Source organism: Pseudomonas syringae, assembly GCF_021605415.1.
In the GTDB taxonomy this organism is placed as follows: Bacteria; Pseudomonadota; Gammaproteobacteria; order Pseudomonadales; family Pseudomonadaceae; genus Aquipseudomonas; species Aquipseudomonas syringae_S.
In genome coordinates, this window is sequence record NZ_WKEQ01000035.1 from 1 (window position 1) to 53,252 (window position 53,252).

Here is a 53,252-nt window from a genome sequence, read left to right on the forward strand (position 1 = left end):
CTGTCACTCGCCGCGACTACGACCTGAAACGCCCGAACCTGTTGCTCGAAAGCCGCTTCACCGCCGAGTTCACCCCGGCGCTGGAGGACTATCGCTACCCGCTGTTGCTGGAAAACGAAAAGCGCGGGGAAAGTGATCAGCCAAATCTGCGTTGCGGCCATTTGTTTAACCTCACCGAACACCCCCGCGAAAAGCACAACGACTTGTGGTTGCTCATCAGCGTTTCCCACGATGGCCGACAGCCACAAGTGCTTGAGGAATCGGTCACCAGTGACGCCGAAGGCTTCACGCAGGGTTATCGCAACATCTTCAGCGTAATTCCCGCCGAAATAGTATTTCGCCCTCCGCTGGTCACGCAAACCGCACGCGTCACCGGCCCCGAAGGCGAAGAGCCCGGCCCTGCTGAAAGCCAACGCACAGGTCAAGGCTGCCATGGGCAGAGGCACGAACTTCGTCGACGCGTGCAAAGCGGCAGGATTGCATTGAGTAAACAGCCCGCAATTTTTCTCTCCATCGACAGAAATCACCCGGCCTCCCGTCAGTTTGGGAAAGCGGCATACGCCAATTCGGAAACCTCCCACACGCAAACCCCGTACTTCCCGACAAGGTCACGCTTCCCGGCCAAAGGCCTGCGCCCCAAGGAAGAAAAGCCATGACCCGCGAAGCAGTCGTCGGCACTATCCAATTACGACGAAGTCCACTGCATCACCTTTGACAAAATCAAAAGATCGCAGACTTCGGCAGCGCCTACATTAGAGGCTTTCGACCTTGCGGGTGAGCAAGTCGACGAACGCTTTGGCCATTGCCGACTTTTGGTTCTTGCGCTGCACCAGCCACACCGCCGAAATCGCCTCGGGATCGAGCAGCGGGCGATAGACCACGCCGTCGATGCGCATGCGCTGATAGGACGCCGGCAACACCGACACCCCCAAACCGGCCGCCACCAGGCCAATGATGGTCATCGCCTCACCCGCCTCCTGCGCGAAGTGCGGGCTGAAACCGGCGTCGCGGGCCAGGCTGAGCAATTGCGCATACAGCCCGCTGCCATAGCTGCGCGGGAAGAACACGAAGGGTTCCAGTGCCAGGGCCGAGAGAAAAACCCCCTCGTCCGTGCTTTGCGCCAGCGGATGTTTGGAGCTGAGCACCGCGACCAGTGGCTCGCGCATCAACTCGACCACGCTCAACGAGTCGGGCAATCCCAACGGGCGCATGATGCCGACCTCGATCGACTCATCCACTAATCCCTCGGCAACCATGGTGCTGCTCATCTCGCGCAAGTTCAAATGCACCGCCGGAAAGCGCTGGCGGAACGAGAAAATCGCCTGGGGAATCGTCGAGTTGAACGGTGCCGACGAGGTGAAGCCGATTTTCAATTCACCCAGCTCACCGAGTTGCGCCCGCCGAGCGACATCGGCCGCTTTGTCGACCTGCGCCAGCACCAGACGCGCTTCTTCAAGAAACAATCGGCCGGCCTCGCTCAGTTCGACCCGACGATTGGTACGCTCGAACAGTCTTGCGCCCACTTCCTGTTCCAGCGCTTGAATCTGCTGGCTCAGCGGCGGCTGCGAGATGCCAAGCGCCTGTGCGGCGCGGCCGAAGTGCAGTTCTTCGGCGACGGCGATGAAGTAGCGCAGGTGACGCAATTCCATGGAAATCCCATTAGGTCGTTAAAGCTATCAAACAGGTCGAACAATATATTGGATAGAAACATTAGCCAGCTATATGCTTTTTTCCATTGCCTGCCTGGCTACGCCGTTCCGAGGTCTGAATTGAAAGCTGCTGTCGCCCCCCTCGCCCACGAAGTGCCGCCCTCCGCGACGGATGACGTCGTCGCCGAGCTGCAAGAGATTTTCATCGAAAAAGGCACGCCGGCGTTCATGCGCACGGTGCTCGCGCTGTTCTGCGGCGGCTTTGCGACCTTCGCCCTGCTCTACTGCGTGCAGCCGATGATGCCGCTGCTGTCCCACGAATATTCGATCAATGCCGCGACGAGCAGCCTGATCCTTTCCGTGGCAACGGGCATGCTCGCCTTCGGTCTGTTAATCACCGGGCCGATTTCCGACCGCATCGGGCGCAAACCGGTGATGGTGGCGGCGCTGTTTGCCGCCGCGCTGTGCACCATTGCCAGTTCGATGATGCCGAGTTGGCACGGCGTGCTGGCGATGCGCGCACTGATCGGCCTGTCGCTGAGCGGTCTGGCGGCGGTGGCCATGACCTATCTCAGCGAAGAGATTCACCCGCAGCACATCGGCCTGGCGATGGGTCTGTACATCGCCGGCAACGCCATCGGCGGGATGAGCGGACGGTTGATTACCGGCGTCTTGATCGACTTCGTCAGCTGGCACACGGCGATGCTGGTGATCGGCAGCCTGGCCCTGATCGCGGCGGCGGTGTTCTGGAAAATTCTTCCCGAGTCGCGCAACTTCCGCGCCCGCTCGCTGCACCCGCGCAGCCTGCTCGACGGCTTCACCATGCACTTTCGCGATGCCGGTTTGCCGCTGCTGTTCCTTGAAGCGTTTGTGCTGATGGGCGCGTTCGTCACGCTGTTCAACTACATCGGTTATCGCTTGCTGGCCGAGCCGTATCACCTGGATCAGGCATTCGTTGGCCTGTTGTCGGTGGTGTACCTGTCGGGCATCTACAGTTCGGCGAAGATTGGCGCGCTGGCCGACAAACTCGGCCGACGCAAAATGCTCTGGTCGACCATCGTGCTGATGATCGCCGGGCTTGCGCTGACGATGGTCACGCCGCTGCCGGTGGTGATCCTCGGCATGCTGATGTTCACCTTCGGTTTCTTTGGTGCGCATTCGGTGGCCAGCAGCTGGATCGGCCGTCGGGCATTAAAGGCCAAGGGCCAGGCGTCGTCGCTGTATCTGTTCAGCTATTACGCCGGGTCGAGCATCGCCGGGACGGCGGGCGGGGTGTTCTGGCATTTGGGTGGCTGGAACGGGATCGGGTTGTTCATTGGCACTTTGCTGGTGGTCGCGCTGCTGATCGCATTGAAACTGGCGAAGTTGCCGCCGCTCACTCCTTGAGCACCAGCCGTGCCTCCAGCCGTTTGTCTGCGGGTTGCAGCGTCAGCGATTGCAAGCTCACACCGTCGCGCTCGAGTCCGTCGAGCCATTGCAACAATGGCCCGACACTGCCGCTGACGGTCAGGCGGATCTGCTCGCTGTCGCTGTCCATCTGCTCAACATCGAGACCCGCCACCGCGAGGCTGTCACTGATTCGCAGCGACAGCGGCCGGGCGGTATCGACCTTTCGGCCGCTCTGCGGTTGCGCCTGCCTCATCTGCGCGGCCAGCGCTCGTTGCTGCTGATACTTACGCTCGGCTGTCTCGTGCCGTTGCCACGCTGGCTGCCAAAGCAGTGCGAAAATCAGCAGCGGCACGACCCCCGCAACGAGGATCAGGATCAGTTGGCGCTCGCGATGAGTCAGATGCTGCCAGCGGTTTTTCAGATGAATGAACCTCATGCGCCGGCCTCCAGTGTCAATGTCGCCATGACCCGGTCACGCGCCTTGCTCGCGCCTTCGATCTTGACCGCCACGCCTTGCTGGCGGCCGCGTTCGCGCAGTTGCTCAAGCTCGGCGAAACTGTTCGCCGTCAACTGGACTTTCCAGCCGCCACCCTCACGAAATTCGATACGCCGCACCTCGACCTGACTGGCACCGATGACTTGCTCGACCCACCTGACCAGACTCGCCATAGGCGTCTCCCGAGACTGTCCCTGCTGACGCTGCATCGCCTGCCATTGCGCCGACAGATCGACAATCCGGCTGTGCTGCGGATAAAGCGCTTTGAAGCGTTGTTCGTTCTCGCTGTAAAGACGCCGGGTTTCGCTGTCGAGAAAATGCAGGCGCGTTTCGCTCGCGCCCCAAGTCAGCAGCAGCAACATCAGCAACGTCCCGCCAGCGAGGTGCCAGATACGAAGGCTGCGTGACGGGGCAAATTCACCGTGACGCAGATCGATGGCTGCACCGAAACCGCCGCACAGCAAACGGTCGAGGGCCAACGGGTTTTCACGGTCGTCATACCGCTGGATAGCGTCCGGCAGTAACCCGTCAAGATGCGGCAGGTTTTCGTCCGTCAGCGCCAACCGCAAGGGCAGCGCACCGCCCAGCAACCAGCGACCGAACCACCGCACAGCGCACGCTTTCTCCGCCGGCATCAGATCGGCATCGACGACCACTGACCGCACCTTGATGCCGAGTCCGGCCAGCAACGACAGCACAGCGGCAAAGCGCTCGCGATCAATCACCCACAGCGGATACCGCCCGTGTGCATCACGCAATCCTGCGCTCAGATGCAGCGCCTCCAGCGACTCGCCAATCTGATCTTCGACCGCATAAGCAATCGCCTGTGTCACGGGGCGGCGCTTCGAGGGCCAGGGATCGCTGCGCACCCAACTGCACAACTCCATCGGCAGCAGCAGATCGACGGTTTGACCCGCCAACGCCTGCGCCGCTTGATGCAGGAGCATCGGTTGCCGCGTCCCGCTTGCCGACCAACGACAACAGGGCCAATTGAGCGACGGTTCAGCGATTCCTTCGGCGGTGAGGTAGAGCCAGGTGTTCATCGGACAATCTCGTGGTCACTGGAAGGAAGCAAACGCCGTTGCCGCACGTTCAATTGATGGGTTTTCGCGTCGCGCTCGACATCCGTGCTCAACACCAGCGCGGACGAACCGCGACTCGTCCGCACCGTGAGGCGAAACCAGCGACTGTCGATGCCCAGGCCATGACTGCTCAGGCCGAGCCCATCGAGCAACGGATCCCGAGTAAAGCCTTGTACGCTGGCCCACGGCGTGGTCGAGCGTTGCCTCACCAGCGCCTCGGCGGTAGCGCCGGGGATGTCGAGCGCTCGCAAAAGCAATGCCGGCGCAGCGTTGATGTTCAGCGCGGCCTCGGGGGGCAAAATCGCGGCCCAAGGCTCGAGTCGCGTCAACACGTCACGGTCGATACCCGGCAACAAGCGCAACTGACTCAGGTCTCGCAACTCGCCCACCTGGTTCAGTGGCAGCGGTGGCAGATCCAGCAACGTCAGCAGCCGTGCCCAGCGCTCCAGCGTGACTGGGTCGATCTGACCCTGGCGTAACAGCGCATTGAGATTGAACCGACCGGCGAGGTCCTCGATTTCGATGACGGTAGCGGCATCGTCATGATCGAAACCCGCAATGCTGCGGGGCCAGTCACGAATCAATTCGGCGCTGGTCTGCCGATTGCGCACAGCACACTGCAAACGCTGCAACGCCCAAGCTTCTGCCGCCACGGCTTGTTGACGCAATTGCAGGCCATGCAGCTGCTGCGCCGTGCTTTGCACGAGTAATCGGTGACTGCGCAAAAGCCCGGCGGTGATCAGCAACGCCAGGCTCATGACCAACAAAACACTGATCAATGCCATGCCGCGTTCGCGCCCGTTCATGGCAAGGCATCCGGCAACAACAGCACGCGGCGGATCGACTGGAATCGGCCCGTCGACAGTTCAACTTCCAGCGCTTGCGGCGGCTTTTCGCCTCGGCCGTCAGGCGATGTTATGCGCCAGCCCCGTGTTTCATCGAACAGGCGCCAGCGCAGGTGCCGAACGTCATCCAGCAATTTTTGCCGCTGCACGACTGGCGTCCCTTCGGCGCGGCTGTCACGCCACAGCACTCCGTTCTCCAGCCGATAGATCAACGACTGACGCTCACTGCGCGGCTGATCCAGCGGGTTGCGCCAGTTGCCCCGCTGCAGCCGCAGTTGCGAGTGTTGCAGCCGCGGCGGTTCAGTGACGTGCAACAGATCGCGCTCGATCACCGCGAGGGTTCGTTGCAGGCTTCGAAACGCCTGTTCATGACGGGCTGTTCCTTGCTGGGTGCGCACCACGCTGTCGAACAACCGCCAACTGGCAAGACCGAGCAGGCTGAAAATCGCCAGCGCGATCAGCAGTTCAAGCAGGGTGAATCCTCTCTGCCTATTCATCGTGTCGCGGCACCCATCCGACCATCGATTGCACGGCGTCGCCGGACAGGCTGACAGTCAGCTCGACCCTGAACAGTTGCGGATCACCGGCGACATTGATGCGCTGGTGCAGTAACCAGTCCCGACGATCCATGTGCAACGTGTGCTGCGACAGGCCCGGCACCACATTCTTTTGCAACCGCAGTTCACTCAATCGGTTGTCCGCCAGCCACGCCGCAAACAAGCGCTGTTCGACCTGCGCGGACTGGCGGATGACATAGCGCCCGGCCGACGACACTGCCGCTGCCAGCGTCGCGAAAATCGCCAGCGCGACCATGACTTCCAGCAGGGTGAAACCGTCCATGGCGGTTGCCCTCGGGCGATCAGCCATCGATCACTACCTCACCGAGACCGTCGCTGGAGAGCCGCAGCCAGGTTCGGTCAGTACTGGAAAAAGTCAGGCTGAACACACTGGTTTCGTCGCTGCTGAGCATCAGCCATTGCGGCGATCCTTCATCGCGGGCCAGTGCCACAAAATGGCCCTCCTGTTCGACATCCACCTGCAAATTCGCTGGCCATTGACGCACGCCGGACAACGGCCTCCAGCCTTGAGACTCCAGGCGCATCGGTCGATAGCCTTCAGCGCTCAGGCGCACGCCATAGACGCGCCCTTCCAGCACCGCCCGTTCACGCAGTTGCCCGACCATCGAGGCGATGTGCGTCGCTTCCAGCCGCGCATCGAGCCCGGGATTGCGACCCGTGGCGAAGTTCACCATGCCCAGCATCACGCCGGTCAGCACGATCACAATCATCAATTCCAGCAGAGTGAACCCGCGGCAACCGTGCTTCATCAATCGATCGCCCAGTTGCCAATATCGGCCGCATGGCCTTCACCGTCCGCCACGCCATCGGATCCCAGCGAGTACACGTCATAACCGCCATTGACCGCGCGCGCGCCGGGGTTGAGATATTGATAAGGCGTGTTCCAAGGATCCAACGGCAGGCTTTTCAGATAGCCGTTGGGGTTCCACTGATTGGCGGACGGCGTACCCGCAGGGCGCTTCACCAATGCTTCGAGACCCTGTTGGGTCGTGGGGTATCGGGCGTTGTCCAGTCGATACATTTCCAGTGCCGTGGCTATGGCCTGAATATCGATTTTGGCGGCAGTCACTTTAGCCTGATCCGGACGGCTCATGAACTGCGGCACGACGATGGCGCCAAGAATGCCGATGATGACGACCACCACCATGATTTCGATCAGGGTGAATCCGCGCTGACGGGCCGGGACGTTTTTTTGCAGGGTTTGCATGGATCAATTCACCAATTGGTTGAGGCTGAGAATGGGCAACAGAATGGCGAGGACAATCAGCAGCACGACGCCGCCCATCAGCACCAGCATCGCCGGCTCGAACAGGCTGACCACCAGCGCGATTCGCGCCGAGAGGCTGGCTTCCTGTTGTTCGGCGGCGCGGGCGAGCATGGCGTCGAGGTCGCCGGCGCGTTCGCCGCTGGCGATCATGTGCAGCATCATCGGCGGGATGTCGCCGTGGGATTCGAGGCTGCGAGTCAGGGAGGCGCCTTCGCGCACCGAGCGAGCAACGTCGAGCATGCGTGCGCGCAGGGTCAGGTTGCCAATGACGGCGGCGGCTATTTCCAGGGCTTCCACCAACGGCACAGCGCTCTTGCCAAGAATCGCCAGGGTGCTGACGAACCGTGCCGCTTCCATCGCCCGCAGCAGCGGGCCGATCAACACAAGACGCAGGGCCAGGTGATGCCAACGCAGCCGCCAGGCGGTTTGGCGCAGACTGCCGCGCCAGAGAAAAAACAGCGCTGCCAGCACGCCCAACAGCCCCCCGCCGTAACGCTGTACGCCATCACTGAGGACGATCAGCGCGCGGGTCAGCCAAGGCAGCGGCTGACCGCTGTCGATGAAAACATTCACCACATCAGGCACGACGTAGCCAAGCAAAAACCCGACGATCGCCACACTCGCCAGCATCAGGACCGACGGGTATACCAGCGCCATTTGAATTTTTTGCCGCGATGCCTGACGCGCCTGGGTGTACCCGGCCAATTGCTCCAGCACAGCGCCGAGATGACCGGAACGCTCACCGGCAGCGACCGACGCGCGAAACAGTTCGGGGAACGCCGCAGGAAACTGTCCCAGTGCCGTCGCCAGCGTATGCCCTTCCATGACCCGCTGACGCACCGCCGAAAGCAAACCGCTGACGCGACGTCCGGCGCTCTGCCGGGCCACTGCTTCCAGCGCCTCCTCCAACGGCAGGCCGGCCTGTACCAGCGTGGAAAGTTGCAGCGTCAGCAAAGCCAGTTGCGCAGCGCTCAGACGACCGCCGCCCACGGGGGAGCGCCCATTGGCGGCGCGGATTTCATTGACTTGCCGGGGCCAAAGACCGCGTTCACGCAGCAGTTGCCGGGCATGGCGCGCACCATCGGCGTCCAGTCGACCTTTGCAGGCACGACCCCGCGCGTCATCCGCGAGATATTCGAAGGTGGGCATCGATCAATCCTCCCGCGTCACGCGCAGCAATTCGTCGACGCTGCTCAGGCCTTCCAACACCCGTTGCCGGCCGTCCTGAAACAAACTTCGTGACTGCGTTCGCGTCGCCTCGGACAGGGCTTGCTCACCGGCACCGCGATGAATCAGCGCCGAGACTGCGCCGCTCACGCAGAGCAATTCGTAGATACCGATCCGCCCGCGATAACCGTGCTGGCAGTGTTCGCAACCCACCGCGCGAAACAACGGCGCAGCCGGGACTTCATCAAGGCCCAGACGCTGGCAGGTGCTGACATCGGCGCTGTATGGCGCCTTGCAATGAACACACAACGTGCGCAACAAACGCTGGGCGAGAACCCCCACCAGCGAGGAGGCCAGCAGGTACGCGTCAACGCCCATGTCCACCAGTCGGGTCACCGCGCCAACCGCGCTGTTGGTGTGCAAGGTCGACAGCACCAGATGCCCGGTCAGCGACGCTTGCACGGCGATCTGCGCCGTTTCGCGATCACGGATTTCGCCGACCATGACCACGTCCGGATCCTGCCGCAGGATGGCCCGCAACCCTCTGGCGAAGGTCATGTCGACTTTCGGATTGACCGGCATCTGGCCGATACCCGGCAGGTGATATTCGATCGGATCTTCAACAGTCAGGATGTTTCGGGTCTGGTCGTTCAGGCTGCTCAGGGCGGCGTACAGGCTGGTGGTTTTACCGGAGCCGGTCGGGCCAGTGACCAACAGGATGCCGTGGGGTTTGGCGAGCAACTGTTGCAGGGTCGCGAGGGTATCGTCCGGCATACCCAACCGTTGCAACTCAAGCCGTCCGGCCTGTTTGTCGAGCAGGCGCAGCACCACCCGTTCGCCGTGCGCCGAGGGCAGCGTCGACACCCGCACATCCACCTCATGCCCGGCCAGTCGCAGGGCAATGCGGCCATCCTGAGGCACCCGTCGTTCGGCGATGTCCAGCCGCGCCATGACCTTGATCCTTGACACCAGCAACGTCGCCAGTTCACGCCGGGGGCGCAGCATCTCTCGCAACTGTCCGTCGACCCGCATGCGCACCGACAGGTAGTGCTCGAAGGTTTCAAGGTGCACGTCCGACGCCTGCGCGCGCACGGCTTCGCTGAGCAGCGCGTTGATCAGGCGGATGACCGGCGCGTCGCCCTGCTGTTCGAGCAGGTCGGCGGTTTGCGGCACCTGATCGACAAGGCTGAGCAGATCCAGTTCATCATCCAGGCCTTGGGCGACTTGCTCCGCAGCGCTCTGCCCATCGCGATAAACCGTTGCCAGTTGCGCGGCAAATGCTTGAGGTTCGAGTACGCGGATGGGCAGCGTACGGCCACATAGCCGTTGCGCTTCCGCCAATGCCGTCAACGGTGTATCAGCGCGCATCGCGAGGTAAATGTCATCGCCCACGCCGTCGAGCAACACGCCGAAACGTCGGGCAAAACCAAACGGCAGCGTTGTCGGCGGATCCATCATGGGTTGACTCATGGCGCGGGCGCCGCCGGTTTGCGCCGGTCGAAAAGCGCTTCCGCCGAATCCTGTTCAAACAGTTGCCGTGCCTGCGCCGGAAGCAACAAGGAATTGCTTTCACCGGCCCGTGGCTGGCTCAGGTCACGCAGCACGTTGTAGCGTTGCGCGCTGATACCGGCGAGGTCTTCGCGGCTGCGCACGATGGTCGGCCGCAGGAACACCATCAGATTGCTTTTGGTCTGGGTGTCGCGATTCCAGCGAAACAACGCGCCCAGATAAGGGATGTCGCGCAGCAACGGCACGCCGCTTTTTTGCGTGCGCACGCTGTCGCGGATCAACCCGCCGATAACGATAATTTCACCGTCATCGGCGAGAATCGTGCTCTTGAGCGCGCGTTTGTTGGTGATCAGATCCGAGGAGTCGATGCCCGACACCGACGGCGCGATGTCCGATACTTCCTGCGCGACCTCCAGGCGCAACGTCGAGCCTTCGTTGATGTACGGTTTGATTTTCAGGCTGATGCCGACGTCCTTGCGCTCCACCGTGGTGAACGGATTGTCCGCACCGCTGCTATTGGTGGCGTAAGAGCCGGTCTTGAACGGCACGTTCTGGCCGACGATGATTTCCGCCTCCTGATTGTCCAGGGTCAGAAGGCTGGGGGTGGACAGCAGGTTGCTGCGGGTATTGCTGGCCAGTGCCGAAATCAGCGCACTGAAACGGTCGCTGCCCAATTGCAGGATCGCGCCTTCCGGTGCGGATTTTTTCTCGTCGAAATTCAAGCCGCCGACAATCGGAATGTCGGTGCCGGGAAAGTTGATGAAGCCTTTAGCGTCGCCCGTGCTCATGCCCCACTGCACGCCGACGGCTTCGGCGATATCGCCGGATATTTCAACGATGGCGGCGTGGATCAGCACTTGAGCGCGGGGCTGATCCAGTTCGCGGACAATATTTTCCACGGTTCTGACTTGCGCCGGCTCGGCGATCAGCACCAGCGCATTCTGGCTTTCGTCAGCCTTGAGCATGAAGCTGCCGGAGGTCGGCGTGTCTTTGCCGGCACCCGCGCCGGCGAGTGGTTTTCGACTCTGCCCCATGGTTTCCAGCACTTCGGCCAACTGTTTGGCATCACTGTGCCGCAGACGAATTACGCGCGCGGTATCCAGCGTGGCGGTCGCCGGCACATCGAGTCGGCGCGCCAAATCGGTCAATCGGCGCTGCACGGCGGGTGTGCCGATGATGATCAGCCGGTTACTCCGGCCGTCTGCCAGCACTTGAATCACCGACTCGGCGCTGCGCTTGCCCAGGGAGGCTTCGATCACTGTGGCGACGTCACTGGCTTGCGCATGCTGCAACCGCACCACCGCATGCTGGCCGTTTTGTCCGGCGCCGAGCTGCCGGATGATCTGCGCGATGCGCGCGACATTGGCGCCGGTGTCGGTGACCACCAAAGCGTTGGCCGACACCGATGGGCCGACGTACCCATTGACCGATACCAGCGGCCGCACCAGCGCGGCAACATCGGCGGCGCTACCGGTTTCCAGCGCGATTACCCGGGTGATGAATTGCGAGGCGGTGGCATGGGGCGCTGAATCCCGCCCGGCGCGTGTCTTGGCCTCCGCCACCGGAGTGATGAGGATCCGGTCGCCTTCATCGATCACGGTGAAGTTGTGCGCATCGAGCACCGAATAAAACAGGCGCCGCACGCCTTCGCGATCAAGGGATTGCCGGGACATCACCGTAATGCGTCCGGATACGCGTGGATCCAGCACGATGGTGGTGCCGAGAATGGTCGAAATCTCTTCGACGATGTCGCGCAGTTCGGCATTGTTCATCGCCAACTGCCATTGCTCTGTTTCGGCATGCGCAACGCCCGGGAAGACCATTGCCAGCAAAAGCAGCAAGGCACGCAGGAACTGCATGCCAGTGGAAGAATTCATCAATGTGATCACTCTGACTGCCCAGAGAGCGGGCGTAGAAAACGCGCGGAAGGTGCGGGCGAAGGGATAACGGGCGCCTGAATCCTGCGCAGAAAAGCCGTGGTGGATGGCGCGAGCGGCAGCGACTCTTCCCGCCCCTTGTTCCACAGCACCACATGCTGCAACTCGACACGACGCAGCACACTGCCGCCGGGCAGCGGATCACCGACTCGATAAAAACGCGCGCCTTGACTGTCGGCCAACAGCGCACCGGACAGACCCGCTGCCAGCACAAAACTCGCTTGCAGGGTCAATGCTTCAGCACTGCGTCGCAGAGCGATTTCGTCGGCGAGACCGAACACGATGGCGACCGCCGTCGTGTCCGGGAATTCGCGAATCGCTGGCAGTGAAACCGGATGATCGACAGGCATCGGCATCAACCGCCGCTCGCGAAAATCCAGCTCTTGCCAGATCAGGAACAGCCCGTAGACCAGCGGCACCAGCAGCAGGCCTAACGCCGGGAAAAACCTCACGAGCGCCACGACATTCGCCGCAGCACCCGGTTGCCCTGCAGCTCATGCACAATCACTGCGCCGACGTGTAGCGCCACCAATGCCGCCAACCCGACACACGCCCAGATATGAACGGTGAAAAAAGCGGCGATGAGACGGGTGTCGCGCAAGGGCTGGGCAAACTCGACCACTCCGAACACGTTGATCGGGCGGTTCATCATCAAGACGCCCGTCACCAGGACAATGCCCACTGACAGGTAAATCAACCGATGGGCAAACAAAGCCACGAGCCGGTTGGATGACAGCGCCGCCACGCGCATCTGCCGGGCATGGCAGGCAACGACAATCAGGCGCCAGATGAACACCGGAATGAACAGCGTGGTCAGCGAGACATTGATGCAAGCGACCCATTGTTGGGTTTGCACAGACACGTCAACGGTGGCCACGTAGAACCCGGACATCAACGTCCACAGAATGACCGCCGCCGACACCCAGTGCAGTAGCACGTGTTGTTTGGAATAACCCGAAACCGTCATGTTCAACTCAATCTTTCAACAGAAAACATCGTGCACCGGACGACCGTCGCGGTCGTCCGGTGCATTACGCGTGGGACTCAGAGCTTTTCCCAAGCCATGTGCCAGTGCTCGCCGATGCCCGGTTCGAAACCATTGGCTTCAGGCTTGTACTGCTTGCAATAGCCGGAATCGGGAAATGGCTTGCACTCGAAGACTTCGTTGGTCTTGGCTTGCAGCACCTTGGTGCCGGCGGTGTAGCCGCTGATGCCTTCCGGGAACACGAAGTCGTGCTCGACATCCGCGCCTTCGCCGGTCATCTGAGTGGTCTGGGTGTCCTGACGGGTGGTGCGACCATCGAGGGTCGTGCCGACCAGCGTAAGGGTGTGCTTGCCGGGGTTACTGCGAACGTCCATGGCCAGCCAGGTCGAGCCGTTGTCGGCTTGGGCCGAGGTAGTGCCGACCAGATTGTTGTGCTCGTCGAACAGGTTCGCTTCGACATTCATCTTGCGGTTGGCAACCATGCCGAAATCCACTTTGGCCTGGCCTTTTTCCAGCACGTATTCGGCTTGCTGGGCAGACACCGACATGCGGGCTTCGGTGTCTTCTTTCATGTCCAACTGAATTTCGTAGCGGGTGACGCCGCTGTCTTTCTGCGCGTATACAGCGTTGCCGCCCCGAACCGGCTCGATGTTGCCGTCTTCATCACGCACACCGGCACGGATGAGGGTATGCGCCTGGTTGATCGACTCGGCCAGTTTGAACGGCCAGTTAGGCGCCAGACCTTCTTCGGCGGTGTCGATGGCGATTTCGACGCTGTATTCCGGATATTCACCGGTCGCCGAGAAGGCACGGGCCTTGACCTTGTCGCCCACCAGCAACGCGGTAGACGGCGAGACGTTGCCCACCGACGACCAGCCGCCCGGCAGTTCCGGCTCGGCGAGGATGTTCACGTCGGTGACGTTATAGAACGCTGCGTCCGTATCGCCAACCGTCCAGATGCCCAGAATCACGTGCTGGCCGGCCTTGCCTTCAGGGATCGTGCAATTGTGCTTCGTACCCGAAACCGGCAACTGATTGCCCCCCTCGACAGCACAGAACGGCGTGCTTTCGAAGGTTGCTCGCTTGAGGGGCTCGTTCGGATTCCAGCCATTACGCGAAATGAAATATTCGTGTCTGGTTGCCGGGTGAACCTGGGTGTAGCGCCATTGGAAATCAATGGTGCGATCCTTGATTTCCGTCAGTTGCCAACGGTTGGCGGACTGCACGTCCACCGCCGAAAAACGCTCATGACCGCCACTGGCGATCTTGCCGTCGAACGGCCCCTGCATCGGCGCGCCACCGGCACCGGCAGGAAAGCCCTTGAAGGTTTCGCCCACACTTTGCGGTTCATATTGCGCACCACCGCATTGGGTGTTCACGCCCTGCTGGCACAGCAACGCGCGTGAAGGTGGAACTTCCAGATAACCATGGGCAGAAGCGTTTTGCGCGGTCATTACCGCCGACAACAGAATCACGGGCGAAGTGCAAATCGCAAGCACACTTCGCTTGTTGAATTTTTTGTTCATATTTATTCCAGACGACTCATCGAAGTTATGGCGCACGGTTCGCGCCGACATCTTTTTGCATGGCTGCGCATAACGTTGCGCAAGCGTCTAGAACCATACGTGGATAAATAAAAGTTCTATGTAGGAGTAATCGACGCGTCTGGCAGGAACAGTCTCTCCATCAACTAATCCGACAAATAAAGAAAAAATTCTTACAACAAGTAATCAAGACACTTAAACATTTTTAAACGGCATAAAAAAAGCCCGACCCGTATTAAACGGATCGGGCTTTTAAAAGCGAAGTTGGTCGTTACTCGTGATATTGCGCCGACAATTCATGCACCGCACGCAAGAACGCGCCAGCGTGTTCCGGATCAACTTCAGGCGTGATGCCGTGGCCGAGGTTGAATACGTGACCGCTACCTTTGCCATAACTGGCCAGGATGCGGCCGACCTCGGTGCGAATGGCTTCTGGTTTGGCGTAGAGCACGGTCGGATCCATGTTGCCTTGCAGCGCGACTTTGTCGCCGACACGGGCGCGGGCATTGCCGATGTCGCACGTCCAGTCCAGGCCCAGTGCGTCGGCACCGGCCTCGGCGATGCTTTCCAGCCAGAGGCCGCCGTTCTTGGTGAACAGGATCACCGGCACCTTGCGACCGTCGTGCTCGCGGATCAGGCCGCCGACGATTTTTTTCATGTAGGCCAGGGAAAATTCCTGATACGCCGCCGCCGACAGGTTGCCGCCCCAGGTATCGAAAATCTGCACCGCTTGCGCGCCGGCCATGATCTGGCCGTTGAGGTAGCTGGTGACCGACTGCGCAAGTTTATCCAGCAACAAGTGCATGGCTTGCGGGTTGTCGTAGAGCATGGCTTTGGTCTTGCGGAAGTCTTTCGACGAGCCGCCTTCAACCATGTAGGTCGCCAGAGTCCACGGGCTGCCGGAGAAGCCGATCAGCGGCACACGGCCGTTCAATTCGCGACGGATAGTGCTCACCGCGTCCATCACGTAACCGAGGTCTTTGTGCGGATCCGGGATCGGCAGGGCTTCGATATCGGCCAGGGTGCTGACGACTTTCTTGAAGCGCGGGCCTTCACCGGTTTCGAAGTACAAACCCTGGCCCATGGCGTCGGGGATAGTGAGGATGTCGGAAAACAGGATCGCCGCGTCCAGTTGTGGATAGCGGTCGAGCGGTTGCATGGTGACTTCGCAGGCGAACTCCGGATTCATGCACAGGCTCATGAAATCGCCGGCGTGGGCACGGCTGGCACGGTATTCCGGCAGGTAGCGGCCGGCCTGGCGCATCATCCACACCGGGGTGACGTCAACGGGCTGCTTGAGCAGGGCGCGGAGGAAACGGTCGTTCTTCAGGGCAGTCATGTCGGCATCCGGAAAAAAAGTGCGGGCATTTTCTCAGAGCGCGACACAAAAGGCACGGATGTGGGTCAGCCTTTTGTCTATCGGGTCAATTTGTCGCGCTGGAATGCTGACTTTGCAACACCACAAAACACTGTGGGAGCTGGCTTGCCAGCGATGCAGACAACTCGGTTTGTCAGGTAAACCAAGGAGATGCTATCGCTGGCAAGCCAGCTCCCACAGGTATCGCATTGCAGTTTCGAGCGGCGTTTACACACCCAGGTAATCGAGGATCCCTTCGGCGGCATTGCGGCCTTCGAAGATCGCCGTCACCACCAGATCGGAACCACGGACCATGTCGCCGCCGGCGAAGATCTTCGGGTTGCTGGTCTGGTGCTTGTACTGGCCCTGTTCCGGGGCCACGACGCGGCCCTGGCTGTCGGTCTGGATTTCGAACTGTTCGAACCACGGCGCCGGGCTCGGGCGGAAACCGAAAGCGATGACCACGGCATCGGCCGGGATGATCTCTTCGGAACCCGGGATCGGCTCGGGGCTGCGACGGCCACGGGCGTCCGGTTCGCCGAGACGGGTCTCGACCACTTTCACGCCTTCAACCTTGTCTTCACCGACGATGGCGATCGGCTGGCGGTTGTAGAGGAATTTCACACCTTCTTCCTTGGCGTTCTTCACCTCTTTGCGCGAGCCCGGCATGTTCGCTTCATCACGACGATACGCGCAGGTCACCGACTTGGCGCCCTGACGGATCGACGTGCGGTTGCAGTCCATCGCCGTATCGCCGCCGCCGAGCACCACAACCTTCTTGCCTTTCATGTCGACGAAATCTTCCGGCGACTTTTCAAAGCCCAGGTTGCGGTTGACGTTGGCGATCAGGAAGTCCAGTGCGTCATAAACGCCTGGCAGGTCCTCACCGGCAAAACCGCCCTTCATGTAGGTGTAGGTACCCATGCCCATGAACACGGCATCGTATTCGGCGAGCAGTTGTTCCATCGTCACGTCTTTGCCGACTTCGGTATTCAGACGGAACTCGATGCCCATGCCGGTGAAGACTTCGCGACGATTGCTCAGCACGGTCTTCTCAAGCTTGAACTCGGGGATGCCAAAGGTCAGCAGACCGCCGATTTCCGGGTTCTTGTCGAACACCACCGGGGTCACGCCGCCGCGTACCAGCACGTCGGCACAACCCAGGCCAGCCGGGCCTGCGCCGATGATCGCGACACGTTTGCCGGTCGGCTTGACCTTGGACATGTCCGGGCGCCAGCCCATGGCGAACGCGGTGTCGGTGATGTACTTCTCGACCGAACCGATGGTCACCGCGCCGAAGCCGTCGTTGAGGGTGCAGGCACCCTCGCACAGACGATCCTGCGGGCACACCCGGCCGCAGACTTCGGGCAGGGTGTTGGTCTGGTGCGACAGTTCGGCGGCCTGGAGGATGTTGCCCTCGGCGACCAGTTTGAGCCAGTTGGGAATGAAGTTGTGCACCGGGCACTTCCATTCGCAATACGGGTTACCGCAACCCAGGCAGCGGTGAGCCTGATCGGCCGAGTGCTGGGGTTTGAACGGTTCGTAGATCTCCACGAACTCTTTCTTGCGTTGACGCAACAGTTTCTTCTTCGGATCTTTGCGCCCGACATCGATGAACTGGAAGTCGTTATTCAGACGTTCAGCCATTGTTAAAACCTCATCAAACTCTTCAGGCGCATATCACTGCGGGTTGGCACGAGTGCTGGAAAGCAACGATTTCAGGTTGGCAGCCTTCGGCTTGACCAGCCAGAAACGGCGCAAGTAATCATCGAGGTTTTCGGCGAGTTCACGACCCCACTCGCTGTCAGTTTCCTCAACGTACTCGTTCAACACGTTTTGCAGGTGGCTGCGGTAGGCTTCCATCGCTTCGCCGCTGATCCGCTGGATTTCCACCAGTTCGTGGTTGACCCGGTCAACGAAGGTGTTGTCCTGATCGAGCACGTAGGCGAAACCGCCGGTCATGCCTGAGCCGAAGTTGTAGCCGGTCTTGCCCAAGACGCAGACGAAACCACCGGTCATGTATTCGCAGCAGTGATCGCCCGTGCCTTCCACAACGGTGTGGGCGCCGGAGTTGCGCACGGCGAAACGCTCGCCTGCGGTGCCGGCGGCGAACAGCTTGCCACCCGTGGCGCCGTACAGGCAGGTGTTGCCGATGATGGCGCTTTCCTGAGTCTTATAAATGCTGCCCTTGGGCGGCACGATGGTCAGCTTGCCACCGGTCATGCCTTTGCCGACGTAGTCGTTGGCATCGCCTTCCAGGTACATGTTCAGACCGCCGGCGTTCCACACGCCGAAGCTCTGCCCGGCAGTGCCCTTGAAGCGGAACGTGATCGGCGCCTTGGCCATGCCCTGGTTGCCGTGCTTGCGCGCGATTTCGCCGGAGATCCGTGCGCCGATCGAACGGTCGCAGTTGCAGATGTCCAGGTCGAACTCGGCACCGCTCATGTCGTTGATCGCCGACGACGCCATCTCGATCATTTTCTCGGCCAGCAGGCCTTTGTCGAATGGCGGGTTGCGTTCAACGCCGCAGAACTGCGGCTTGTCCGCCGGGATGTGATCGCTGCCCAGCAGCGGGGTCAGATCCAGGTGATGTTGCTTGGCGGTCTGGCCTTCGAGGACGTCCAGCAGATCGGTGCGGCCGATCAGCTCTTCGAGGGAACGCACGCCCAGTTTCGCCAGCCACTCACGGGTTTCTTCGGCGACGTAGGTGAAGAAATTCACCACCATGTCGACGGTGCCGATGTAGTGATCCTTGCGCAGCTTCTCGTTCTGGGTCGCAACGCCGGTGGCGCAGTTGTTCAGGTGGCAGATACGCAGATATTTGCAGCCCAGGGCGATCATTGGTGCGGTGCCGAAGCCAAAACTTTCGGCGCCGAGAATTGCAGCCTTGATCACGTCGAGGCCGGTCTTCAGGCCGCCGTCGGTCTGTACCCGCACTTTGCCGCGCAGGTCGTTGCCACGCAGGGTCTGGTGAGTTTCAGCGAGGCCGAGTTCCCACGGTGCGCCGGCGTACTTGATCGAGGTCAGCGGCGAAGCACCGGTGCCGCCGTCGTAGCCGGAGATGGTGATCAAGTCCGCATAGGCCTTGGCCACACCGGCGGCGATGGTGCCGACGCCTGCCTCAGCAACCAATTTGACCGAAACCAGTGCCTTCGGGTTGACCTGTTTCAGGTCAAAGATCAGCTGCGACAAATCTTCGATGGAATAGATGTCGTGGTGCGGCGGTGGCGAAATCAGGGTCACGCCCGGCACTGCGTAACGCAGCTTGGCGATCAGCCCGTTGACTTTGCCGCCCGGCAGTTGACCGCCCTCGCCCGGCTTGGCGCCTTGAGCAACTTTGATCTGCAGCACTTCGGCGTTGACCAGGTATTCCGGTGTCACACCGAAACGACCTGTCGCGACCTGTTTGATCTTCGAACTCTTGATGGTGCCGTAACGCGCCGGGTCTTCACCACCTTCGCCGGAGTTTGAACGCGCACCGAGGCGGTTCATGGCTTCGGCCAGGGCTTCGTGAGCTTCCGGCGACAGAGCGCCCAGCGAGATACCGGCGGAGTCGAAGCGCTTGAGCACCGATTCCAGCGGTTCGATTTCGCTGATGTCCAGCGGCGTATCGAGGACTTTGACCTGCAACAGGTCGCGGATCATCGACACCGGACGGTTGTCCACCAGCGCGGTGTATTGCTTGAACTTGGCGTAGTCGCCCTGCTGCACGGCGGCTTGCAGGGTGTTGACCACGTCCGGGTTGTACGCGTGATATTCGCCACCGTGGACGAATTTCAGCAGACCGCCCTGCTGGATCGCTTTACGCGGGCTCCAGGCTTCGGCGGCGAGGGCCTTCTGCTCGGCTTCGATGTCGACGAAACGCGCACCCTTGATGCGGCTCGGTACGCCACGGAAGCTCAGCTCGCAGACTTCTTCGGACAGGCCGATGGCTTCGAACAGTTGCGCACCGCGATACGAGGCGATGGTCGAGATGCCCATCTTCGACAGGATCTTCAACAGGCCTTTGGTGATGCCTTTGCGGTAGTTCTTGAACACCTCGTAGAGGTCGCCCAGCACTTCACCGGTACGGATCAGATCGCCCAGCACTTCGTAGGCCAGGAACGGATAGACCGCCGAGGCACCGAAACCGATCAGCACCGCGAAGTGATGCGGATCACGGGCGGTGGCGGTTTCAACAAGGATGTTGGAATCGCAACGCAGGCCTTTTTCGGTCAGACGGTGGTGTACCGCGCCGGTCGCCAGTGAAGCGTGGATCGGCAGCTTGCCCGGGGCGATATGGCGGTCGCTCAGGACGATCTGGGTACGACCGGCGCGCACGGCTTCTTCAGCCTGATCGGCAACGTTGCGGATCGCCGCTTCGAGGCCGAGGCTTTCGTCGTAGTTGAGATCGATGATCTGCCGCTCGAAACCCGGGCGGTCAAGGTTCATCAGCGAGCGCCATTTGGCCGGCGAGATCACTGGCGAGCTGAGGATCACACGCGAAGCGTGTTCCGGCGATTCCTGGAAAATGTTGCGCTCGGCACCGAGGCAGATTTCCAGCGACATCACGATCGCTTCACGCAGCGGGTCGATCGGCGGGTTGGTGACCTGCGCGAACTGCTGACGGAAGTAGTCGTACGGCGTGCGCACGCGCTGCGACAGCACGGCCATCGGCGTGTCGTCGCCCATTGAGCCGACGGCTTCGTAGCCCTGCTCGCCGAGCGGACGCAGCACCTGATCGCGCTCTTCGAACGTGACCTGATACATCTTCATGTATTGCTTGAGCTGATCAACGTCGTAAAACGCCGAACCGTGATCGTTGTCTTCCATGGTCGCCTGAATGCGCAGGGCATTCTTGCGCAGCCATTGCTTGTACGGATGACGGGACTTCAGACGGTTGTCGATCGCATCGGTGTCGAGGATCTGCCCGGTTTCGGTGTCCACGGCGAAGATCTGCCCAGGGCCGACGCGACCCTTGGCGAGCACGTCTTCGGGCTGGTAGTTCCACACGCCGATTTCCGAAGCCAGGGTAATGAAACCGTTTTTGGTAGTGACCCAGCGCGCCGGGCGCAGACCGTTACGGTCGAGCAGGCACACCGCGTAGCGACCGTCGGTCATTACCACGCCGGCCGGGCCGTCCCACGGTTCCATGTGCATCGAGTTGTATTCGTAGAACGCACGCAGATCCGGATCCATGGTTTCGACGTTCTGCCACGCGGGCGGAATGATCATCCGCACGCCACGGAACAGGTCGATGCCACCGGTGACCATCAGCTCAAGCATGTTGTCCATGCTGGAGGAATCGGAACCGACACGGTTGACCAGCGGGCCGAGTTCTTCCAGATCCATCAGATCGTTGGTGAATTTGGTGCGACGGGCCTGGGCCCAGTTGCGGTTGCCAGTGATGGTGTTGATTTCGCCGTTGTGGGCGAGGAAGCGGAATGGCTGAGCCAGCGGCCATTTCGGCAGGGTGTTGGTCGAGAAACGCTGGTGGAACACGCAGATCGCGGTTTGCAGGCGTTCGTCGCTCAGGTCAGGGAAGAAGGCGGCCAGGTCGGCCGGCATCATCAGACCTTTATAGATGATGGTCTTGTGGGAAAAGCTGCAAATGTAGTGGTCGGTATCAGCGGCATTGGCTACCGACGAACGACGACGGGCGCTGAACAGCTTGACCGCCATGTCCTGATCGCTCAGGCCTTCGCCGCCGATGTAGACCTGCTCGATCTGTGGCAGGCGCTCAAGGGCCAGGCGGCCGAGGACGCTGGTGTCGATCGGCACTTTGCGCCAGCCGATCAGTTGCAGGCCTTCGGCCAGGATCTCGCGGTTCATGTTCTCGCGAGCGGCTTCGGCTTTCACCGGATCCTGATTGAAGAACACCATGCCCACGGCATATTGCTTGGGCAGCGCGACGCTGAAGGTTTCCTGGGCAATGGCTCGCAGGAACGAATCAGGTTTTTGAATCAGCAGACCGCAACCGTCACCGGTCTTGCCGTCGGCGTTAATCCCACCGCGGTGGGTCATGCAGGTCAGGGCCTCGATGGCCGTTTTTAAAAGGGTATGACTGGGCTCGCCCTGCATATGGGCTATCAGGCCGAAACCGCAGTTATCCTTGAATTCATCTGGTTGGTACAGACCTGCTTTCATAGACACTTTCTCACCAGGCTGCTTCTTGTCGAAGCAAATTTCTTTTCAATTCAACCACTTGCAATCCGCGCCGAACGTACGTCAGCTTTGCGGAGGCAAAAGGGAGGTCATTGTACACACCGACACAGAAGCTCACAAATTTGACGACGAACTGTCGCAAATCTATGTCGCATTTGTGAAAGGTTTAAATCGATATGCTGTGCTAGTCAAAACTTTTTTAATTTTGACCGCACTGACTCAAAGACCACTATGACGCAGACACCACAAGGCACGCGACCTGTGAAGGCGGCGCGCACTCGTGGAAAATTTTGAGGTGCCTGGAGAGGCGGCCTGGGTAAGGCCGCCGAATCTTCAGCGAGTTGCTGCCAGTTCCTGTTGGACGCTGGCGACAGTGCGAGGCCAAGGTTTACCAGCCTGAACCTTCGCTGGCAAGGCCTTGATGGCAGAAACGGCTGCATCACGGTTGGCGAAGTTGCCATAAGTGACTACGTAAAGCGGCTTGCCATTGAGGACTTTCTTGAAATAACGGTACTCGCCGCCCTGCTCCTTGACGAAGCTTTGCGCGCTCGCTTCCGAGCTGGTGCCGAGGATCTGCACCACGTAGTTATTAGTCGGCTGACCGGCATACCAGCTGCCACCGGCGGCCTTGGCAACGGTGACCGGCTGCTCGGCCGGTTTGGCGGCGGCAGCAGGTTTGGTTGGCGCTGGAGCCGGTTTCGCTGCTGGCGCGACCGGCGCAGGTTTGGCTGTAGCCACTTGCGTCGGTGCTGGCGCAGGTTTGGCGGACGGTGTCGGTGCCGGGCCGGCTGGAACGCCTGCCGGTGGCGCAGTGGTGGTCACGGTTGGCGGCGTCTCGCTGGAGCCCTCCACCGGAACACCGTCGTCACCCTCGGTGATTCCACCGGCCGCTTCGGCCAATGGGCCGCGCATCACTGGCTGCGAATTACCGACCAACGGCAATGGCATCGGCTGGGTGTTGCCGGCGAACTCGACGGACGGCGCGCCGCCCGCTTGAGGTGCGCCCTCCCCCAATGGCAATTGCGCCTGCTCGTTGGCCGGAGCACCGGTGGTCGGTGCCTTGCTGCGGCCCGGCATCAGCCAGGCGGCGGCGACCGCGACCACAACGACGGCGGAAATCGCCAATACGTGTTTCTTCGGCATGTTGAACCCCATACTTGGACGCTTCACCGCTGAGCGGCTGGCAATCATGACTTCGATCAGTGCATCGCGAGCCACCTGGTTGATGTTGCCAGGCCAGCCCTCGGCGCTTTCGTGAATATCAGAGATCTGATCCGCGGTGAAAAGTTCGACACCCCGGCCAGCACCTTCCAGGCGCTGATCGAGATATTCGCGGGTTTCTTCTTCCGTGTACGGCTGCAATTCGATGACGTGAAAACGCTCTTCCTCGAGGTGCAACGCCTCAAGCTCAGCGATCAGCGACGATTCACCGAACAAGAAAACATGAGGGCGACCTTCCGGCGCACCGGCACCCAGTGCCATCAGTGCTTCGAGAGCGGACTCGTCGAGCTGCTCGGCGTCATCCACCAGCAGATAGACTTCCTGACCGGTCAGTGCGAGCTGCACCACCTGATCCAGAATCGCGCCGATTTCGGCCTGAGCGACGTTGAGCGCCTGCGCGACCTGACGCAGCACACCGGACGCATCGCCGGCACCACGGGCCGAAACAACTACGCTCTGTACCGATTGCTTGTTGGTGCTGGCAACCAAGGCTTGGCGCAGCAGCGTCTTGCCGCTGCCCTGAGGGCCGGTGACGACCAGCAGCAACTGGCTGTAACGCGCCAGGTGATGCAGTTGACCGAGCACAGATTTGCGCTGGGCCGGGAAAAATTTGAAGCCCGGCACCCGTGGAGCGAAAGGGTCGTGGCTTAACTGGAAATGGCCGAGGAACGCCTCGTCGGCATGCAAACTAGTCATCGGAATCTTATTAACCTTTCAGCTGAGCCAGTGCGCGGTAATCCGCGACCAGCGTGGCCTGTAGAACCTCTTTCGGATAATCGTCGGTCACCACCGCTTCGCCCATGCGGCGCAGCAGCACCAGGCGCAAACGACCGTCGATCACTTTTTTATCAATTGCCATGTGTTCGAGGAAATCGGCTTCGGTCATCTCTTGCGGCGGTATCACTGGCAATCCGGCACGCTGGAACAGACGAATGCCGCGATCGCGTTCCTGTTCGCTGATCCAGCCAAGGCGCGCGGACATCTCCAGTGCCATGACAGTGCCAGCAGCGACCGCCTCACCGTGCAGCCACACACCATAGCCCATGTGGGTCTCGATGGCGTGACCAAAGGTGTGGCCGAGGTTGAGCGTGGCGCGAACACCCGATTCACGCTCATCGGCGCCGACCACGGCAGCCTTGGCCGCGCAGGAACGTTCGATGGCGTACGTCAGGGCTGTTTGATCCAGCGCACGCAGCGCGTCGACGTTGTCTTCGAGCCAGGTCAGGAACGGCTCGTCGCAGATCAAGCCGTATTTGATGACTTCCGCCAGACCGGCGGACAGTTCACGCGCCGGCAGGGTATTGAGCGACGCGGTGTCGATCAACACCACGTTCGGCTGATAAAACGCGCCGACCATGTTTTTGCCCAGCGGATGGTTGATGCCGGTCTTGCCGCCCACTGACGAATCGACCTGGGACAGCAACGTCGTCGGGATCTGGATGAAATCGACGCCGCGCTGATAGCAGGCGGCCGCGAAGCCGGCCATGTCGCCGATCACACCGCCGCCCAAGGCAATCACGGTGGTGCGGCGGTCATGACGGGCCGTCAGCAGGCCGTCGAAGATCAGTTGCAGGGTTTCCCAGTTCTTGAAGGCTTCGCCGTCCGGCAGCACCACAGAAATCACCGAAAATTGCGCCAGGCTGCGGGTCAGACGCTCCAGATAGAGCGGCGCGACGGTTTCATTGGAGATGATTGCCACTTGCCGGCCATGGATATGCGGCGCCAGCAATTCGGGCTGACCCAACAAACCTTCGCCAATATGAATCGGGTAGCTGCGCTCGCCCAGATCGACCTTGAGTGTCTGCATGTGTCCCCACAGTGAAGATGAAGCAGGCGTCCTGCCTGGAATTATTCGAATGTTCTCGGGCGTTTGCTGGTGTGACGCCACTCGCCGGCCATCCGCCACACACTCGACGCCCTGACAGGACGCCGAGGATAGCGCATTTCGCACGGCGCTTTAACGGGGAGGCAGTTGCTGCAGACGGTCGAGAATATCCAGTACCACCATGCGTGGCGGCCGTTCGTCGGTTTCTACCACCAGATCGGCAATTTCCCGATAAAGCGGGTCACGAACCGCGAGCAGGTCGCGCAGGGTTTTCTCGGGATTGGCGGTGCGCAGCAGCGGCCGGTTGCGATCGCGGGACGTGCGGCCGACTTGCTGTTCGACGGAAGCATGCAAATACACCACACGTCCGCCTTCATGCAGGGCCTTGCGATTGGCATCGCGCATCACGGCGCCGCCGCCCGTCGCCAACACCACGCCGTCGAGCCCGCACAGCTCGGCAATCATCGCCTGCTCACGGTCGCGAAAGCCCGGCTCGCCTTCCTTGTCGAAGATCCACGGGATATTGGCACCCGTGCGCAATTCAATTTCCTTGTCGGAATCTTTGAACGGCAGGCGCAGCTCTTTGGCCAGCAAACGGCCGATGGTGCTTTTGCCAGCGCCCATCGGCCCTACAAGAATCAAATTTCGCACAGAATCAACGACTCACAGCAATCGCCTGGTTATTCATGATACGCGGAGTGAGAAACACCAAAAGCTCGGATTTTTTCTCCGAAACCACGTCACGCCGGAAAAGGCGGCCAAGATACGGCACATCGCCAAGAAATGGCACCTTATCTACAACCTTGCTTTGAGTATTTGAGAAAACGCCGCCAATCACGATGGTCTCGCCGTCGTTCACCAGCACCTTGGCGTTGACTTCGTTTTTCTTGATCGGCGGGACATCCTGCACTTTATTCAGATAATCCGGTTCGTCCTTGGTGACCTTGACCTCCATGATGATGCGATTGTCGGGAGTGATCTGCGGCGTCACTTCAAGCGACAGCGACGCCTCCTTGAACGACACCGATGTCGCGCCGCTGGAGCTGGCTTCCTGATAGGGAATCTCGGTGCCCTTGAGGATCTTGGCGGTTTCCTTGTCCGAGGTGACCACTTTGGGTTGCGAGACGATTTCGCCGTTGCCGGTTTTTTCCATGGCCGTCAGTTCGAGATCAAGCAAGACATTGTCGGTGATGAACGCAATCCCGATCCCTGAGGTATTCCCGGTAGTGCCCAGGTCGACGAACGGCGAGTTGGTGCTGGTACTGCCCGGCGTACCAATAGTGGTTGATGAACCGTTGGTCACCCCGGACGTATTCCAATTGCCCTTGTTCTGCACCGAACCACCCCAGCGCACGCCCAGACTCTTGTCATAGTCGACGTTGGCTTCGACGATTCGCGCCTCGATCATCACCTGACGCACCGGAATATCCAGTTGCGCCACGATTCGCCGCAGTTCGTCGAGGCGATTCTGGGTCTGGTAGGCAATGATGTTGTTGGTGCGTTCGTCGACGGTGATCGAGCCGCGCTCGTCGACTTTCGCCTCGGCGCTGGTCACCGACTGGAACAGTTTGGCGATGTCCGCGGCCTTGGCGTAGTTGACCTGCAACAGTTCACGGCGCAGCGGCGCGAGTTCGGCGATCTGTTTTTGCGACTCCAATTCCTGCCGCTCGCGGGCGGCGATTTCGTCGGCGGGCGCGACCAGCAGGACGTTGCCGATCTTGCGCTTGTCGAGCCCCTTGGTTTTCAGCACCAGATCCAGCGCCTGATCCCACGGCACGTTTTGCAGGCGCAAGGTAATGCCGCCCTGCACCGTGTCGCTCGCCACCAGATTGAGGTTGGTGAAGTCGGCGATCAGTTGCAGCACCGAGCGCACGTCAATGTCCTGGAAATTCAGCGACAGCTTTTGACCGCTGTAGGTGTTGCGGTCGGCGTTGCGTTTCTGCAAGTCATCGACGGTCATTGGCCGGATGCTGACAGTCAGCTTGTTGTCGGTCTGATAGGTGGAGTAGTCGAACGCGCCACTCGGCTCGACGGCGATGATCGCGCGGTCACCGCTGACGCTGGCGTTGACGAACTGCACCGGCGTGGCGAAATCCTTGACGTCCAGGCGCACACGCAGCGGCTCGGGCAATTGCGTGCGGGCGAAGCTGAGGATGACCTTGCCGTCGTGTTCCTGGATATCCGGGGCGATGTTCGGATCCGACAGGTCGATGACGACATTGCCTTCGCCAGCGGTGCCGCGCTGGAAGTCAACGCCACGAATCGCCTTGGCCCGAGGGACGAACGTTTTGCCCGGGGCCGCTGAAGGGGCCGTCGCACGCGGGGCGCTGGAGACCTTGCGCGGCGCGGTGATCTTGGTGCCCTGGCCAACGACCACCAGCAGATTGTTGCCCTCGACCCGAGCGTCATACGGCGTCAATTGCGTCAGACTGATGATCAGCCGCGTACGCCCCTTGGCCTCAACCACCGTGGCCGTGCGGGCATTGCCGTTGCCCAGATCGAGATTCTTGCTGGCCAACTGGCTGGCAACCCCCGGCAAATCAAGGGCAATTCGCGCAGGCGATTCTGTGGTGTAGCCCTTGGGTTGCGGTGGTGGCGCATCGAAGGTCAATTTCAGTTCAACCCGGTCACCCGGCAACGCCGCGACATCCAGCGTCTTCAGATTAGCCGCGTACACCATCGGCGACAGCAGCGCTATCCATAGCGAAATACCGACGGCGGATAAAATCCTGTTCATTGTTCGACTTCCACTATGAGTGCTCTTTCAAAGGAATGGTCCGCGGCCGTTCCAGCCAGGCGCCCTGGCCGTCGGGAACGATTTCGACCACATCGACCTGTGCTGCGCTGATCGCGACGATGCGACCGTCGTTGCGCCCCAGGTAGTCGCCGACCTTCAGCCGATGCACCCCGCCCGCCCCGCGCAACAACGCAAAGGAGCCGGAAACATTGGAGATCGTGCCGACCATTTCAAACTGCTCGATGTTGAAACCTTCGAGGTATTGCTTGACCCGGTTGGGGTCGGGTTTGACGTTGCGCGAGCCGTGTTTCTGCCCGGCCAGATCAATCCGCACTTGAGGGGAGAACGGACTGCGCAGGTTGGCGGCGCTGTAGGTGAATGTTGGATAAGACCGGAACGTCGGCGTGGGTTCAATTTTGCCGGGAGGCCGCACCCGCACTTCATTCAGATAGGCATCGAGATCGCTGAAGTCATCGCCGCCACAGCCATGCAGCGCCAGCAGCGCAATTAACAATGCGCCATAACGAATCGGGCTCATTTTTGCAGTCCCTTGTCGTTATAGCGGTACGTCTTGGCGAGGATGCTCATGCGCAGCTTCGAACCGCCCTCCTTGTCGGCTGGCGCCAGTTCGAAGTCGTGCAGGGTGACGATTCGCGGCAGTCCCGCGACGCCACTGACGAAGGTCGCCAGGTCGTGGTAGGCGCCGGTGACGGTGATCTGGATCGGTAGTTCGATGTAGAAGGGCTGGGTGACTTCGGGCAGCAGTTTGATCTCTTCGAATTCCAGCCCGCTGCCTAACCCGGTGCGAGTGATGTCTTCGAGCAAGCCCGGCACTTCGGTGTCGCTGGGCAGTTGCCTCAGCAGAACGCCGAAGGAATTTTCCATCTCCTTCATTTGCTGGGTGTACAGCTCTAGATTCGCGGCCATGCGCGCCTTGCTGGCGAACTGCTCCTTGAGGCTGCGTTCTTCCTCACGCTTGAGTTCGAGCTGGTTTTCCATGTCACTGATGAAAAAGTTGTAGCCCAGCGCCAGCACCAGAACCATCAGCAACGCACCGACCAGCGCCTTCACCGCCGCTGGCCACGAGCCGATATTGCTGGTGTCGAGATCATTGAAATCGACGTCACGCAGCCCCGCCAACCATTCGGACGCTTTCATTGGCCGCCCTCCACTGCCTTGGGCTGGGTCTGGCGAACGGTCAACTGAAAGACGTTCGCTTGATCTACTTGCCCGGCGGTGGTGGCTTTCACTTCGGTCAGACTCGGCGCATCGAACCATTCAGATGCGTCAAGATTGCGCATGAGGTCGGACACCCGGTTGTTGGACTCTGCGGCACCACTGATGGACAAGGTCTTGTCGGCCATCTTCACATCAGTAAAATACACGCCGTCCGGCAACGTACGCGCCAGTTGGTCGAAAATCCGTCCGCTGATCTGCCGGTTGCCCTGCAGGTCCTGGATGATGCGCATGCGCTCGACCAGTTGCTGGCGCCGGGCCTTGAGTTCGCTAATCTGCTTGATCCGTTCGTCGACCACGGCAATCTGTTTGCCGATGTATTCGTTGCGGGCCATCTGGCGCTCAATCGCGGCGCTGATGATCTGGTCGGCGATCAGTACAGCGCCGATCGAGCCGACAAAGACCCCGATGAGAACCAGGAGGAAACGTTTGCGCCGTTCTTCTCGGCGTTCCTCACGCCAGGGTAGAAGGTTAATCCGCGCCATCAGTCGAAACTCCGTAGCGCCAGCCCGCAGGCAATCATCAAGGCCGGCGCATCGCTCGCCAGAGCGCCGGCATTGACCTTGCCGCTCAGGGACATGTCGGTAAACGGATTGGCGACCCGGGTCGGCGTGTTCAGGCGCTGCTCGATCAAGCGATCCAGCCCCGGCACCGACGCGGTGCCGCCGGCCAGCAGAATGTGATCTACCGCGTTGTACTGGCCCGACGCGAAGAAGAACTGCAACGAGCGGGACACTTGCTGCACCAGCGCATCCCGAAACGGCTGCAACACTTCGCTGACGTAGTCGTCCGGCAGACCGCCCTGCTTTTTGGCCAGTCCCGCTTGCTCGGTGGTCAGGCCATAGCGGCGCTGAATCTCTTCAGTCAACTGGCGACCGCCGAACAACTGCTCACGGGTATAGATGATGCGGCCGTTGTGCAGGACGCTGAGGGTGGTCATGGTCGCGCCGATATCCACCACCGCGACGGTCAGGCGCTCCTGGGATTCGGCCAGTTGCGTGGCAAGCAAGCCATAGGAACGCTCCAGCGCGTAGGCCTCGACGTCGACCACCCGCGCGGTCAGGCCGGCGATGGCGAGCGCTGCTTCGCGCACTTCGACGTTCTCCTTGCGACACGCCGCCAGCAGCACGTTGACCCGTTCAGGACTGCGAGGCGAGACACCCTGAACTTCGAAGTCGATGGCGACTTCATCCAGAGGATAGGGAATGTATTGGTCGGCTTCGATCTTGAGCTGATTTTCCAGTTCGTCATCGGACAAACCGGCATCCATTTCAATGATCTTGGTGATCACCGCCGAACCGGCGACAGCGACTGCCACGCCTTTCAGGCCGGTGCGCGCCTTGGCCAGTACGCGCGACAGGGCCTGTCCCACGCCTTCGAGCTCGGCGATGTTTTTCTCGACCACGGCGTTGGCGGGCAACGGCTCCACCGCGTAGGCCTCGACCCGGTAGCGATCGCCCTGACGGCTCAGCTCCAGCAGTTTCACTGAAGTGGAGCTGATATCGATCCCCAGTAACGTATTGGCTTTTTTATTGAAGAGTCCTAGCACTACCAATTCCCTATGACTATCCGTGAGTTACGGACTCTGTAATGTGCATTGCGTTCCCTCGTGCCGTCTTGACAGACGCGCAAATGACGCCCCCTGCTGAAAAGTGCTTATAATGCCCAGCGATTTTTTAGCGCTTTTTACCTGCGCGGCGAGTTCTGTGTTCACCCCGGATCCCCACGCCTTTCATTCTTTGCCCTGGATGTTCAAACGCCTTGATTCGCCTGCTGAAATTTTTCGGATGGTCCATCGTCGCCATTTTCTGCGGACTGCTGTTGAGTCTCAGTGGCGCGTATCTTTACCTTAGTCCGGGTTTGCCGTCTGTGGAGGCGCTGAGAAGCATTCAGTTGCAGATTCCATTGCGGGTGTACTCCAGCGATAACAAGTTGATCGCAGAGTTTGGCGAAATGCGCCGCACACCGATCCGTTTCGCCGACATTCCCCCCAATTTCATTAATGCGTTACTAAGTGCTGAAGACGACAACTTTGCCAATCACTATGGTGTCGATCCGAGCAGCCTGATGCGCGCCGCGACTCAACTGGTCAAGAGCGGGCACATCCAGTCCGGCGGCAGCACCATCACCATGCAGGTGGCGAAGAACTTCTTCCTGACCAGCGAACGCAGCTTCTCGCGCAAAACCACCGAAATTCTTCTGGCCCTGCAAATCGAGCGGCAGCTGACCAAGGACGAAATCCTTGAGCTGTACGTCAACAAGATCTACCTCGGCAACCGCGCCTACGGCATCGAAGCGGCAGCGCAGGTGTATTACGGCAAATCGATTCGCGACATCAGCCTGGCGCAGATGGCGATGATCGCCGGCCTGCCGAAAGCGCCATCACGCTTCAACCCGCTGGCCAATCCGGCGCGCAGCAAAGAACGTCGCGACTGGATCCTCGGGCGCATGTACAAGCTGGGCAAAATCACCGAGCCGGACTACACCGCCGCGATCAACGAACCGCTGAACGCCAGCTATCACGTGCCGACGCCGGAAGTGAACGCGCCGTACATCGCCGAGATGGTCCGCGCCGAGATGGTCGGCCGATACGGCAGCGATGCCTACACCGAAGGTTTCCGCGTCACCACTACGGTGCCGAGCAACCTCCAGGAAATGGCCAACACCGCGCTGCACGAAGGCCTGATGAGCTATGACCAGCGCCACGGCTATCGCGGCCCCGAGTCGCGCCTGCCAGGCAAGACCCGTGAGGCCTGGGCCACGGAGCTGACCAAGCAACGCACCATCAGCAGCCTTGAGCCCGCCATCGTTACGCAAGTCGATAAGGATGGCCTGCAAGTGCTGACCCGTACCGGCGAGGATCATGTCGCCTGGGACACCATGAAATGGGCGCGGCCGTTCCTCAACACCAACAGCATGGGCGCCAACCCGCGTCAGCCGTCGGATGTGGCACAGGTCGGCGATTTGATCCGCGTGCAGCGCCAGGAGAAGGACAATTCGCTGAAATTCAGCCAGATCCCACAGGCGCAAGGCGCGCTGGTGTCGCTGGATCCGCAGAACGGCGCGATCCGTTCGCTGGTCGGCGGTTTCGCCTTCGAACAAAGCAATTACAACCGTGCCATGCAGGCCAAGCGCCAGCCGGGTTCAAGCTTCAAGCCTTTCGTTTATAGCGCCGCGCTGGACAGCGGATACACTGCCGCCAGCCTGGTCAACGACGCGCCGATCGTGTTCGTCGACGAGTACATGGACAAGGTCTGGCGCCCGAAGAACGACAACAACACCTTCCTTGGCCCGATTCGTTTGCGTGAGGCGCTGTATAAATCGCGCAACCTGGTATCGATCCGCCTGCTGCAAGCGATGGGCGTTGGCAAGACCATCGACTACATCACCCGCTTCGGCTTCAACAAGCAGGATCTGCCGCCGAACCTGTCGCTGTCCCTGGGCACCGCAACCCTGACACCGATGGAGATCGCCACCGGCTGGAGCACGTTCGCCAACGGTGGATACAAAATCAGCCCGTACCTCATCGACAAGATTGAAAGCCGCAGCGGCGACACGCTGTTCGTCGCCAACCCGCCCAGCGTGCCGCAAGGCGCGGCAGCGAGCGATGGCATTGCTGCGCCGTCCACGAGTTTCACGGTCAATCCGACGCCAGGTGAAGCCCCGGTCAACCCTGCCGAGCCGCAAACGCCGGCGGTGGCCGAGCGCATCGTCGACGGTCGTACCACCTACATCCTCAACAGCATGTTGCAGGACGTGATCAAACTCGGCACCGGCCGACGCGCACTGGCGTTGGGCCGTAGCGACATCGCCGGCAAAACCGGTACGACCAACGAATCCAAGGACGCCTGGTTCTCCGGCTACAACGCCGATTACGTGACCACGGTCTGGACGGGCTTCGACCAGCCGGAAAGCCTCGGTCGCCGTGAATTCGGCGGCACCGTGGCCCTGCCGATCTGGATGAACTACATGGGCGCCGCGCTCAAGGACAAGCCGCCACACGTGCAGCCAGAGCCGGAAGGCATCCTCAGCCTGCGCGTCGACCCGGCCAGCGGCCGCGCAGCCTCACCGAGCACGCCGGGCGCGTACTTCGAGCTGTTCAAGGCTGAAGACACGCCGCCGTCGATCAATGAGCTGGGTAATGGCGCTGCGCCGGGCAGTCCGCTGCCGGCAGATGAACAGGCACCGATCGATCTGTTTTAGAGGGGCAGCTTTGAGCTTTTAGCCTTTAGCTGTAAGCAAGGTCAAAAGATCGCAGCCTGCGGCTCAAAGCTCAAAGCTCAAAGCCCATAAAAAAACCCCAGCTCAGGCTGGGGTTTTTTTATGGGCGGCTGCGGTTAACCGTTAAACACATCATCCACGCTTTTCAGCGGGTAGTTCTTCGGATACGGCAGGGTCGCTACACCTGTCTCGATTGCAGCTTTAGCCACAGCGTCGGAGATCAGGGTGATCAGGCGCTTGTCCATTGGCTTCGGAATGATGTACTCACGACCGAATTCCAGCGGGGCACCGCCGTAGGCATCGCACACGTCCTGAGGCACCGGCAGTTTGGCCAGTTCACGCAGAGCGTTGGCCGCAGCCACTTTCATTTCTTCGTTGATGCGCTTGGCGCGAACGTCCAGGGCACCACGGAAGATGAACGGGAAGCCCAGCACGTTGTTGACCTGGTTCGGATAGTCCGAACGGCCGGTGGCCATGATCACGTCGCTACGGGTGGCGTGAGCCAGTTCCGGGGAGATTTCCGGATCAGGGTTCGAGCACGCGAATACGATCGGGTTGGCTGCCATCGACAGCAGGCCTTCCGCGCTCAGCAGGTTCGGGCCGGACAGACCGACGAACACGTCAGCGCCTTCCAGCGCGTCAGCCAGGCTGCGCTTGTCAGTGGCGTGGGCGAACACGGCTTTGTACTGGTTCAGATCGTCACGGCCGGAGTGGATCACGCCGGTACGGTCAACCATGAAGATGTTTTCGATGCGAGCGCCCATGCTCACCAGCAATTTCATGCAGGAGATGGCGGCTGCGCCAGCGCCCAGGCAGACGATCTTGGCGTCTGGCAGGGTTTTGCCGGCGATTTCCAGGGCGTTGATCATGCCCGCAGCGGTCACGATTGCGGTGCCGTGCTGGTCATCGTGGAAAACCGGAATGTCGCACTGCTCGATCAAAGCACGTTCGATCTCAAAGCACTCAGGTGCCTTGATGTCTTCCAGGTTGATGCCACCGAAGGTAATGGAGATGCGTTTTACGGTGTCGATGAAGGCTTGCGGGCTTTCGGAATCGACTTCGATGTCGAAGACGTCGATACCGGCGAAGCGCTTGAACAGCACGCCTTTACCTTCCATCACTGGCTTGGAAGCCAGTGGGCCGAGGTTACCCAGGCCCAGAATCGCGGTGCCATCGGAAATGACTGCAACCAGGTTGCCTTTGCCGGTGTACTTGTAGGCCAGTTCCGGATCGCGGGCGATCTCGCGAACGGGTTCGGCTACGCCGGGGCTGTAGGCCAGCGACAAGTCGCGTGCGGTAGCAGTGGCCTTGGTGAGCTCGACACTCAGCTTTCCTGGACGAGGATTGGCATGGTATTCGAGAGCGGCAGTTTTCAGATCAGACATAGGGGCATTCCGCTTTTTTACTGTTGGACAGACTGGTCAGCGAGGATACGCGCCTCACAAAATCCCCACAAGACTGGCCGGTCACACCTGTCAAGCGCCCGGCCCTACGACTTTGGCCCAAGAGCCACGGCACACAAGGGCTAGACTGTTCACAATCATCTAAAAAAATGTAGACAATTATTCTTTAGCGCAGGGTTTTAAGCATCGAAGGATCGGTCAGTGGCAGCAACCAGCGCGCCTGATCCGAAGTCAAACCGCCTCGCCGCGAGCGATCGACTACCCAGCCGCGCGCCTCGATCTGCCTGCCTTTGAGCGCAAGCAGCGATGCAACGTCGAACCGGCCCAGCAGATTGGGTGCAACGCGCAATACAACCGAGTCCTGCAACTCGATCCAGATCCCGCCACGATTACGCTGAACCTTGCTCACACGCCCGCTGAGCAAGGCGAAACCGGAAGTGCTGATCTGCTGCGCTTTTTGCACGGGAGACTGGCGCCAGACGCCCAGCCCGGATTGTCGCGCGCGCGCTTCAGCCGCTTGCTGACAGGCGACCAGATCCACATTCGGCGCCACCGCGACCTGAAAACCGAGGCCATCAGCGAGCATTTGCGCTTCGAGATTGACGCCGCTAGCGCTGTAGACGTGGGCCAGCGTGCGGCCGTAATGATCTTTGGCCTGCTTGCCTAGCTGCAAACCGACGCGTCCGTCGCTGTCGGCCACCAAGGCTTCCAGACGTTTTCGCGCCGCCACGGCAAACGGCTCATCACCGCGCCCCTGCTTGCCCAGCTCCGGCGTATTGAGGCCGATCAGGCGCACACTGCGCCCGTCACTCAGGCGCAGCGTATCGCCATCGACTACGCGCTGAACCGCAAAAACGGGCAGTCCGTCCGGTGCAGGGCAGAACGCCGCTGCGCCGGACAGCCAAATCGCGGACACAAAAAAGGCGCCCCCCAGGGACGCCTTTTTCAGCAACGAGGAAAAGCCCACCGGGCCTTTCAACCTTACTCTGCTGCTGGAGCAGGTTTCTTGCCGAAAGCACCGAAACGGTCGGCGAAGCGCTGAACGCGGCCGCCGGTATCCAGAGTCTTCTGCTTACCGGTGTAGAACGGGTGGCATTCGTTGCAAACGTCGATCGACAGGGCTTTGCCAAAGGTCGAACGCGTTTCGAATTTGTTACCGCAGCTGCAGGTAACAGCAATTTCCGGGTAGTTCGGATGGATATCGGCTTTCATGGTGTATTCCTCAGGCTAGCGTGCCGCCACCCAACACTATTGTTGAATACCGCACGTAATTAGGCCGCGGATTCTACCAGACCTTTGCAATCACGCAAGCTGTCGCTTAAACCGGTCGTCTGCTAGGCTCCCGGCCCAATACGCAATCCCCTGTAGGAGCGAGCCTGCTGGCGAAAGCGGTGTGTCACCGAGAATTCATGTCGGCTGACACACCGCTTTCGCCAGCAGGCTCGCTCCTACACAGGTATGTGTCATGCCCTTATTCTGCTGATCGAGATCCCCCCGCGTGCCCGACGCCATTCTGCGCCTCGCCTTGCCTTCGCCCCTGCGCCGCCTGTTTGATTACCGGGCGCCGGCCGGCGTGCTGCGCGAACAATTGCAGCCGGGCATGCGTCTGCGGGTGCCATTCGGCCGGCGGGAGATGATCGGGATTCTGGTGGAGGTGACCGACACCAGCGAAGTGCCGGTCGAAAAACTCAAACCGGCGCTGGCCTTGCTCGACACCACGCCACCGCTGCCGCCCGCGCTGTTCAAGTTGTGCCTGTGGACGGCGCAGTATTATCAGCACAGCCTCGGCGACACCTTGAGTTGGGCGTTGCCGGTACTGTTGCGTCAGGGCGAACTGGCCGAGGCGCGGCAGGAGCGTTTCTGGTCGATTGCGCCGGGCGCCAGCCTCGATGACCCGCGCGTCGCCCGCGCCCCGCGTCAGCGTGAGGCCTTGGCCACACTGGCCCAGCATCCTCACGGCGTACCCCATCAATTGCTGAGCAAACTGATGCTCAGCAAAGACAGCCTTGATCTGCTTCTGGCCAAAGAGCTGGTGCAGGTAGACATCCGCCGCCACGCCCCCGGCGCACGTCACGAACACTGGCTAGCGCAACCGGAGTTGCCGCTCAACACCGAGCAACGTGCCGCGTATGAAGCGATCCGCGCCGGTTTCGACAGTTACCACGCGTTCCTGCTGGCCGGCGTGACCGGCAGTGGCAAAACCGAAGTTTACTTGCAGCTGATTCGCGAGACCCTGGAAGCCGGCAAACAGGCGCTGGTGCTGATCCCGGAAATCAACCTCGGCCCGCAGACCCTGGCGCGTTTCGAACAGCGCTTCAACGCCCGGATCGCCCTGGTGCATTCGGCGGTCAATGACCGTGAGCGCCTGGAAGCATGGCTCGCCGCACGGGATGGCGAGGCCGACATTATTATCGGCACCCGGTCAGCCCTGTTCACGCCGATGAAAAATCCCGGCCTGATCATCATCGACGAAGAGCACGACGGCTCTTATAAGCAGCAGGAAGGCTTGCGCTACCACGCCCGCGATTTGGCGCTGGTGCGGGCGCGTCAGGAAGACATTCCCATCGTGCTCGGCTCCGCCACGCCGTCGCTGGAAAGCCTGCACAACGCCTACACCGGTCGCTACGGCCTGCTGCGCCTGAACGAGCGCGCAGGCGGTGCCAAACAGCCGCGCTTTCTGCGTCTGGACGTGAAAAGCCGTCCGCTGGACAGCGGGATTTCCGGGCCGATGCAGCAAGCCATCGGCCAGACCCTCGCCAATGGCCAGCAAGTGCTGGTATTTCTCAACCGTCGCGGGTTCGCCCCGACCCTGCTTTGCCACGATTGCGGCTGGATGTCCGAGTGTCAGCGCTGCGATGCGCGCATGACCGTGCACCAGCGCCACGGCGAGTTGCGCTGCCACCACTGCGGTTACGTCGAACGCGTGCCGCGCCAATGCCCGAAGTGCAACACCGTGGACTTGCGCCCCGTGGGCGCCGGCACCGAACGTGCCGAAGAACGCCTGGCGATTCTATTCCCGGACTATCCGGTGCTGCGCGTCGACCGCGACAGCACCTCGCGCAAGGATGCGATGAATCAACTGTTCGCAACCATCCAGAAAGGCCAGCCGTGCATCCTGGTCGGCACGCAGATGCTCGCCAAGGGGCACCACTTTCCGCGCGTCACGCTGGTGTCGATCCTTGATGCCGACGGCGGGCTATTCTCGGGAGACTTTCGCGCCAGCGAGCGCATGGCGCAATTGATCGTGCAGGTCGCCGGGCGCGCCGGGCGGGCAGAAGAGCCGGGCAAGGTGATCATTCAAACCCACTTGGCCGACCATCCTTTATTGGTGCAATTGACCGAACAAGGTTACTTCGCCTTCGCCGAGCAAGCCTTGAGCGCGCGTCGCGCTGCGGGGTTGCCGCCGTTTGCTCATTTGGCCCTGCTGCGGGCCGAGGCGCACAAGCCAGGGCAGGCCGAAGGCTTTCTCGATGAGGCGTGCAGCGAGGCCGAACGCTTACTGGGCGAGCAGAATCTGAGCGGCATCGAACTGCTCGGACCGGTGCCGGCGCCGATGGAGCGCCGGGCCGGACGGTTCCGCGCGCAGTTTCTGCTGCAAGCCACGGCCCGGGCGCCGCTGCACCGATTGCTGGCGAGCTGGTTGCTGGTGCTGGAGCAGATGCCGAGCGGGCGTGCGGTGCGCTGGTCGCTGGATGTTGATCCCGTAGACCTGTATTAATCTGAAAACTGCCTTCGCGAGCTGGCTCGCTCCCACAGTTGACCGAGTCATTTCGCAAAACCCGACGACCTGTGGGAGCGAGCCTGCTCGCGAAAACGATCCAATTGTCGCCACATATCCACAACCTGCCTGCTAAGGTTGGCAAGCCCGTCTTCGCAACGGATAATGCCCAGTTTTTCCACCCGCGCACTGATGCGCTGCCGCGCTTGCGGTCGAAGAGAAGACCATGAAAGACACCATTCGCCAGCTGATCCAACAAGCCCTCACCCAACTCGTCAACGAAGGTGTGTTGCCTGAAGGCCTGTCGCCGGCGATCCAGGTGGAGAACGCCCGGGACAAGACTCACGGCGATTTCGCCAGCAACATCGCCATGATGCTGGCCAAGCCTGCGGGTATGAAGCCGCGCGATCTGGCGGAGAAAATCATCGCCGCCCTGCCGGCTGACGAGAACGTCACCAAGGCCGAAATCGCCGGCCCGGGCTTCCTCAATTTCTTCCAGAACACCCAGGCTCTCGCCAGCCGCCTCGATGCAGCGCTGGCCGATGCCAACGTTGGCGTGCGCAAGGCCGGCCCTGCGCAACGCACCGTGGTCGACCTTTCGGCACCTAACCTTGCCAAGGAAATGCACGTCGGCCATTTGCGCTCGACCATCATTGGCGACGGCGTGGCCCGTGTTCTCGAATTCCTCGGCGACGACGTGATCCGTCAGAACCACGTCGGCGACTGGGGCACCCAGTTCGGCATGCTGATGGCGTATCTGCAGGAAAACCCGATCGCCAGTGATGAGCTGTCGGATCTGGAAAACTTCTACCGCGCCGCCAAAAAGCGTTTCGACGAGTCCGAAGAATTCGCCGACCGCGCCCGTGGTCTGGTGGTCAAGCTACAGGCCGGCGATGCCGAGTGCCTGGCGCTGTGGACCAAGTTCAAGGACATCTCGCTGTCGCACTGCCAGAAAATCTACGAACTGCTCAACGTCAAACTGACCATGGCCGACGTGATGGGCGAAAGCGCCTACAACGACGACCTGATCAACGTGGTCAACGACCTGAAAGCCGCCGGCATGCTGGTCGAAAGCAACGGCGCGCAATGCGTGTTCCTCGACGAATTCAAGAACGCTGACGGCGACCCGCTGCCGGTCATCATCGTCAAGGCCGACGGCGGCTATCTTTACGCCACCACCGACCTTGCCGCCGTGCGCTATCGCAGCAACGTGTTGAAAGCCGATCGCGCGCTGTACTTCGTCGACCAACGCCAGGCCCTGCACTTCCAGCAAGTGTTCGCCGTGGCGCGCAAAGCCGGTTTCGTGCAGCATCCGATGGACATGGAACACATGGGCTTCGGCACCATGAACGGCGCCGACGGTCGTCCGTTCAAGACCCGCGACGGCGGCACGGTGAAGCTGATCGACCTGCTGACCGAAGCGCAGGAACGTGCCTACAACCTGGTGAAAGAAAAGAACCCGGAACTGGCCGAAGACGAGTTGCGCAAGATTGCCAAAGTGGTCGGCATCGGTGCGGTGAAATACGCCGACCTGTCCAAACACCGCACCAGCGACTACAGCTTCAACTTCGACCTGATGCTCAACTTCGAAGGCAATACCGCGCCATATCTGCTCTACGCCTACACCCGTGTGGCCGGTGTATTCCGCAAGCTGGGCAAGGATTTCAGCGAAGTCGACGGCCAGATCGTCCTTGAAGCGGCTCACGAACACGAACTGGCCGCCAAACTGTCGCAGTTCGGCGAAGTGCTGAACAACGTGTCCGACAAAGGCACGCCGCACATTCTGTGCACTTATCTGTATGACGTTGCCGGGCTGTTCTCCAGCTTCTACGAGAACTGCCCGATCCTCGCCGCCGATACGCCTGCGCAAATGCAGAGCCGTCTGCGCCTGGCCGCATTGACCGGTCGCACCCTCAAGCAAGGCCTGGAGCTGTTGGGCCTGGAAACTCTGGAGCGTATGTAAGTTGGCCGCCAAGAAGAAACCAGCACCCAAGCGTGGCGCCAGCCGTTACCAAGCTCCTGCAAAGCAACCGATTCCGGGCTGGCTGTGGATGGCCATCGGCCTGACGGTCGGCGCGTTCATCGTGTTTCTGATGAAACTGGAACCGGGCAAGGGCAGCGACACGGTCAAGCGCGAGAAGGTCGAGCAGCAACAGAAAGCCAGCAAGATCGCCGAGGCCAACAAGACTCCGCCGAGCCCTACGCAACCGGTGAAGCCCAAGTACGACTTCTATACCTTGCTGCCGGAATCGGAAGTGATCGTGCCGCCGGACGCCGTGCCGGAGAAGACCCTGCCGACGCCGCAGGTGCCGACCACACCGGTTACCCCGGCGGAAGCGGCGAAGATCGACACCGCGCGAGCTCAGGCTGCGCTGTCGGGCATCACCCCACCGCCGGCGCCACCGGTGGCGAAAGCGGCGCCGGTGACCAAGTTCTTCCTTCAGGCTGGGTCATTCCGCAAGGAAGCCGACGCCGACAAGGTGCGCGCGCAGATTATTCTGCTCGGCCAAGCGGTGGCGGTGGAGTCCGGCACGGTGAAGGATGAAACCTGGTATCGCGTATTGGTCGGCCCGTTCAGCAATCGCGAACAACTGACCACCGCGCAGAAACAACTGGCAGGCAGCGGTTTCAGCAACCTGTTGTTACAACAACGCCAGAGCCGCTGATTCTCTGGCAATGATCGTTCCCATGCTCCGCGTGGGAATGCAGCCCGGGACGCTCCGCGTCCCTTGTTCGCCGGGACGCAGCACTTCCCCAGAGGCGTTCCCACGCAGCGCATGGGAACGATCAGTTCAGCGTGCCGCTCGTCCCCTCTCCTGTCCCGCAGTTGAAATCCCCTCCAGCACCCCCATATGAATGGGCATAGGCATTTTCGCCCCGCTGCGTGGAGACTCTTCCCTTGACCACCATCGTTTCAGTCCGCCGTCACGGCAAAGTCGTCATGGGCGGCGACGGCCAGGTTTCGCTCGGCAACACCGTGATGAAAGGCAACGCGAAAAAAGTCCGTCGCCTGTATCACGGCCAGGTCATCGCCGGTTTCGCCGGGGCCACCGCCGACGCCTTCACCCTGTTCGAACGTTTCGAAGGCCAGCTCGAAAAGCATCAGGGCCATCTGGTTCGCGCCGCTGTCGAACTCGCCAAAGAATGGCGCACCGACCGCTCCCTGAGCCGCCTCGAAGCCATGCTCGCAGTCGCCAACAAAGATGCCTCACTGATCATCACCGGCAACGGTGACGTGGTCGAACCCGAAGATGGCCTGATCGCCATGGGTTCCGGTGGCGGCTACGCTCAAGCGGCGGCCAGCGCACTGCTGAAGAAGACCGATCTGTCAGCCCGCGAAATCGTCGAGACTGCCCTTGGCATCGCTGGCGACATCTGCGTATTCACCAACCACAACCAGACCATTGAGGAGCAGGATCTCGCCGAATAAGCCTGTCGCGGCCACTGTGCCACGGCTTGTTTGTGCTTGAGGACCGTCAATTACTATGTCCATGACTCCCCGCGAAATCGTCCACGAACTCAACCGCCACATCATCGGCCAGGACGATGCCAAGCGCGCCGTCGCGATTGCCCTGCGCAACCGCTGGCGCCGCATGCAGCTGCCTGAAGAGCTGCGTGTTGAAGTGACCCCGAAAAATATCCTGATGATCGGCCCGACCGGTGTCGGTAAAACCGAGATCGCCCGTCGCCTGGCCAAACTCGCCAACGCGCCGTTCATCAAGGTCGAAGCGACCAAGTTCACTGAAGTCGGCTATGTCGGCCGTGACGTCGAATCGATCATCCGTGACCTGGCCGACGCCGCGATCAAGCTGCTGCGCGAACAGGAAATCACCCGCGTCCGGCACCGCGCCGAAGACGCCGCCGAAGACCGCATCCTCGACGCCTTGCTGCCACCGGCACGCATGGGTTTCAACACCGACGAAGCGCCGAGCCAGGATTCCAACACCCGCCAGCTGTTCCGCAAGCGCCTGCGCGAAGGGCAGCTGGATGACAAGGAGATTGAAATCGAAGTCGCCGAAATGGCCGGCGTCGACATCTCCGCGCCACCGGGCATGGAAGAAATGACCAATCAGTTGCAGAGCCTGTTTGCCAACATGGGCAAGGGCAAAAAGAAGAGCCGCAAGCTCAAGGTCAAGGAAGCGCTGAAACTGGTGCGCGATGAAGAAGCCGGGCGCCTGGTCAACGAAGAAGAGTTGAAGGCCAAAGCGCTGGAAGCGGTCGAGCAGCACGGCATCGTGTTCATCGACGAAATCGACAAGGTCGCCAAGCGCGGCAATGTCGGCGGCGCTGACGTATCCCGCGAGGGTGTGCAGCGTGACTTGCTGCCACTGATCGAAGGCTGCACCGTCAACACCAAGCTGGGCATGGTCAAGACCGATCACATCCTGTTCATTGCTTCCGGCGCGTTCCACTTGAGCAAGCCGAGCGACCTGGTGCCGGAGCTGCAAGGCCGCCTGCCGATCCGCGTCGAACTCAAGGCCCTGAGCCCGGAAGACTTCGAGCGTATCCTCAGCGAGCCGCACGCCTCGCTCACCGAGCAATATTGCGCCCTGCTGAAAACCGAAGGCCTGAACATCGAGTTCAAGCCGGACGGCATCAAGCGCCTGGCGGAAATCGCCTGGCAGGTCAACGAGAAGACCGAGAACATCGGTGCCCGTCGCCTGCACACGTTGCTTGAGCGCCTGCTCGAAGAGCTGTCGTTCAGCGCCGGCGACCTGGCCAGCGCCCACGACGAGAAGGCGATCGAGATCAACGCCGAATACGTCAACAGCCACCTGGGCGAATTGGCGGAGAACGAAGACTTGTCGCGCTACATTCTGTAAAGCAGCAAGCAGGGAGCTACAAGCGGCAAGCTGATGGGGTTAAGCTTGCCGCTTGTAGCTTGCCGCTAGAGGCTTTTTCTTATGATTCCCACCGACATCAAACTGCACAAAGCCTCGAAAACCCTGTCGCTCAAGTACGCGTCCGGCGAGGAACATACCCTGCCCGCCGAGTTCTTGCGCGTGCATTCCCCCTCCGCCGAGGTTCAAGGCCACGGCAAACCCATCCTGCAATTCGGCAAACTCAACGTCGGCATCAGCAAAGTAGAACCGGCCGGTCAGTACGCACTGAAATTGACCTTCGACGACGGTCATGACAGCGGATTGTTCACTTGGGACTATCTCTACCAATTGGGCCAGCGCCAGGACGCGTTGTGGGACGACTATCTGCTCGAACTCAAGGCCGCCGGCAAAACCCGTGATCCGGACGAGTCCTTCGTCAAGCTGATGCTCTAGCTCAAGGGTCGGGCTCTTTAGAGGGCATTTTCTAATTTCATCTGTTTGAATGCTCCGCTTGAACGGCCGAGGATCGGCTGCTTGCGAAAAAAATTAAACTCGGGTAACCAATGGAGCTGGCAAGTTCCCTGCAATGCTCTACGACTGTAAAGCATCACTGCAGAATTAACGGTCACCCGAGCAGAAGTACCCGGCATCGACTGTGTGACTGCACAACAGGAACCGGGTACTCGTCTCAGGACAATGGAGCGTCGTAGATGAGTAACAAGAATAACGATGACCTGAAGTACCAAGCCTCGGAAAACACCCTGGGGCTTAACCCCGTCGTTGGGCTGCGCGGAAAGGATCTGCTGGCCTCTGCTCGTATGGTGCTGTCGCAGGCCATCAGACAACCGATCCACAGCGTCAAGCACGTCACCCATTTCGGCATCGAATTGAAGAACGTGCTGTTCGGTAAATCCGAACTGCAACCGGCCAGCGATGACCGGCGCTTCGCGGATCCGGCCTGGAGCCAGAACCCTCTCTACAAACGTTATCTGCAAACTTACCTGGCGTGGCGCAAGGAACTCCACGACTGGATCGACGACAGCAGCCTGACGCCGAAAGACATCGCGCGCGGGCACTTCGTCATCAATCTAATGACCGAGGCCATGGCGCCCACCAACAGCGCCGCCAACCCCGCAGCGGTCAAACGCTTTTTCGAAACCGGCGGCAAGAGCCTGCTCGACGGTCTGTCACACCTGGCCAAGGATCTGGTGCACAACGGCGGCATGCCGAGCCAGGTCAACATGGGCGCGTTCGAGGTTGGCAAGAGCCTGGGCGTGACCGAAGGCGCGGTGGTGTTCCGCAATGATGTACTGGAGCTGATTCAGTACAAGCCGATCACCGAGCAAGTCCACGAGCGTCCGCTGCTGGTTGTGCCGCCGCAGATCAACAAGTTCTACGTCTTCGACCTGAGCCCGGACAAGAGCCTGGCGCGGTTCTGCCTGCGCAATAACGTGCAAACGTTCATCGTCAGCTGGCGCAACCCGACCAAGGAACAACGCGAGTGGGGCCTGTCGACGTACATCGAAGCACTCAAGGAAGCAGTCGACGTGGTCACGGCGATCACCGGCAGCAAAGACATCAACATGCTCGGTGCGTGCTCCGGCGGCATTACCTGTACGGCGCTGCTCGGCCATTACGCGGCGATCGGCGAAAACAAGGTCAATGCCCTCACGCTGCTGGTCAGCGTGCTCGACACGACCCTGGACAGCGACGTCGCCCTGTTCGTCGACGAGCAAACCCTTGAGGCCGCCAAGCGGCATTCCTATCAGGCCGGTGTGCTGGAAGGCCGCGACATGGCCAAAGTCTTCGCGTGGATGCGCCCGAACGATCTGATCTGGAATTACTGGGTCAACAATTACCTGCTCGGCAACGAGCCGCCGGTGTTCGACATTCTGTTCTGGAACAACGACACCACTCGGTTGCCGGCCGCGTTCCACGGCGACCTGATCGAGATGTTCAAGAACAATCCGCTGATCCGCCCCAATGCACTGGAAGTGTGCGGCACCGCCATTGACCTCAAACAGGTCACCGCCGACATCTTCTCGCTGGCCGGCACCAACGACCACATCACGCCATGGAAATCCTGCTACAAGTCGGCGCAGCTGTTCGGTGGCAAGGTCGAATTCGTGCTGTCGAGCAGCGGCCATATCCAGAGCATCCTGAACCCGCCGGGCAACCCGAAATCGCGCTACATGACCAGCGAAGAAATGACCGCCAATGCCGAGGACTGGCAGGAAAACTCGACCAAGCACACCGATTCCTGGTGGCTGCACTGGCAGGCCTGGCAGGCCGAACGCGCGGGCAACCTGAAAAAGGCGCCGACGAAACTGGGCAACAAAGCGTTCCCGGCCGGAGAAGCCTCGCCGGGGACTTATGTACATGAAAGATAGCGGCAAGCGGCAAGCTTTGAGCTGCAAGCTGAACCTGTTCTGCTTGCGGCTCGTGGCTTGCCGCTGCTCCTCCCTAACCCGAAGGGTTTGATCCATGCCGCACCCGTTCATATTCCGTACCGTCGACCTGGATGGCCAGACCCTCCGCACGGCGGTGCGCCCCGGCAAGCCTCACTTGACGCCCCTGCTGATTTTCAACGGCATCGGCGCCAACCTGGAGCTGGTGTTTCCGTTCGTCGCGGCGCTGGATCCGGATCTGGAAGTGATCGCGTTCGACGTGCCCGGTGTCGGCGGTTCTTCCACGCCGAACCGGCCGTACCGCTTTCCCGGTCTGGCGAAACTCACCGCGCGGATGCTCGATTACCTCGATTACGGCCAAGTCAATGTCATCGGCGTGTCGTGGGGCGGCGCCCTTGCGCAGCAGTTCGCCTACGACTATCCCGAGCGCTGCAAAAAACTGGTGCTGGCGGCCACGGCGGCCGGCGCGGTGATGGTGCCGGGCAAACCCAAAGTGCTGTGGATGATGGCCAGCCCACGGCGCTACATCCAGCCCTCCCATGTCATCCGCATCGCGCCGATGATTTACGGCGGCGCGTTCCGGCGCGATCCGACGCTCGCTGCGCGTCATGCAGCCAAGGTGCGTTCGGCGGGCAAGCTCGGTTATTACTGGCAGTTGTTCGCCGGCCTTGGCTGGACGAGCATTCACTGGCTGCACAGGATCCATCAGCCGACCCTGGTGCTGGCCGGCGACGACGATCCGCTGATCCCGCTGGTCAACATGCGCCTGCTCGCCTGGCGGATCCCCAACGCGCAATTGCACATCATCGATGACGGTCACCTGTTCCTGATTACCCGTGCCGAAGCGGTCGCGCCGATCATCATGAAGTTCCTTGAAGAAGAGCGGCAGCGTGCCGTGATGCATCCGCATCCTTCACCACTGGGCGGATAACCTGCCCGGTGTCGCGCGGCAGGACGCCGCGCCGCGCAGCAACCCGTAACAGCGTCTATGGTGTTCTGGTTCGGTGTGTTTGTTTTTGGCTTGAAGACGAAGGAGTGTTGACTCATGCGCGACAAACCAGCGACGGGCGTAGTGCCCCGTCCGGCCGTGTTCATCAATGCACAAAGCGCAATGACCGGCCTGCGAGGCCGGGACATGATCTCAACCCTGCGCAGCGTCGCCGCCCATGGCTTGCGCAATCCGCTGCACAGCGCCCGGCACGCCCTGAAACTCGGCGGGCAATTGGGCCGCATCCTGCTCGGCGAAACCCTGCACCCGACCAACCCGCAGGACAACCGCTTCGCCGACCCGACGTGGAGCCTCAACCCGTTTTACCGACGCACATTGCAGGCCTATCTGAGCTGGCAGAAAGAGGTCAAAAGCTGGATCGACGAAAGCGGCATGAGCCCGGATGAGCGCGCCCGTGCGCACTTCGCCTTCAGCCTGCTCAATGATGCCGTCGCGCCCTCCAACACGTTACTCAATCCACTGGCAATCAAAGAACTGTTCAACTCCGGCGGCAGCAGTGTCGTGCGCGGCTTGAGTCATCTGATCGATGATCTGCTGCACAACGACGGCCTGCCGCGCCAGATCACCAAACAGGCTTTCGAAGTCGGCAAGACGGTTGCCACCACCAGCGGCTCGGTGGTATTTCGCAACGAAATGCTCGAACTGATCCAGTACAAGCCGATGAGCGAAAAGCAGTACGCCAAGCCGCTGCTGGTGGTGCCGCCGCAAATCAACAAGTACTACATTTTCGACTTGAGTCCGCAGAACAGCTTCGTCCAGTACGCCCTGAAAAACGGTTTGCAGACCTTCATGATCAGTTGGCGCAACCCGGATGTGCGTCATCGCGAATGGGGGCTGTCGACCTATGTCGAGGCCGTCGAAGAAGCCATGAACATCTGCCGGGCAATCACCGGTGCCCGCGAGGTCAACCTGATGGGCGCCTGCGCCGGCGGGCTGACCATTGCCGCGCTGCAAGGGCATTTGCAGGCCAAGCGGCAATTGCGCCGAGTCGCCAGCGCGACCTATCTGGTCAGCCTGCTCGACAGCCAGATGGATTCCCCGGCCGCGCTGTTTGCCGACGAGCAAACCCTCGAAGCGGCCAAACGCCGCTCGTATCAGAAAGGCGTGCTGGACGGTCGCGACATGGCCAGGGTCTTCGCGTGGATGCGCCCGAACGATTTGATCTGGAGTTACTTCGTCAATAACTACCTGCTCGGCAAGGAGCCGCCGGCGTTCGACATCCTCTACTGGAACAACGACAGCACTCGCCTGCCGGCGGCACTGCATGGCGACCTGCTGGACTTCTTCAAGCACAACCCGCTGACCCACCCGGGCGGCCTCGAAGTGTGCGGCACGCCAATCGACCTGCAAAAAGTCACCGTCGACAGCTTCAGTGTCGCGGGGATGAACGACCACATCACGCCGTGGGACGCGGTGTATCGCTCGGCGCTGCTGCTTGGCGGTGACCGGCGCTTCGTGTTGTCCAGCAGCGGCCACGTACAGAGCATCCTCAACCCGCCAAACAACCCGAAAGCCAATTACGTCGAGAACGGCAAACTGAGCAGCGACCCACGCGCCTGGTACTACGACGCCAAACACGTCGACGGCAGTTGGTGGCCACAATGGCTGGAGTGGGTGCAGCAACGTTCCGGCGCCCAGCACGAAACCCGGGTAACCCTCGGCAACGCCAACTATCCACCGATGGAAGCTGCACCCGGTAACTACGTGCGTGTGCGTTGACGCTTAACCGAACTTTTCTAAGAAGACTGGATGAAGACCCGCGACCGGATACTCGAATGTGCCCTGCAGTTATTCAATGAAAAGGGCGAGCCAAATGTTTCGACCATGGAAGTTGCCAATGAAATGGGGATCAGCCCGGGCAACCTCTATTACCACTTCCACGGCAAGGAACCGCTGATTCTCGGGCTGTTCGAGCGCTTTCAGAATGAACTCACGCCGCTGCTCGATCCACCGCCGGATGTTGAACTGGCGCCGGAAGATTACTGGCTGTTTTTGCACCTGATCGTCGAGCGTCTGGCCCAGTACCGGTTTCTGTTCCAGGACTTGTCGAACCTGGCGGGACGATTGCCGAAACTGGCCAAGGGCATTCGCCTGTTGCTCAATGCCCTGAAACGAACCCTGGCGTCGTTGCTGGCGCGGTTGAAGGCTGCCGGGCAAGTGGTCAGCGATACGCAGGCATTGGGGCAACTCGTTGAGCAGATCACCATGACGCTGCTGTTTTCACTGGACTATCAGCGGATTCTGGATCGCGAGGGGGAAGTGAGGCTGGTGGTGTACCAGATCATGATGCTGGTGGCGCCGCATTTGCTGCCGTCGGTGAAAGTGGCGACGGAGCGGTTGGCGTTGCAATATCTGGAAGAGCATTAAGATCAAAAGATCGCAGCCTTCGGCAGCTTCTACAACGCGCCGCCCTGTAGAAGCGGCCGAAGGCTCGGGCTGCGTTCCAACGATTGTTTTTATCCTCAAACAAAAACGCCCGACCTTCACAGGCCGGGCGTTTTTTTGAATCCTGAAAAATCAGGACTGACTGGTCGGCGTCGATGCAACAGTCGGGGTTGCTGCCGGCGTCGGCGCTGCGGCGGAGTTCGCCGAAGCGGCCGGAGCTGCCGGTGTTGCAGGCTTGGCGGCGGCCGCTGCCGGTTTCGGCGCGGCGGCTTTCGGTGCGGCCGGTTTTTTCACTGCGGGCTTTTTCGCCGCAGGTTTCTTCGCAGCGGCAGGTTTCGCCGCCGCTGTTTTGGCAGCGGGCTTGGCGGCCGGTTTGGCGGCTGCCTTCGCGGCAACCGGTTTGGTGGCGGCCTTGACGGCTGCTTTGGCAGCAGGTTTTGCCGCTGCCGCTTTCGCTACCGGTTTGGCAACTGCTTTGGCGAGTGGCTTGGCAGCGCTTTTGGTCGCCGGTTTAGCCGCAGCCGTTTTCGCCGCTGGTTTGGCCGCTGCCGTTTTCGCAGCAACCGGACGCGCCTTCTCGCCGGTGAGTTTTTCGATTTGCTTGGTCAGGGTGTCGACCTTGCTGTGCAGCGCCTTCACTTCATTACGGCTCGGCACGCCCAGGCGCGAAATCGCGCTGTTCAGACGCTTGTCGAAAGCGCCTTCCAACTCATCCCACTTGCCCAGTGCGCGATCTTTCACGCCACTGATGCGCGACTTGGCCGAGGATGCGGAATCCTTGGCGTCATCGACCTTCTTGCCGACTGCGGACTTGGTGAGCTTCTCGGCTTTCTCGCCGTCTTTGACCAATGCATCGAAGAGTTTGCTGCCGTCAGTGTCGATCTTCGAGTACACGCCTAAACCAGCCAGCCAGATTTTGCGGGAGTAGTCTTCGACCTTCCCGACCCACGAGCTGCCTTCTTTTGCGGTGTTCTTTTTAACAGCCATCCCGTTCTCCTTAAGATTTGCGCGCGACGCGTTCGAGCAATGCCGTCAGCTCATCGAGCTTAGCAGAGAGTGCCTCAACGTCATGTTTAGACGGAATGCCGATACGATTCAAGGCGCCTGCTACACGGGAGTCGAACGCCTTCTCGACCTTGTCGAGCTGGAGTTCGACGCGACCTTTGAACGAGGTGACTTCACTCTTGGCTTCATCGATCTCGGCGTTGGCCGCTTCGAGCTTCTCAGCGATTTCTTTTTTTCCTTTCTTTTCAACGATTTGACCAGCCTTGATCAACTCTTGAAAGTATTCGCTGCCCTCGCTGCCGACCTTGGTGTAGGCACCCAGACCTGCCAGCCAGATCTTGCGGGCATAAGATTTAACGTCGCTCAGCGTCGAAGTCGAAGCGTCGATTTTTTTCTTCAAAATAACTTTGGCCATGGTGCACCTCACGCGCAGAAGGTTTGAGGAACTGCCCGCGAAAGTGTCGGGCTCTGGCACAAAGTAAGTAGAAAAATTAGAAACGGCACCCTAACAACTGACACCAATCTTCAGGCTCACTCCTACAGGGGATGAATTTCAATCAGACCAGGGCTTTGTCGAGGGCTTTTTCGATCTCGGCTTTGATCATGCCGCTCATGGCCGACATCATCAGGCCCAGTTCCACATCGACGCGGATCGAATCCTCGGCCACATGCACCGCGCCTTTCACGCCAGAACGCTTGAGGTTGAGCACGTCGCCCGCCCATTGCGGCTCCAGGCCATATTGATCGGAGAGTTTCTGCGCCAGCTTGTCGGCCTTCTCGCGGGCGGCGTCCTTACCCAGGTTGTGCGCACGTTCGACACTGATACGGGCCATGGAATGACTCCTTCTTTTTGAATACAGCAATGAATGCTTGTCGGTAAATCTTGACCGCCGCTGCGGCAAATCATCCCGAGGGTGAACCATCTTACCTTTAGCCATGCCAAGACAAAGCATGGCTTGGGGATTAGAATGTCGCGCATTCTCTTTTGGTGACAGCGATATGACTGATCAGCGCAAAGGCAGCGATGCCGAACCCACCACTCACTTCGGCTTCAAGAACGTTCCGGAAAGCCAGAAAGCGGAAAAAGTCGCTGAGGTGTTCCACTCCGTCGCCGCGAAATACGACCTGATGAACGACCTTCTGTCGGGCGGCATGCACCGTCTGTGGAAGCGCTTCGCGATCGAATTGTCCGGCGTACGCAGCGGCAACCGCGTGCTGGACATCGCCGGCGGCACCGGTGACCTGACCAAAAAATTCTCCCACCTCGTCGGCCCGACCGGCCAGGTGGTGCTCGCCGACATCAACGAATCCATGCTCAAGGTCGGTCGTGACCGCCTGCTGGATCTGGGCGTCGCCGGCAATGTCGAATTTGTTCAGGCCGACGCGGAAAAACTGCCGTTCCCGGACAACCATTTCGACTGCGTGACCATCGCGTTCGGCCTGCGCAACGTGACGCACAAGGAAGACGCCCTGCGCTCCATGCTGCGCGTGCTCAAGCCCGGCGGTCGCCTGTTGGTGCTGGAATTTTCCAAACCGACCAACGCGCTGATGTCCAAGGCGTACGACGCCTACTCGTTCGCCTTCATGCCGTTGATGGGCAAGCTGATCACCAACGACTCGGAAAGCTATCGCTATCTGGCCGAATCGATCCGCATGCACCCGAATCAGGAAACCCTGAAGTCGATGATGGTCGAGGCCGGTTTCGACCGCGTGACCTATCACAACATGACCGCCGGCATCGTCGCCTTGCACCGCGGCATCAAGCCCTGATGCTGCTCACCGGGCTGCTCGCCAGCGTCGAACTCGGTCTGAACCGGGTGCTGCGTCTCGACAGCACGGCGCTGCCGCGTCTGGCGCACCTGACCGGCAAAGTGATTGCCGTCGAATGCCGCAGCCCGGCGCTGCACCTGTTCATCCTGCCCAGCGACGAAGGTCTGATGCTCGCCTCGAACTGGGAAACCGGCGCCGATTGCACCCTGCGCGCGCCGGCCGCCAGCCTGATGAAACTGGCTTTAAGCAAAGACAAGACTGGCGTACTGCACAGCCCGGAAGTCGAACTCGACGGCGACAGCGGTGTACTGCTGGATCTGGCCGGCGTGTTGCAGGATCTGGAGCTGGACTGGGAGTATGAACTCTCGCGCTGGCTCGGCCCCGTCGCTACGCAACTGGTCGGTGGCCATCTGCGCAGCCGCGCACGCTGGTATCAACAAGGATTCGCCAGCCTCAACCAGAACCTCGCCGAATACCTCGCCGAAGAATCGCGCACCCTCGTCGGGCAGCGCGAAGCCGAAGCGCGATTCAGCGAACTGGACCGGATCAAACTTGATCTGGAACGTCTCGAGGCGCGCTTCGAGCGCCTTTCCCGATCCCTCGACCCAAGCGATAACGCATGAAGCTGCTTGCCGTCCGCCGTCTGTTGCGCATCCAGCGCGTCGTGATCCGCTACCGCCTCGATGATTTGCTGTTCGAGTTGCCGCTGCCCTGGTTCCTGTTGGCGCTGCGCTATGTGCTGCCGTGGCGCTGGTTCCCGCGTAAGCCGCTGGATCTGAGCCGAGGCGCGCGCCTGCGTCTGGCGTTGCAGGCACTGGGGCCGATCTTCATCAAGTTCGGGCAGATTCTCTCGACCCGCCGCGACTTGCTGCCGGAAGACATCGCCGACGAGCTGATGCTGTTGCAGGATCGCGTGCCACCCTTCGATTCGCAGCTGTCGGTCAAGCTGATCGAAGAACAGCTGGGCAAGAAGATCAGCGAAGTGTTCAGCCGTTTCGACGTCGAACCGCTGGCCTCGGCCTCGGTGGCGCAGGTGCATGCCGCGCAACTGAAGACCGGCGAAGAAGTGGTGGTCAAGGTCATCCGCCCGGGGCTGAAACCGATCATTGCGCAGGATCTGGCGTGGCTGTTCATTCTCGCCCGCGCCGCTGAGAAGTTTTCCGCCGATGCGCGTCTGTTGCACCCGGTGGACGTGGTTCAGGACTACGAAAAAACCATCTACGACGAACTCGATTTGCTGCGCGAGGCCGCCAACGCCAGCCAGTTGAAACGCAACTTCGAAGGCTCGCCGCTGCTCTACGTGCCACAAGTCTATTGGGACTGGTGCCGGCCGAAAGTGTTGGTGATGGAGCGTATCTACGGTATTCAGGTGACGGATCTGGCGACCCTCGCCGACCAGCGCACCGACATGAAGATGCTCGCCGAACGCGGTGTGGAAATTTTCTTCACCCAGGTATTCCGCGACAGTTTCTTCCACGCCGACATGCACCCGGGCAACATCTTCGTCAGCACCATCAACCCGTGGAGCCCGCAATACATCGC

Annotated in this window: 46 protein-coding genes and 1 pseudogene; 16 read left to right on the top strand and 31 right to left on the bottom strand. The window is 60.6% G+C overall.

Features of this window, described 5'->3' with window-relative positions; genetic code table 11:
- A pseudogene (locus GIW69_RS21130) lies at positions 1–452 on the top strand (type VI secretion system tip protein TssI/VgrG); the annotation flags it as partial.
- 300 nt (positions 453–752) lie between these two features.
- On the opposite strand, the gene GIW69_RS21135 reads toward GIW69_RS21130, so the two are convergent.
- Positions 753–1,649: a LysR family transcriptional regulator gene (locus GIW69_RS21135; protein ID WP_236484724.1), complete on the bottom strand. Its 897-nt coding sequence runs from the start codon at positions 1,647–1,649 to the stop codon at positions 753–755.
- Positions 1,650–1,802: 153 nt separating this feature from the next.
- Here GIW69_RS21135 and GIW69_RS21140 point away from each other — a divergent pair, with 153 nt between their 5' ends.
- Entirely contained in the window at positions 1,803–3,035 is a 1,233-nt protein-coding gene (locus GIW69_RS21140; RefSeq protein ID WP_496570942.1) for an MFS transporter, read from the top strand.
- Here GIW69_RS21140 and GIW69_RS21145 read toward each other — a convergent pair.
- The 24 genes from GIW69_RS21145 to GIW69_RS21260 form a co-directional block, all read right to left on the bottom strand.
- Positions 3,025–3,474: a type II secretion system protein M gene (locus GIW69_RS21145; RefSeq protein WP_236484726.1), complete on the bottom strand. Its 450-nt coding sequence runs from the start codon at positions 3,472–3,474 to the stop codon at positions 3,025–3,027. The genes GIW69_RS21140 and GIW69_RS21145 overlap by 11 nt on opposite strands.
- Positions 3,471–4,577 carry a type II secretion system protein GspL gene (gspL, locus tag GIW69_RS21150; RefSeq protein ID WP_236484727.1) on the bottom strand — a complete coding sequence of 369 codons (1,107 nt, stop codon included), beginning with the start codon at positions 4,575–4,577 and terminating at the stop codon, positions 3,471–3,473. Before gspL ends, GIW69_RS21145 begins: the two co-directional genes overlap by 4 nt.
- Complete coding sequence (locus GIW69_RS21155; RefSeq protein WP_236484728.1) at positions 4,574–5,422, bottom strand: type II secretion system protein GspK; 849 nt, start codon at positions 5,420–5,422, stop codon at positions 4,574–4,576. The genes gspL and GIW69_RS21155 overlap by 4 nt, the downstream gene beginning before the upstream one ends.
- Positions 5,419–5,958, bottom strand: coding sequence for a type II secretion system protein GspJ (locus tag GIW69_RS21160; protein ID WP_236484729.1), 540 nt, complete (start codon positions 5,956–5,958; stop codon positions 5,419–5,421). Before GIW69_RS21160 ends, GIW69_RS21155 begins: the two co-directional genes overlap by 4 nt.
- Positions 5,951–6,328: a type II secretion system minor pseudopilin GspI gene (gene gspI, locus GIW69_RS21165; RefSeq protein WP_236484730.1), complete on the bottom strand. Its 378-nt coding sequence runs from the start codon at positions 6,326–6,328 to the stop codon at positions 5,951–5,953. The genes GIW69_RS21160 and gspI overlap by 8 nt, the downstream gene beginning before the upstream one ends.
- Positions 6,321–6,788, bottom strand: coding sequence for a prepilin-type N-terminal cleavage/methylation domain-containing protein (locus GIW69_RS21170; protein WP_236484731.1), 468 nt, complete (start codon positions 6,786–6,788; stop codon positions 6,321–6,323). Before GIW69_RS21170 ends, gspI begins: the two co-directional genes overlap by 8 nt.
- The gene (gene gspG / locus GIW69_RS21175; RefSeq protein WP_236484732.1) at positions 6,788–7,246 is read right to left on the bottom strand and encodes a type II secretion system major pseudopilin GspG; all 459 of its coding nucleotides are present in this window, start codon (positions 7,244–7,246) and stop codon (positions 6,788–6,790) included. The genes GIW69_RS21170 and gspG overlap by 1 nt, the downstream gene beginning before the upstream one ends.
- A gap of 3 nt (positions 7,247–7,249) precedes the next feature.
- Complete coding sequence (gene gspF, locus GIW69_RS21180; protein ID WP_236484733.1) at positions 7,250–8,455, bottom strand: type II secretion system inner membrane protein GspF; 1,206 nt, start codon at positions 8,453–8,455, stop codon at positions 7,250–7,252.
- 3 nt (positions 8,456–8,458) lie between these two features.
- On the bottom strand, positions 8,459–9,943 hold the full coding sequence (gspE, locus tag GIW69_RS21185) for a type II secretion system ATPase GspE (protein ID WP_236484734.1): 1,485 nt from the start codon (positions 9,941–9,943) through the stop codon (positions 8,459–8,461).
- Positions 9,940–11,859 carry a type II secretion system secretin GspD gene (gene gspD / locus GIW69_RS21190; protein WP_236484735.1) on the bottom strand — a complete coding sequence of 640 codons (1,920 nt, stop codon included), beginning with the start codon at positions 11,857–11,859 and terminating at the stop codon, positions 9,940–9,942. Before gspD ends, gspE begins: the two co-directional genes overlap by 4 nt.
- 8 nt (positions 11,860–11,867) lie before the next feature.
- On the bottom strand, positions 11,868–12,380 hold the full coding sequence (locus GIW69_RS21195) for a type II secretion system protein N (protein WP_236484736.1): 513 nt from the start codon (positions 12,378–12,380) through the stop codon (positions 11,868–11,870).
- Positions 12,368–12,886, bottom strand: a complete 519-nt coding sequence (locus GIW69_RS21200) for a cytochrome b/b6 domain-containing protein (RefSeq protein ID WP_236484737.1) — start codon at positions 12,884–12,886, stop codon at positions 12,368–12,370. Before GIW69_RS21200 ends, GIW69_RS21195 begins: the two co-directional genes overlap by 13 nt.
- A 77-nt stretch (positions 12,887–12,963) precedes the next feature.
- On the bottom strand, positions 12,964–14,430 hold the full coding sequence (gene gbpA, locus GIW69_RS21205) for an N-acetylglucosamine-binding protein GbpA (protein WP_236484738.1): 1,467 nt from the start codon (positions 14,428–14,430) through the stop codon (positions 12,964–12,966).
- Positions 14,431–14,719: 289 nt separating this feature from the next.
- Positions 14,720–15,787 carry a uroporphyrinogen decarboxylase gene (gene hemE, locus GIW69_RS21210; RefSeq protein ID WP_186621283.1) on the bottom strand — a complete coding sequence of 356 codons (1,068 nt, stop codon included), beginning with the start codon at positions 15,785–15,787 and terminating at the stop codon, positions 14,720–14,722.
- Positions 15,788–16,033: 246 nt separating this feature from the next.
- Positions 16,034–17,452, bottom strand: coding sequence for an FAD-dependent oxidoreductase (locus GIW69_RS21215; protein WP_236484739.1), 1,419 nt, complete (start codon positions 17,450–17,452; stop codon positions 16,034–16,036).
- Positions 17,453–17,485: 33 nt separating this feature from the next.
- Positions 17,486–21,931, bottom strand: coding sequence for a glutamate synthase large subunit (gltB, locus tag GIW69_RS21220; RefSeq protein ID WP_236484740.1), 4,446 nt, complete (start codon positions 21,929–21,931; stop codon positions 17,486–17,488).
- Positions 21,932–22,282: 351 nt separating this feature from the next.
- Positions 22,283–23,866: an AAA family ATPase gene (locus GIW69_RS21225; protein WP_236484741.1), complete on the bottom strand. Its 1,584-nt coding sequence runs from the start codon at positions 23,864–23,866 to the stop codon at positions 22,283–22,285.
- A gap of 10 nt (positions 23,867–23,876) precedes the next feature.
- Positions 23,877–24,977 carry a 3-dehydroquinate synthase gene (gene aroB / locus GIW69_RS21230; protein ID WP_236484742.1) on the bottom strand — a complete coding sequence of 367 codons (1,101 nt, stop codon included), beginning with the start codon at positions 24,975–24,977 and terminating at the stop codon, positions 23,877–23,879.
- Between the two features lie 150 nt (positions 24,978–25,127).
- Positions 25,128–25,646: a shikimate kinase AroK gene (gene aroK / locus GIW69_RS21235; protein ID WP_236484743.1), complete on the bottom strand. Its 519-nt coding sequence runs from the start codon at positions 25,644–25,646 to the stop codon at positions 25,128–25,130.
- Between the two features lie 4 nt (positions 25,647–25,650).
- The gene (locus tag GIW69_RS21240; RefSeq protein ID WP_236484744.1) at positions 25,651–27,732 is read right to left on the bottom strand and encodes a type IV pilus secretin PilQ; all 2,082 of its coding nucleotides are present in this window, start codon (positions 27,730–27,732) and stop codon (positions 25,651–25,653) included.
- A gap of 13 nt (positions 27,733–27,745) precedes the next feature.
- On the bottom strand, positions 27,746–28,270 hold the full coding sequence (locus tag GIW69_RS21245; protein ID WP_236484745.1) for a pilus assembly protein PilP: 525 nt from the start codon (positions 28,268–28,270) through the stop codon (positions 27,746–27,748).
- On the bottom strand, positions 28,267–28,890 hold the full coding sequence (gene pilO / locus GIW69_RS21250) for a type 4a pilus biogenesis protein PilO (RefSeq protein ID WP_236484746.1): 624 nt from the start codon (positions 28,888–28,890) through the stop codon (positions 28,267–28,269). Before pilO ends, GIW69_RS21245 begins: the two co-directional genes overlap by 4 nt.
- Positions 28,887–29,453, bottom strand: a complete 567-nt coding sequence (locus GIW69_RS21255; protein WP_236484747.1) for a PilN domain-containing protein — start codon at positions 29,451–29,453, stop codon at positions 28,887–28,889. Before GIW69_RS21255 ends, pilO begins: the two co-directional genes overlap by 4 nt.
- The gene (locus GIW69_RS21260; RefSeq protein ID WP_236484748.1) at positions 29,453–30,517 is read right to left on the bottom strand and encodes a pilus assembly protein PilM; all 1,065 of its coding nucleotides are present in this window, start codon (positions 30,515–30,517) and stop codon (positions 29,453–29,455) included. Before GIW69_RS21260 ends, GIW69_RS21255 begins: the two co-directional genes overlap by 1 nt.
- 215 nt (positions 30,518–30,732) lie before the next feature.
- Here GIW69_RS21260 and GIW69_RS21265 point away from each other — a divergent pair, with 215 nt between their 5' ends.
- On the top strand, positions 30,733–33,171 hold the full coding sequence (locus tag GIW69_RS21265) for a penicillin-binding protein 1A (RefSeq protein ID WP_496570943.1): 2,439 nt from the start codon (positions 30,733–30,735) through the stop codon (positions 33,169–33,171).
- Positions 33,172–33,305: 134 nt separating this feature from the next.
- On the opposite strand, the gene GIW69_RS21270 is transcribed toward GIW69_RS21265, so the two are convergent.
- The 3 genes from GIW69_RS21270 to rpmE form a co-directional block, all read right to left on the bottom strand.
- Positions 33,306–34,574, bottom strand: a complete 1,269-nt coding sequence (locus tag GIW69_RS21270; RefSeq protein WP_236484750.1) for a malic enzyme-like NAD(P)-binding protein — start codon at positions 34,572–34,574, stop codon at positions 33,306–33,308.
- Between the two features lie 184 nt (positions 34,575–34,758).
- Positions 34,759–35,559 carry a thermonuclease family protein gene (locus tag GIW69_RS21275; RefSeq protein ID WP_236484751.1) on the bottom strand — a complete coding sequence of 267 codons (801 nt, stop codon included), beginning with the start codon at positions 35,557–35,559 and terminating at the stop codon, positions 34,759–34,761.
- A gap of 14 nt (positions 35,560–35,573) precedes the next feature.
- Positions 35,574–35,804: a 50S ribosomal protein L31 gene (rpmE, locus tag GIW69_RS21280; protein ID WP_186531907.1), complete on the bottom strand. Its 231-nt coding sequence runs from the start codon at positions 35,802–35,804 to the stop codon at positions 35,574–35,576.
- 286 nt (positions 35,805–36,090) lie between these two features.
- On the opposite strand from rpmE, the gene GIW69_RS21285 reads away from it, so the two are divergent.
- From GIW69_RS21285 to GIW69_RS21330, 10 genes are all read left to right on the top strand, one after another.
- Positions 36,091–38,310, top strand: coding sequence for a primosomal protein N' (locus GIW69_RS21285; protein WP_236484752.1), 2,220 nt, complete (start codon positions 36,091–36,093; stop codon positions 38,308–38,310).
- 226 nt (positions 38,311–38,536) lie between these two features.
- Positions 38,537–40,273: an arginine--tRNA ligase gene (gene argS / locus GIW69_RS21290; RefSeq protein ID WP_236484753.1), complete on the top strand. Its 1,737-nt coding sequence runs from the start codon at positions 38,537–38,539 to the stop codon at positions 40,271–40,273.
- Position 40,274: 1 nt separating this feature from the next.
- On the top strand, positions 40,275–40,976 hold the full coding sequence (locus GIW69_RS21295) for an SPOR domain-containing protein (RefSeq protein ID WP_236484754.1): 702 nt from the start codon (positions 40,275–40,277) through the stop codon (positions 40,974–40,976).
- A gap of 233 nt (positions 40,977–41,209) precedes the next feature.
- Positions 41,210–41,740 carry an ATP-dependent protease subunit HslV gene (gene hslV, locus GIW69_RS21300; RefSeq protein ID WP_236484755.1) on the top strand — a complete coding sequence of 177 codons (531 nt, stop codon included), beginning with the start codon at positions 41,210–41,212 and terminating at the stop codon, positions 41,738–41,740.
- A 55-nt stretch (positions 41,741–41,795) separates the two neighbouring features.
- The gene (hslU, locus tag GIW69_RS21305) at positions 41,796–43,133 is read left to right on the top strand and encodes an ATP-dependent protease ATPase subunit HslU (RefSeq protein WP_236484756.1); all 1,338 of its coding nucleotides are present in this window, start codon (positions 41,796–41,798) and stop codon (positions 43,131–43,133) included.
- An 81-nt stretch (positions 43,134–43,214) separates the two neighbouring features.
- Positions 43,215–43,586 (top strand): gamma-butyrobetaine hydroxylase family protein, encoded by a 372-nt coding sequence (locus tag GIW69_RS21310; RefSeq protein WP_236484757.1) that lies wholly within the window; start codon positions 43,215–43,217, stop codon positions 43,584–43,586.
- A 257-nt stretch (positions 43,587–43,843) separates the two neighbouring features.
- Entirely contained in the window at positions 43,844–45,523 is a 1,680-nt protein-coding gene (phaC, locus tag GIW69_RS21315; protein WP_236484758.1) for a class II poly(R)-hydroxyalkanoic acid synthase, read from the top strand.
- Between the two features lie 94 nt (positions 45,524–45,617).
- Positions 45,618–46,472: a poly(3-hydroxyalkanoate) depolymerase gene (gene phaZ / locus GIW69_RS21320; protein WP_236484759.1), complete on the top strand. Its 855-nt coding sequence runs from the start codon at positions 45,618–45,620 to the stop codon at positions 46,470–46,472.
- 114 nt (positions 46,473–46,586) lie between these two features.
- Positions 46,587–48,269, top strand: a complete 1,683-nt coding sequence (gene phaC, locus GIW69_RS21325; protein ID WP_236484760.1) for a class II poly(R)-hydroxyalkanoic acid synthase — start codon at positions 46,587–46,589, stop codon at positions 48,267–48,269.
- Positions 48,270–48,299: 30 nt separating this feature from the next.
- Complete coding sequence (locus GIW69_RS21330) at positions 48,300–48,917, top strand: TetR/AcrR family transcriptional regulator (protein ID WP_236484761.1); 618 nt, start codon at positions 48,300–48,302, stop codon at positions 48,915–48,917.
- 150 nt (positions 48,918–49,067) lie between these two features.
- Here GIW69_RS21330 and GIW69_RS21335 read toward each other — a convergent pair whose 3' ends face one another.
- The 3 genes from GIW69_RS21335 to GIW69_RS21345 form a co-directional block, all read right to left on the bottom strand.
- On the bottom strand, positions 49,068–49,922 hold the full coding sequence (locus GIW69_RS21335; protein ID WP_236484762.1) for a phasin family protein: 855 nt from the start codon (positions 49,920–49,922) through the stop codon (positions 49,068–49,070).
- A gap of 10 nt (positions 49,923–49,932) precedes the next feature.
- Positions 49,933–50,355 carry a phasin family protein gene (locus GIW69_RS21340; protein ID WP_236484763.1) on the bottom strand — a complete coding sequence of 141 codons (423 nt, stop codon included), beginning with the start codon at positions 50,353–50,355 and terminating at the stop codon, positions 49,933–49,935.
- Between the two features lie 142 nt (positions 50,356–50,497).
- Positions 50,498–50,773 carry a polyhydroxyalkanoic acid system family protein gene (locus GIW69_RS21345; RefSeq protein WP_236484764.1) on the bottom strand — a complete coding sequence of 92 codons (276 nt, stop codon included), beginning with the start codon at positions 50,771–50,773 and terminating at the stop codon, positions 50,498–50,500.
- Between the two features lie 166 nt (positions 50,774–50,939).
- On the opposite strand from GIW69_RS21345, the gene ubiE reads away from it, so the two are divergent.
- The 3 genes from ubiE to GIW69_RS21360 all read left to right on the top strand — a co-directional run.
- Positions 50,940–51,710 carry a bifunctional demethylmenaquinone methyltransferase/2-methoxy-6-polyprenyl-1,4-benzoquinol methylase UbiE gene (ubiE, locus tag GIW69_RS21350; RefSeq protein ID WP_060542605.1) on the top strand — a complete coding sequence of 257 codons (771 nt, stop codon included), beginning with the start codon at positions 50,940–50,942 and terminating at the stop codon, positions 51,708–51,710.
- The gene (locus GIW69_RS21355) at positions 51,710–52,333 is read left to right on the top strand and encodes a ubiquinone biosynthesis accessory factor UbiJ (protein ID WP_236484765.1); all 624 of its coding nucleotides are present in this window, start codon (positions 51,710–51,712) and stop codon (positions 52,331–52,333) included. Before ubiE ends, GIW69_RS21355 begins: the two co-directional genes overlap by 1 nt.
- Positions 52,330–53,252, top strand: a 923-nt coding sequence (locus GIW69_RS21360) for an AarF/UbiB family protein (protein ID WP_236484766.1), incomplete at its 3' end; no start/stop codon positions are given. The genes GIW69_RS21355 and GIW69_RS21360, both read left to right, overlap by 4 nt.

Bases quoted from the DNA above. Each gene is read 5' to 3' on its own strand.
- phaZ (WP_236484759.1), top strand. From the start codon at position 45,618: ATGCCGCACCCGTTCATATTCCGTACCGTCGACCTGGATGGCCAGACC.
- GIW69_RS21270 (WP_236484750.1), bottom strand. From the start codon at position 34,574: ATGTCTGATCTGAAAACTGCCGCTCTCGAATACCATGCCAATCCTCGT.
- ubiE (WP_060542605.1), top strand. From the start codon at position 50,940: ATGACTGATCAGCGCAAAGGCAGCGATGCCGAACCCACCACTCACTTC.
- gspL (WP_236484727.1), bottom strand. From the start codon at position 4,577: ATGAACACCTGGCTCTACCTCACCGCCGAAGGAATCGCTGAACCGTCG.
- GIW69_RS21240 (WP_236484744.1), bottom strand. From the start codon at position 27,732: ATGAACAGGATTTTATCCGCCGTCGGTATTTCGCTATGGATAGCGCTG.
- GIW69_RS21335 (WP_236484762.1), bottom strand. From the start codon at position 49,922: ATGGCTGTTAAAAAGAACACCGCAAAAGAAGGCAGCTCGTGGGTCGGG.
- phaC (WP_236484760.1), top strand. From the start codon at position 46,587: ATGCGCGACAAACCAGCGACGGGCGTAGTGCCCCGTCCGGCCGTGTTC.
- GIW69_RS21155 (WP_236484728.1), bottom strand. From the start codon at position 5,422: ATGAACGGGCGCGAACGCGGCATGGCATTGATCAGTGTTTTGTTGGTC.
- gspD (WP_236484735.1), bottom strand. From the start codon at position 11,859: ATGAATTCTTCCACTGGCATGCAGTTCCTGCGTGCCTTGCTGCTTTTG.
- gspI (WP_236484730.1), bottom strand. From the start codon at position 6,328: ATGGCTGATCGCCCGAGGGCAACCGCCATGGACGGTTTCACCCTGCTG.
- aroB (WP_236484742.1), bottom strand. From the start codon at position 24,977: ATGCAGACACTCAAGGTCGATCTGGGCGAGCGCAGCTACCCGATTCAT.
- gspE (WP_236484734.1), bottom strand. From the start codon at position 9,943: ATGAGTCAACCCATGATGGATCCGCCGACAACGCTGCCGTTTGGTTTT.
- GIW69_RS21200 (WP_236484737.1), bottom strand. From the start codon at position 12,886: ATGACGGTTTCGGGTTATTCCAAACAACACGTGCTACTGCACTGGGTG.
- GIW69_RS21340 (WP_236484763.1), bottom strand. From the start codon at position 50,355: ATGGCCAAAGTTATTTTGAAGAAAAAAATCGACGCTTCGACTTCGACG.
- GIW69_RS21225 (WP_236484741.1), bottom strand. From the start codon at position 23,866: ATGACTAGTTTGCATGCCGACGAGGCGTTCCTCGGCCATTTCCAGTTA.
- GIW69_RS21310 (WP_236484757.1), top strand. From the start codon at position 43,215: ATGATTCCCACCGACATCAAACTGCACAAAGCCTCGAAAACCCTGTCG.
- rpmE (WP_186531907.1), bottom strand. From the start codon at position 35,804: ATGAAAGCCGATATCCATCCGAACTACCCGGAAATTGCTGTTACCTGC.
- gltB (WP_236484740.1), bottom strand. From the start codon at position 21,931: ATGAAAGCAGGTCTGTACCAACCAGATGAATTCAAGGATAACTGCGGT.
- GIW69_RS21215 (WP_236484739.1), bottom strand. From the start codon at position 17,452: ATGGCTGAACGTCTGAATAACGACTTCCAGTTCATCGATGTCGGGCGC.
- gspF (WP_236484733.1), bottom strand. From the start codon at position 8,455: ATGCCCACCTTCGAATATCTCGCGGATGACGCGCGGGGTCGTGCCTGC.
- GIW69_RS21330 (WP_236484761.1), top strand. From the start codon at position 48,300: ATGAAGACCCGCGACCGGATACTCGAATGTGCCCTGCAGTTATTCAAT.
- GIW69_RS21245 (WP_236484745.1), bottom strand. From the start codon at position 28,270: ATGAGCCCGATTCGTTATGGCGCATTGTTAATTGCGCTGCTGGCGCTG.
- GIW69_RS21160 (WP_236484729.1), bottom strand. From the start codon at position 5,958: ATGAATAGGCAGAGAGGATTCACCCTGCTTGAACTGCTGATCGCGCTG.
- pilO (WP_236484746.1), bottom strand. From the start codon at position 28,890: ATGAAAGCGTCCGAATGGTTGGCGGGGCTGCGTGACGTCGATTTCAAT.
- hemE (WP_186621283.1), bottom strand. From the start codon at position 15,787: ATGACTGCCCTGAAGAACGACCGTTTCCTCCGCGCCCTGCTCAAGCAG.
- phaC (WP_236484758.1), top strand. From the start codon at position 43,844: ATGAGTAACAAGAATAACGATGACCTGAAGTACCAAGCCTCGGAAAAC.
- GIW69_RS21170 (WP_236484731.1), bottom strand. From the start codon at position 6,788: ATGAAGCACGGTTGCCGCGGGTTCACTCTGCTGGAATTGATGATTGTG.
- hslU (WP_236484756.1), top strand. From the start codon at position 41,796: ATGTCCATGACTCCCCGCGAAATCGTCCACGAACTCAACCGCCACATC.
- GIW69_RS21255 (WP_236484747.1), bottom strand. From the start codon at position 29,453: ATGGCGCGGATTAACCTTCTACCCTGGCGTGAGGAACGCCGAGAAGAA.
- GIW69_RS21135 (WP_236484724.1), bottom strand. From the start codon at position 1,649: ATGGAATTGCGTCACCTGCGCTACTTCATCGCCGTCGCCGAAGAACTG.
- gspG (WP_236484732.1), bottom strand. From the start codon at position 7,246: ATGCAAACCCTGCAAAAAAACGTCCCGGCCCGTCAGCGCGGATTCACC.
- argS (WP_236484753.1), top strand. From the start codon at position 38,537: ATGAAAGACACCATTCGCCAGCTGATCCAACAAGCCCTCACCCAACTC.
- GIW69_RS21145 (WP_236484726.1), bottom strand. From the start codon at position 3,474: ATGAGGTTCATTCATCTGAAAAACCGCTGGCAGCATCTGACTCATCGC.
- GIW69_RS21345 (WP_236484764.1), bottom strand. From the start codon at position 50,773: ATGGCCCGTATCAGTGTCGAACGTGCGCACAACCTGGGTAAGGACGCC.
- gbpA (WP_236484738.1), bottom strand. From the start codon at position 14,430: ATGAACAAAAAATTCAACAAGCGAAGTGTGCTTGCGATTTGCACTTCG.
- GIW69_RS21355 (WP_236484765.1), top strand. From the start codon at position 51,710: ATGCTGCTCACCGGGCTGCTCGCCAGCGTCGAACTCGGTCTGAACCGG.